49 protein-coding genes and 1 riboswitch (2 of these 50 running past the window's edge) are annotated in these 57,423 nt (G+C 64.5%); of the genes, 27 read left to right on the plus strand and 22 right to left on the minus strand.

Translation table 11 applies throughout. From position 1 onward, the window contains the following. A protein-coding gene (locus FQ755_RS13935) for a calcium:proton antiporter (RefSeq protein WP_144155074.1) crosses the window boundary here: on the minus strand, positions 1-643 show its 5' portion. Its footprint begins 440 nt before the window's first position; 643 of the gene's 1,083 nt are visible here — the first part of the coding sequence; the start codon lies at positions 641-643; its stop codon lies beyond the left edge, outside the window. Positions 644-863: 220 nt separating this feature from the next. On the opposite strand from FQ755_RS13935, the gene FQ755_RS13940 reads away from it, so the two are divergent. After that, entirely contained in the window at positions 864-2,018 is a 1,155-nt protein-coding gene (locus FQ755_RS13940) for an acyl-CoA dehydrogenase family protein (RefSeq protein ID WP_144155076.1), read from the plus strand. A 59-nt stretch (positions 2,019-2,077) separates the two neighbouring features. On the opposite strand, the gene FQ755_RS13945 is transcribed toward FQ755_RS13940, so the two are convergent. Beyond that, positions 2,078-2,440, minus strand: coding sequence for a BON domain-containing protein (locus FQ755_RS13945; protein WP_144155078.1), 363 nt, complete (start codon positions 2,438-2,440; stop codon positions 2,078-2,080). A 358-nt stretch (positions 2,441-2,798) separates the two neighbouring features. Here FQ755_RS13945 and FQ755_RS13950 point away from each other — a divergent pair, with 358 nt between their 5' ends. Both FQ755_RS13950 and FQ755_RS13955 read left to right on the plus strand, forming a co-directional pair. Then, the gene (locus FQ755_RS13950; protein ID WP_144155080.1) at positions 2,799-3,431 is read left to right on the plus strand and encodes a DNA-3-methyladenine glycosylase; all 633 of its coding nucleotides are present in this window, start codon (positions 2,799-2,801) and stop codon (positions 3,429-3,431) included. A gap of 295 nt (positions 3,432-3,726) precedes the next feature. Beyond that, on the plus strand, positions 3,727-4,080 hold the full coding sequence (locus FQ755_RS13955; RefSeq protein WP_144155082.1) for a DUF4148 domain-containing protein: 354 nt from the start codon (positions 3,727-3,729) through the stop codon (positions 4,078-4,080). Positions 4,081-4,364: 284 nt separating this feature from the next. Here the strand turns inward: FQ755_RS13955 and FQ755_RS13960 are convergent, their stop codons facing one another. Next, positions 4,365-4,805, minus strand: a complete 441-nt coding sequence (locus tag FQ755_RS13960) for a CBS domain-containing protein (protein ID WP_144155084.1) — start codon at positions 4,803-4,805, stop codon at positions 4,365-4,367. Positions 4,806-5,092: 287 nt separating this feature from the next. Here FQ755_RS13960 and ribA point away from each other — a divergent pair, with 287 nt between their 5' ends. Then, the gene (gene ribA, locus FQ755_RS13965; protein ID WP_144155086.1) at positions 5,093-5,740 is read left to right on the plus strand and encodes a GTP cyclohydrolase II; all 648 of its coding nucleotides are present in this window, start codon (positions 5,093-5,095) and stop codon (positions 5,738-5,740) included. 109 nt (positions 5,741-5,849) lie between these two features. Here ribA and FQ755_RS13970 read toward each other — a convergent pair whose 3' ends face one another. The 3 genes from FQ755_RS13970 to FQ755_RS13980 all read right to left on the minus strand — a co-directional run bounded on the left by FQ755_RS13970 (position 5,850) and on the right by FQ755_RS13980 (position 8,323). Beyond that, positions 5,850-6,707, minus strand: a complete 858-nt coding sequence (locus tag FQ755_RS13970; protein WP_144155088.1) for an anti-sigma factor family protein — start codon at positions 6,705-6,707, stop codon at positions 5,850-5,852. After that, entirely contained in the window at positions 6,704-7,222 is a 519-nt protein-coding gene (locus FQ755_RS13975; RefSeq protein WP_144155090.1) for an RNA polymerase sigma factor, read from the minus strand. The genes FQ755_RS13970 and FQ755_RS13975 overlap by 4 nt, the downstream gene beginning before the upstream one ends. A gap of 234 nt (positions 7,223-7,456) precedes the next feature. Then, the gene (locus tag FQ755_RS13980; RefSeq protein WP_144155092.1) at positions 7,457-8,323 is read right to left on the minus strand and encodes an anti-sigma factor family protein; all 867 of its coding nucleotides are present in this window, start codon (positions 8,321-8,323) and stop codon (positions 7,457-7,459) included. Between the two features lie 179 nt (positions 8,324-8,502). Between FQ755_RS13980 and FQ755_RS13985 the strand changes: the two genes are divergently transcribed. Both FQ755_RS13985 and FQ755_RS13990 read left to right on the plus strand, forming a co-directional pair. After that, complete coding sequence (locus FQ755_RS13985; RefSeq protein WP_313957452.1) at positions 8,503-9,591, plus strand: catalase family peroxidase; 1,089 nt, start codon at positions 8,503-8,505, stop codon at positions 9,589-9,591. Continuing rightward, a complete protein-coding gene (locus FQ755_RS13990; RefSeq protein WP_144155094.1) occupies positions 9,588-10,133 on the plus strand; it encodes a cytochrome b in 546 nt (181 codons plus the stop codon). The genes FQ755_RS13985 and FQ755_RS13990 overlap by 4 nt, the downstream gene beginning before the upstream one ends. Before the next feature lie 10 nt (positions 10,134-10,143). Here the strand turns inward: FQ755_RS13990 and FQ755_RS13995 are convergent, their stop codons facing one another. Beyond that, complete coding sequence (locus FQ755_RS13995; protein ID WP_144155096.1) at positions 10,144-12,624, minus strand: FAD-dependent oxidoreductase; 2,481 nt, start codon at positions 12,622-12,624, stop codon at positions 10,144-10,146. Positions 12,625-12,884: 260 nt separating this feature from the next. On the opposite strand from FQ755_RS13995, the gene FQ755_RS14000 reads away from it, so the two are divergent. The 8 genes from FQ755_RS14000 (at position 12,885) to FQ755_RS14035 (ending at position 24,225) form a co-directional block, all read left to right on the plus strand. Continuing rightward, the gene (locus FQ755_RS14000) at positions 12,885-13,688 is read left to right on the plus strand and encodes a DeoR/GlpR family DNA-binding transcription regulator (RefSeq protein WP_144155098.1); all 804 of its coding nucleotides are present in this window, start codon (positions 12,885-12,887) and stop codon (positions 13,686-13,688) included. Positions 13,689-13,939: 251 nt separating this feature from the next. Further along, positions 13,940-17,260, plus strand: a complete 3,321-nt coding sequence (locus FQ755_RS14005) for a DEAD/DEAH box helicase (protein WP_144155100.1) — start codon at positions 13,940-13,942, stop codon at positions 17,258-17,260. Between the two features lie 191 nt (positions 17,261-17,451). Beyond that, positions 17,452-18,006, plus strand: coding sequence for a TonB C-terminal domain-containing protein (locus FQ755_RS14010; protein WP_186308521.1), 555 nt, complete (start codon positions 17,452-17,454; stop codon positions 18,004-18,006). Between the two features lie 208 nt (positions 18,007-18,214). Further along, positions 18,215-18,634 (plus strand): hypothetical protein, encoded by a 420-nt coding sequence (locus FQ755_RS14015; protein ID WP_260858571.1) that lies wholly within the window; start codon positions 18,215-18,217, stop codon positions 18,632-18,634. Between the two features lie 369 nt (positions 18,635-19,003). After that, entirely contained in the window at positions 19,004-19,702 is a 699-nt protein-coding gene (locus tag FQ755_RS14020) for a response regulator transcription factor (RefSeq protein WP_144155104.1), read from the plus strand. A gap of 14 nt (positions 19,703-19,716) precedes the next feature. Next, entirely contained in the window at positions 19,717-21,126 is a 1,410-nt protein-coding gene (locus FQ755_RS14025; RefSeq protein ID WP_144155206.1) for a FecR domain-containing protein, read from the plus strand. A gap of 17 nt (positions 21,127-21,143) precedes the next feature. Next, complete coding sequence (locus FQ755_RS14030) at positions 21,144-23,579, plus strand: CHASE2 domain-containing protein (RefSeq protein ID WP_144155106.1); 2,436 nt, start codon at positions 21,144-21,146, stop codon at positions 23,577-23,579. A gap of 34 nt (positions 23,580-23,613) precedes the next feature. Then, on the plus strand, positions 23,614-24,225 hold the full coding sequence (locus FQ755_RS14035; protein ID WP_144155108.1) for a DUF4136 domain-containing protein: 612 nt from the start codon (positions 23,614-23,616) through the stop codon (positions 24,223-24,225). 41 nt (positions 24,226-24,266) lie between these two features. Here the strand turns inward: FQ755_RS14035 and bluB are convergent, their stop codons facing one another. The 4 genes from bluB to FQ755_RS14055 are packed head-to-tail and all read right to left on the minus strand — an operon-like array spanning position 24,267 to position 27,278. Continuing rightward, on the minus strand, positions 24,267-24,926 hold the full coding sequence (gene bluB, locus FQ755_RS14040) for a 5,6-dimethylbenzimidazole synthase (protein ID WP_144155110.1): 660 nt from the start codon (positions 24,924-24,926) through the stop codon (positions 24,267-24,269). Next, positions 24,910-26,217, minus strand: coding sequence for a cobyrinate a,c-diamide synthase (locus FQ755_RS14045; protein ID WP_144155112.1), 1,308 nt, complete (start codon positions 26,215-26,217; stop codon positions 24,910-24,912). The genes bluB and FQ755_RS14045 overlap by 17 nt, the downstream gene beginning before the upstream one ends. A 3-nt stretch (positions 26,218-26,220) precedes the next feature. Continuing rightward, a complete protein-coding gene (gene cobO, locus FQ755_RS14050; RefSeq protein ID WP_144155114.1) occupies positions 26,221-26,823 on the minus strand; it encodes a cob(I)yrinic acid a,c-diamide adenosyltransferase in 603 nt (200 codons plus the stop codon). Next, the gene (locus FQ755_RS14055; protein WP_409937509.1) at positions 26,820-27,278 is read right to left on the minus strand and encodes a cobalamin biosynthesis protein; all 459 of its coding nucleotides are present in this window, start codon (positions 27,276-27,278) and stop codon (positions 26,820-26,822) included. The genes cobO and FQ755_RS14055 overlap by 4 nt, the downstream gene beginning before the upstream one ends. A 141-nt stretch (positions 27,279-27,419) precedes the next feature. After that, positions 27,420-27,688: riboswitch (cobalamin riboswitch) on the plus strand. Between the two features lie 167 nt (positions 27,689-27,855). Here FQ755_RS14055 and cobW point away from each other — a divergent pair. From cobW to FQ755_RS14075, 4 genes are all read left to right on the plus strand, one after another. Then, complete coding sequence (gene cobW / locus FQ755_RS14060; protein WP_144155116.1) at positions 27,856-28,986, plus strand: cobalamin biosynthesis protein CobW; 1,131 nt, start codon at positions 27,856-27,858, stop codon at positions 28,984-28,986. A 6-nt stretch (positions 28,987-28,992) separates the two neighbouring features. Continuing rightward, entirely contained in the window at positions 28,993-32,799 is a 3,807-nt protein-coding gene (cobN, locus tag FQ755_RS14065; protein ID WP_144155118.1) for a cobaltochelatase subunit CobN, read from the plus strand. Continuing rightward, positions 32,796-33,860 carry an ATP-binding protein gene (locus tag FQ755_RS14070; protein WP_144155120.1) on the plus strand — a complete coding sequence of 355 codons (1,065 nt, stop codon included), beginning with the start codon at positions 32,796-32,798 and terminating at the stop codon, positions 33,858-33,860. Before cobN ends, FQ755_RS14070 begins: the two co-directional genes overlap by 4 nt. A 104-nt stretch (positions 33,861-33,964) precedes the next feature. Beyond that, a complete protein-coding gene (locus FQ755_RS14075) occupies positions 33,965-34,531 on the plus strand; it encodes a vWA domain-containing protein (RefSeq protein ID WP_186308525.1) in 567 nt (188 codons plus the stop codon). 57 nt (positions 34,532-34,588) lie between these two features. Here the strand turns inward: FQ755_RS14075 and FQ755_RS14080 are convergent, their stop codons facing one another. Next, positions 34,589-35,518: a flagellar brake protein gene (locus tag FQ755_RS14080; protein WP_144155122.1), complete on the minus strand. Its 930-nt coding sequence runs from the start codon at positions 35,516-35,518 to the stop codon at positions 34,589-34,591. A gap of 223 nt (positions 35,519-35,741) precedes the next feature. Then, a complete protein-coding gene (locus FQ755_RS14085; RefSeq protein ID WP_144155124.1) occupies positions 35,742-36,626 on the minus strand; it encodes a LysR substrate-binding domain-containing protein in 885 nt (294 codons plus the stop codon). A gap of 103 nt (positions 36,627-36,729) precedes the next feature. Between FQ755_RS14085 and FQ755_RS14090 the strand changes: the two genes are divergently transcribed. After that, positions 36,730-37,977, plus strand: a complete 1,248-nt coding sequence (locus FQ755_RS14090; RefSeq protein ID WP_144155126.1) for an MFS transporter — start codon at positions 36,730-36,732, stop codon at positions 37,975-37,977. 55 nt (positions 37,978-38,032) lie between these two features. Here FQ755_RS14090 and cobJ read toward each other — a convergent pair whose 3' ends face one another. From cobJ to cobG, 4 genes are read right to left on the minus strand one after another with little or no spacing between them, the layout of a single operon-like run. Continuing rightward, a complete protein-coding gene (gene cobJ / locus FQ755_RS14095) occupies positions 38,033-39,787 on the minus strand; it encodes a precorrin-3B C(17)-methyltransferase (RefSeq protein ID WP_186308522.1) in 1,755 nt (584 codons plus the stop codon). Beyond that, on the minus strand, positions 39,784-40,527 hold the full coding sequence (locus FQ755_RS14100) for a precorrin-2 C(20)-methyltransferase (protein WP_144155130.1): 744 nt from the start codon (positions 40,525-40,527) through the stop codon (positions 39,784-39,786). Before FQ755_RS14100 ends, cobJ begins: the two co-directional genes overlap by 4 nt. Then, positions 40,528-41,154 carry a precorrin-8X methylmutase gene (locus tag FQ755_RS14105; RefSeq protein ID WP_144155132.1) on the minus strand — a complete coding sequence of 209 codons (627 nt, stop codon included), beginning with the start codon at positions 41,152-41,154 and terminating at the stop codon, positions 40,528-40,530. It abuts the gene before it with no gap. Beyond that, entirely contained in the window at positions 41,147-42,631 is a 1,485-nt protein-coding gene (cobG, locus tag FQ755_RS14110; protein ID WP_260858573.1) for a precorrin-3B synthase, read from the minus strand. The genes FQ755_RS14105 and cobG overlap by 8 nt, the downstream gene beginning before the upstream one ends. A 246-nt stretch (positions 42,632-42,877) precedes the next feature. Between cobG and cbiE the strand changes: the two genes are divergently transcribed. The 3 genes from cbiE to cobM all read left to right on the plus strand — a co-directional run bounded on the left by cbiE (position 42,878) and on the right by cobM (position 45,678). Beyond that, on the plus strand, positions 42,878-44,116 hold the full coding sequence (gene cbiE / locus FQ755_RS14115; RefSeq protein ID WP_144155213.1) for a precorrin-6y C5,15-methyltransferase (decarboxylating) subunit CbiE: 1,239 nt from the start codon (positions 42,878-42,880) through the stop codon (positions 44,114-44,116). Beyond that, positions 44,113-44,838, plus strand: coding sequence for a cobalt-precorrin-6A reductase (locus tag FQ755_RS14120; protein ID WP_144155134.1), 726 nt, complete (start codon positions 44,113-44,115; stop codon positions 44,836-44,838). The genes cbiE and FQ755_RS14120 overlap by 4 nt, the downstream gene beginning before the upstream one ends. Positions 44,839-44,946: 108 nt before the next feature. Next, positions 44,947-45,678: a precorrin-4 C(11)-methyltransferase gene (gene cobM / locus FQ755_RS14125; RefSeq protein WP_144155136.1), complete on the plus strand. Its 732-nt coding sequence runs from the start codon at positions 44,947-44,949 to the stop codon at positions 45,676-45,678. Between the two features lie 45 nt (positions 45,679-45,723). Here cobM and FQ755_RS14130 read toward each other — a convergent pair whose 3' ends face one another. Both FQ755_RS14130 and FQ755_RS14135 read right to left on the minus strand, forming a co-directional pair. Further along, complete coding sequence (locus tag FQ755_RS14130) at positions 45,724-47,205, minus strand: sodium:solute symporter (protein WP_144155138.1); 1,482 nt, start codon at positions 47,203-47,205, stop codon at positions 45,724-45,726. Next, the gene (locus FQ755_RS14135; protein ID WP_144155139.1) at positions 47,202-47,417 is read right to left on the minus strand and encodes a DUF3311 domain-containing protein; all 216 of its coding nucleotides are present in this window, start codon (positions 47,415-47,417) and stop codon (positions 47,202-47,204) included. The genes FQ755_RS14130 and FQ755_RS14135 overlap by 4 nt, the downstream gene beginning before the upstream one ends. Positions 47,418-47,816: 399 nt before the next feature. Between FQ755_RS14135 and FQ755_RS14140 the strand changes: the two genes are divergently transcribed. Both FQ755_RS14140 and FQ755_RS14145 read left to right on the plus strand, forming a co-directional pair. Further along, entirely contained in the window at positions 47,817-48,485 is a 669-nt protein-coding gene (locus tag FQ755_RS14140; protein WP_144155141.1) for a MarC family protein, read from the plus strand. Between the two features lie 112 nt (positions 48,486-48,597). After that, positions 48,598-49,431 carry a class II glutamine amidotransferase gene (locus tag FQ755_RS14145; protein ID WP_144155143.1) on the plus strand — a complete coding sequence of 278 codons (834 nt, stop codon included), beginning with the start codon at positions 48,598-48,600 and terminating at the stop codon, positions 49,429-49,431. A 100-nt stretch (positions 49,432-49,531) separates the two neighbouring features. Here the strand turns inward: FQ755_RS14145 and FQ755_RS14150 are convergent, their stop codons facing one another. The 3 genes from FQ755_RS14150 to FQ755_RS14160 all read right to left on the minus strand — a co-directional run bounded on the left by FQ755_RS14150 (position 49,532) and on the right by FQ755_RS14160 (position 54,367). Continuing rightward, positions 49,532-51,169 carry a methyl-accepting chemotaxis protein gene (locus FQ755_RS14150; protein ID WP_144155145.1) on the minus strand — a complete coding sequence of 546 codons (1,638 nt, stop codon included), beginning with the start codon at positions 51,167-51,169 and terminating at the stop codon, positions 49,532-49,534. Positions 51,170-51,344: 175 nt separating this feature from the next. After that, entirely contained in the window at positions 51,345-53,090 is a 1,746-nt protein-coding gene (locus FQ755_RS14155) for a cobaltochelatase CobT-related protein (RefSeq protein WP_144155215.1), read from the minus strand. A 5-nt stretch (positions 53,091-53,095) separates the two neighbouring features. Continuing rightward, the gene (locus FQ755_RS14160) at positions 53,096-54,367 is read right to left on the minus strand and encodes an AAA family ATPase (protein WP_144155147.1); all 1,272 of its coding nucleotides are present in this window, start codon (positions 54,365-54,367) and stop codon (positions 53,096-53,098) included. 337 nt (positions 54,368-54,704) lie between these two features. On the opposite strand from FQ755_RS14160, the gene FQ755_RS14165 reads away from it, so the two are divergent. From FQ755_RS14165 to atzF, 3 genes are all read left to right on the plus strand, one after another. Then, entirely contained in the window at positions 54,705-55,814 is a 1,110-nt protein-coding gene (locus tag FQ755_RS14165; RefSeq protein ID WP_186308523.1) for a porin, read from the plus strand. A 162-nt stretch (positions 55,815-55,976) separates the two neighbouring features. Continuing rightward, positions 55,977-57,068 (plus strand): NAD(P)/FAD-dependent oxidoreductase, encoded by a 1,092-nt coding sequence (locus FQ755_RS14170; RefSeq protein WP_144155149.1) that lies wholly within the window; start codon positions 55,977-55,979, stop codon positions 57,066-57,068. Between the two features lie 247 nt (positions 57,069-57,315). Next, positions 57,316-57,423, plus strand: partial view of an allophanate hydrolase gene (gene atzF, locus FQ755_RS14175; RefSeq protein WP_144155151.1) — the beginning only. It continues 1,761 nt past the right edge of the window; 108 of the gene's 1,869 nt are visible here — the first part of the coding sequence; the start codon lies at positions 57,316-57,318; its stop codon lies beyond the right edge, outside the window.

Consider the following 57,423-nt stretch of genomic DNA (forward strand, 5'->3'; position numbering starts at 1 on the left):
GCAAAGCCTGGGCGACGCTCGGCGGCTCGGCGTGCACGCTTTCGTCGGGCGTGGCGGCGAGAAAATAGTCGCGATGCCGCACGGTCTGCACGAACACGAACACGCCATACAGCACCAGCGACGACATCCCCGCAAAGGCCAGCTGCGACGACGACAGCAACGGCCCCTCACGCGTGGTGGTGAAATTCGGCATAACCAGCGTCAGCACCGACAACGACGCCAGTACCGCGAGCGTGGCCGCTGCGCCGCGCGCCTGAAAGTCCTGCTCGCGATGGCGGATACCGCCCACCAGCAAGCAGATGCCGACGATGCCGTTGCACACGATCATCACCGCGGCGAACACGGTGTCGCGCGCGAGGCCAGCTTTCTCGGGACCGGAGGTGAGCATCACGGAGACGATCAGCGCGACCTCGATTACCGTGACGGCCACCGCCAGCACCAGCGTGCCGAACGGTTCGCCCACCCGATGCGCGACCACCTCCGCATGATGCACGGCGGCGAACACCGCGCCGGCGAGCGCCACGCCGACCAGCGCCAGCAGCACGCCGTGTCCCGGCAGCACATAGGCGGCGGCCAGAATCAGCCACGCGGCAAGCGGTGTTCCAATGGTCCAGCGAGGCAGCGCGGGCGAATTCGTCGTCATCCGGTTGATCCTTTTTTAATGCTTATGCAGGTGAAGGGCGAGGCGCGCCGGTGCTGATCGTGTCCGGCCTGGCGGTGGGAAATACGTCCCGCCGGTTGCCCTTGCAGCGCGGCTGCAACCTTGGGGCAGTGAGCCGGGAAGCGAATCGGGAAGCGGCGCCAGTACATTAAACTATAACGAAGATGCATCGCCCGCGAAGGCGAGTTTTCAAGGAGACGTTGTGATTAGAAGCCAGGAAACCCTGAATCTGTTGCTCGACAGCATTATCCGTTTTGTGCGTGAACGGCTGGTGCCGAATGAGGAAATCGTCGCGGAAACCGACCAGATTCCCGCCGCCTTGTTGCAGGAGATGAAGGACCTCGGTCTGTTCGGATTATGTCTGCCGGAGGAGTACGGCGGCCTCGGCCTGACCATGGAAGAAGAAGTGCTCGCCGCCATCGAACTCGGCAAGACCTCGCCGGCGTTTCGTTCGGCAATCGGCAGCAACAACGGCATCGGCTCGACGGGTATCGTCATCGACGGCACGCCTGCACAAAAAGAGAAGTATCTGCCGCGACTGGCCTCGGGCGAGCTGATTGGCTCGTTTTGCCTGACCGAGCCCGAAGCGGGCTCGGACGCCGCGTCGCTCAAAACCACCGCCGTGCGTGACGGCGGTCACTACGTGCTGAACGGCACCAAGCGCTTCATCACCAACGCGCCGGAAGCCGGGCTTTTCACCGTGATGGCGCGCACCGACCCCGCCGCCAAAGGCGCGGGCGCCATCTCCGCGTTCGTCGTGGAAGCGGGGACGCCGGGACTCTCGCTCGGCAAGATCGATCGCAAGATGGGGCAGAAGGGCGCGCATACCTGCGACGTGATCTTCGACAACTGCCGGGTGCCGGTGGCCAATCTGATCGGCGAGCGGGAGGGAGTCGGTTTCAAGACCGCCATGAAGGTCCTCGACAAGGGACGTCTGCATATCGCCGCCGTGGCGACCGGCGCGGCCGAACGCATGCTCGCGGACGCGCTGCGCTATGCCATGGAGCGCAAGCAGTTCGGCAAGGCGATCGTCGAATTCGAGCTGATCCAGGCCATGCTTGCCGACAGCAAGGCCGAGATCTACGCGGCGCGCTGCATGATCGTGGATGCCGCCCGCCGCCGCGACGCCGGCGAGCGCGTCACGAGCGAAGCCTCATGCGCGAAGATGTTCGCCACGGAAATGTGCGGGCGCGTGGCGGATCGTGCCGTGCAGATTTTCGGCGGCGCGGGTTATATGAGCGAGTATGGGATCGAGCGGTTCTACCGTGACGTGCGCCTGTTCCGCATTGACGAAGGGACGACGCAGATCCAGCAGATTGTGATTGCGCGTGAGATGCAGCGCGGTTTCGAAGGCTGAGCGTCTGACGAAACAGGCACAACCCCCGGCCCTGCGGGGTTGCGCCCGGTCTGCTGCGCTTACTGGCCGATCGGACGGATCGTCAGGTCGTTCTTCACCGAAGTCACGCCTGCTACGCCTTGTGCGGCTTGCGTGGCGATGTCGACTTGCGGTTGTTCCGGCACGGAGCCTTCCAACGTCACTGCGCCGCTACGAGCACGGACGGTGATGTTGGTTACGCTGAGGCCCTTGGTGCGCGACAGCGTCTTGCGCACGCTGCGTTGCAGGGCGCGGTTCGCGGCCTTGGTCGACTTGGCGCTCGGCGCGGCTGCGGACATTGCGCCCGATGCTGCCATGGCGTCGCTGCTTTGCGCATAAGCGTTGAGGGATGCCACGACGATGAGCGCGCCACCGATGACCTTGATTGCCTGGAATGCTTTCATTCTAGTTTCTCCTGTTGTCATGATTCTTCACGATTCCGGACGGAACCGCAGGATTGCACCAACCGGTACTGCGGGATCAAAGCTGAGTGAAACGGTGCTGCGAGTGATGCAAACCTGTCTGCTGATCAAGCGGGCCGAGGCACGTGCAAGCCTGCCAAGGCTTGTGGGTGACCGGAATGTAACAATACTCTACTTGTAAGAATTTAGAACTCAATCGTGAGCGGAAATGCTGCTTTGATACAACGGATTGCCGCGCAATCGCAACAAAGAGCCAGTCATGCCGCACCATTGCCATCCGACCTGAGTGGCGCACGGTCGGTTTTAGTTGAACAGGCAACCTTTATCGTCGCACGCCGCCATGACAGCACCATTGCTTCCCATCATCGCCTTGCACCGTGACGAGCTGCCGGCCGATACCCTCGAACTGGCGCGTTACATGGTCGGCAAGTACATCGTTCACGACGTGCCGCAAGGGCGCATGAGCGGGCGCATCGTGGAGACCGAGGCCTATCCCGTCGGCGATTCGACCAGCTATGCATTTATCGGCCGGCGTCCTCATAACGACGCGATGTTTCTGGCGCGCGGCCACGCCCACGTGCGACTCACTTACGGCGTGTCGTACATGTTCAACATGTCGAGCGAGGAGGAGGGAACCGGCGCCGGCATTCTGTTTCGCGCCATCGAGCCGCTCGAAGGCCTGCCGTTGATGCAGGCGCGGCGGCCCGGCGCGAGTCTGCGCGACCTCGCGCGCGGGCCGGGCCGGCTTTCGACCGCGCTTGGCATCGGAATGGCGTTCGATGGCGTCGATTTATGCGCGGGCCACGGTTTGTGGGTCGGCAGGGTCGAAGGGGAGGAGACGCCGGTGGCGGCCACCACGCGCATCGGGCTGTCGCGTGAAATGCATCATTTGCGGCGCTTTTATGTGCCGGGGAGCCCGTTTGTCAGCGGTCCGCGCAAGCTGCTGGTGGCGCTTTCGGCGATACGGCCCTGAGCGGCCCTGAGCACCGTTCCCCATCGCGGGGCATGGGCCGGCAGCTTCGACCGATGTTGCGACATTTAGCTTGACAGCCTGCCTGCAAACTTTACGAAACCGGCAATTGCTACTCAAATCCTGTCAGGTCCCGGCAATGTTAGGCGAGTTCCCCGATTACTCTTGCGGGATTTGCAAATATATATCTTGAAATCAAGGGTTTTCCCTCGGGACTCAGGTGTCTAGACTGGAACTACCCGCTTTTCACATGTCGTGTCAAGCGAAGTCAAAAAACCAGATCTGGAGGTAAGCCATCATGAAATCGCTCACCAAAGCTGTCGCGATTGCTGTCATCCTCGCCGCTCCGGTCGCCGCGTTCGCGCAGACCGCCGACACCAACCAGCAGCCGGTCACCCGCGCTGAGGTCAAGAGCCAGTTGATCCAGCTGGAACAGAACGGCTACAACCCGTCCGCGGCCAACGATCCAGCCTATCCGTCCGATGTCCAGGCCGCCGAACAACGCATCCAGCAGGAAAACCCGCCGGTCGCCCAGCAGGGTAACGCGGACACCAGCGGCTACGGGCCGTCGACGAGCGGTTCATCGGCCTCTGGCACGATGCAGCCCACGCAGCCGACCTCGCGTAACCAGGATGTGTACTTCGGTCATTAATCGGGTTGGGTAGTGCGGGGCGCCGCCGGGTTTCGATAACTTCTGGCGGCTCGCACTAACTGAATGAAGCAGATCCCGCGCGTCTGCGATGCGACACATGCACCGCACGACGCGCGGCTTAGCCGACCAGGCGGGCATTCACCCGGCGCACCGCCGCATCTGATGCGCGTGGCATATCCGCCAGCACAAATCCCAGAAACCTCCGCTGCCGCAAGGTAGCTTCGCCCAATCCGCACGGTTTGGGCTTTTTTTGCTGCCGCGGCATTCTGCCGTGCGGCGACGCTTCAGGGATGCTCGCCCGTGATGTAGAACTCGAGCTGCTGAATCGTGAACTGCTGCTCGGCGATGATGTTCTTCACCAAGTCACCGATCGACACCATTCCCACCAGCCTGTCCTGATCGATCACCGGCAGATGGCGCATGCGCCGCTCGGTCATCAATGCCATGCATTCGTCCGTGGTCTGTTTCAGATGCACGAAGCGCACCGCCTTGCTCATGATGTCGCGCACTGGCGTCGCTCTCGACGCACGATCCATCAGCACGACCTTGCGGGCATAGTCGCGCTCGGTGATGATGCCGGCGATGCTGTCGCCATCGGTCACGACCAGCGCGCCGATCTGCTTTTCCGCCATCAGTTTGATTGCGTCGTAGACGGAATCGTCCGCCGCAATCGTGAAAACGCCGTGATCAGGCTTCGATTTGAGTAGTTGGGCAACGCTAGTCATGGAGCGGCTCCGTATCGCAGTGCAGCACGCCGGCACATGACGTGCATTCGTGATGGAAGGCGATTCCAGTATAGGCGGCGTGGCCTCATCAGGCACTCATGGGCAAATACCTGGTCACTCGTGGCGAACTTTGTGCGATCGGCTCGCCCACTCGCCGTTGGTGCGCGAGCCGGTTGGAGCGGGGCGTGTGCACAGGCAAGTGTTCAAGGCCGTTTAGCGGTAAACTCCAGTTCCGTACTTTATCCCCGGTTGCTCACGGGTTCATGTCAGTGCCCTTGTCTAACGCCATGTCCACGCCTCACACTCCGTCGGTCGAAGACGGTCAATATAACGGCGAATGCGTCATTCTCGACGCGGTCGCCACGCTTCCCACCCGTTACGGCACTTTCACGTCTTACGTGTTTCGCGTCTGCGAAACCGGCGCCGAGCATCTCGCGCTCGTGATGGGCGACGTCGCCAACAACGAACCGGTGCTGACCCGCCTGCATTCGGAATGCCTGACCGGCGACGTGCTCGGCTCATACCGGTGCGATTGCGGCGAACAGCTCGACCTTGCGCTGCGCTACATCGCCGCCGAAGGCCGCGGCGTGCTGCTGTATCTGCGTGGTCACGAAGGCCGCGGCATCGGTCTGTCGAACAAGATTCGCGCTTATGCACTGCAGGAGCAGGGGCGCGATACGGTCGAGGCCAATCTCGATCTCGGCTTACCCGATGATTCGCGCGAGTACGATTCGGCGGCGGGGATTCTGCGCACGCTGAAGGTCACTTCGGTGCGCTTGATGAGCAACAATCCAAAGAAGTTCGACACCTTGTCGCAGCACGGCATTCCGGTGTGCGAACGGGTCGCGCTGGCGATTCCGATGCGCGAGGAAAACGAGCGTTATATCCGAACGAAGCAGGTCAAGTTCGGGCATTACTTCGACGAAAACGAGTAATGCATAGACTGCGCCTCAGCCGGCCTGGAGTGTGAGCGGCTGAGGGCGTCAGTTCAGCGGTATGGTCAGAGTGTGCGATTGCATGCGCACGCTGACCAGCCTGCCGCGATTACCCCCCCTTCGCCGCCGTCAACTGCGCATAAACGTCATGCGACAGTTGCAACAGAACCTTGCGGTCGATCCCACCCGAAACCGCATAGCCGTAATCTCCGTCCACCCAGTAGAACACGTTCACCGAGCCATCCTGATACAGCTTGAACGCGGTGGTGTTCGAATTCACGGTGCGATGTGAGATGCACAGCGTCACCCGTTCGTCGCCGGGTCCGCGATACATGAATTGCGCCACCGGGCCGTCCGCGCCGGGCAAGATTCGTCCGCCGCTCAGTTCGAAGCCGCTCTTGTCGAGCAGCGGCGCGTGAACGTCGGTGCCGAGCTTGTTCGACAGCCACCGCACGAAATCCTGATCGTGGTCCGTACCCTTGGTGGTATCCGGCACTTGCACTGCAGGCATATACACCACGTGCGCGATTGCAGCCTGGCGGGCAAGCCCATCCGACGCATCCGCACTGACCGGGCGTGTATCCGCGGAAGTGCCGGCGCCCGGCATAGCCATGCCCATCCCCGCGCCCGGCACGCTCTTGCCCATCTGCGTGCCCACGCCAATGCCGACGCCCAGCACCAGCGCCGCCGCCATCCCCGCGAACTGCGGCCAGTTAGCCGCGTCCAGCCAGCGCCGCTTCGGTGCCTGCGCCTGCTGCTGCAGACGCTTCGGCACCGGCTCGCTCAGCACGCGGTCGTAGCGGTCATGGAACATGTTGTTCAGCGAGAAATAGTCGCTGATCCGCGCAGCCAGTTCGGGATTCTGTTCGAGGGCGCGCTCCACCTGGGCGCGGCGTTCCTCGGACAGCGTGCCGTCCACATAAGCATGCAGTTCTTCTTCGCTGATCGGAGTGAGTTGTTCGTTCATCGCACCACCTGTAATTTCGCTCCGGGCTGGGTGCCCGCCATCAAAGCCCGTAGCCGTTCGCGCCCGCGCGACAGCCGCGACATCACCGTGCCGATGGGGATGTCCAGCGCCAGCGCCACGTCGGCGTAGCTCATTTCTTCCAGCCCGACCAGCAGCACGACTTCGCGTTGCTCGGTGGGCAGACGTTGCAGTGCGTAATCGAGATCGCGCATTTCCAGCGAGCGCGTCTGGTCCGACGCCACCGCGAATTCGCTTTCGGCGATGCTGTCGTCGTCCACCGACACATGCACCGCCCGCATCGACGCCTTACGCGCCTGATTCGCGAACACGTTGTGCATGATCGTAAACAGCCACGCGCGCAGGTCGGTGCCGGCCTGGAATAGCGCCGTGCGTCCCAGGGCGCGTTCGAGCGTGTCCTGCACCAGGTCGTCGGCGAGGTCCCGGTTGTTGATCAGCGCTCTTGCGTAGCGCCGCAACCTTGGGACGTGCTCCATCAATTCGTCACGGATATCCATTGCCCTTACCAGTGTGTGCCTCCAGGCCAGCCGCTGCGCGCGGCGGGCTTCCCCGTTGGGGCAGCAGAACCGCCGGTGGTCCGGGGGTTCTACTGGGAGAGGTGCTGCATCGCGTGCCTGGAGCGGCTGCGCGGCGGCGGTTCATTCATGCGAACACGCCTGTGCGCATTTTATTCCCGCCCTTAAACATCGAAGGAAATAAGTTTGCAGTTTGGCCCTGGCACTCGACGCGGCCTAACGCATGGTCATGAAGTCGGCGGCCCGCATCAGGCCATGCGCGTCAGCCGCGCCGGCCAGCACGTAACGCTGGTGGTACGCGCTCCAGGTGAGGAGCCGCAGCGTCCCCACGCGCTGCGCGCTCCATTGGGGCTGGGCGCTCATCGGCCGCGAACGCGCTGTTAGCAGGACCACCGGCTGGTCATAAGCGTTCAGGTAGATATATTCGGCGGCGCGGGCCACCGGGCCGAGTTTCAGGGTCCGCTGCCCGACGAGGCGCATGCCGACCGGCGCAAGATTGGGCGCGCCGCTGCTTGCCAGGAGCGAGGCGGGCGTCGATTCCGGCGCCGCTGCCGTACCCGAGGCCGCAGCGGTTGGTGCGGCGGCGGCCGCTGGCGCCGCGCTGCCGCCATGGGACGACCCGGCCGCAGCGCCTGGATGGTCGGCAAAAGCCCGCGCCAGCGCCATCACCGCGGCGTTGTTCAAGGCTTCGTCAGACACTTGCGACGCGGTCATCCAGCCGCTCGCCGCCAGCCCGGCCAGCACCACGGCGAGAACCAGAGCCAGCAAGGCGCGCAACGGATGCCGCCGAAGCCCCCGAACACGCCGGTTGAACCAGCCGCCGGACCCACCATGAGCACGCGCCTTGCCGGACGCGAGCGTGGGCAACGGTTCGTCGGTCGGCAGAAAGGTGTCCTGAATCTGCTGATTCAGCTTGCCGTAGAAGGCCACGCGCCGCGCCTCGCCCGGCCGTTTGCCGAGGTACTGACGCAGATGGGCGGCGCGTTCGGGCGCGAGAAAGCCGTCCGCATAGGCCTGGATATCGGTTTCGGAAAGCGCGGTTTCGGAAAGCGGCGGATCGCGCCGCGGGTCGGTCGGGTTCATGGTGGTCTTGCCAAAAGATTGCCTGTTGACCGGCTAACACGATCCTGTAGCCGTTTATTCCATGCATATATCCACGCATATACGACGCAAACCGCGTGCCGTGGCGGATTGCGGGAATAAACCTTCTGTCCCTGTGTTTGCGGGGAGGTAGATCGTCTAAAAATGCCCAAGGAGTCTTCGTGAACAGGTCCCCCTATCGCGCCTCGCAGCGCATCTGTGTGCCGTGCCGTCTTGCCGCCATCGGCGTGGTGGTCGCGGCCATGGCAGGCGGTTTCGCCTACGTGGCCGGCTGGCTCACACCGCAGCGGCTAACCACTCATCGCATCATCGACGCCTTCGAAGCGAATAGCGGCCCGCATGCGGGCTTTCGTCGCAATCATGCGAAAGGCGTATGCGTAGCCGGCTATTTCGATAGTAACGGCAACGGTGCGGCGCTTTCCAGTGCCGCTGTTTTTGCAAAAGGGCAAACCCCGGTCATCGGCCGCTTTGCGATTCCGGGCGGCAACCCGGGAGCGCCCGATACCAGCGTGCCGATCCGCAGCCTCGCCCTGATGTTCACGCAGCACGACGGCGAGCAATGGCGCACCGGCATGAATTCGGTGCCGGTGTTTGCCGTTCGGACACCTGAACAGTTCTATCAGCAACTGGTTGCCAGCAAACCCGATCCGGCGACGGCCAAGCCGGACCCGGCCGTGCTGAAGGCGTTTTACGCCGCCAATCCGGAGACGCAGCCGTTTCAGGCATGGGTGAAGGGCCACCCGCCGTCGTCCAGTTTTGCCAACGGCTCGTACTACAGCGTCAACGCGTTCAATTTCGTCGGCGCTGACGGCAACACGCACGCCGTGCGCTGGGCGATGGTTCCGGAAACACTGTACACGCCGATTACCGATGCGCAAAATGCCGAGAAGAGTTTTCTGGCGGCGGATCTCGAACAGCGTCTGCAAAGCGGTCCATTACGCTGGCATCTGATGGTGACGGTAGCCGCACCCGGCGACCCGGTCGACGACGCCACCCAGGCCTGGCCGGAGGGGCGCCAGCAGATCGATGCCGGCACGCTCGTGATCGATCACGAAACCTCGCAGGAAGACGGTCCGTGCCGCGACGTCAACTTCGATCCGACGGTCCTGCCTGCGGGCATCAAGACCTCGAACGATCCGCTGCTCGCCGCGCGTTCGGCGGCCTATGCGGTGTCCTATAACCGGCGCACTCGCGAAGAAGCGCTTAATCCCAACCTGCATCACCCGCAGCAAAACGGAGACCGGTCATGATGCCGACGCATTCCCAATTCAGCCCGCTACAAAGACTGCTGCACTGGACGATGGCGCTCGCGATTCTCGCGATGCTATTCGTCGGCATCGGCATGGTTGCGACCGTCTCGCACGCTCACAACACGCTGATTGCGCTGCATAGGCCGCTCGGTATCGCGATCCTGTTGCTGGTGCTGCTGCGCATCGCCGTGCGGCTTCGACGCGGCACTCCGCCGCTGCCGGACGATATGCCCGCGCTGCAACGCGTCGTCGCCAGGCTTTCGCATCTGGTGCTGTATGCGTTGATGCTGGCGATGCCGCTGGTCGGCTGGGCCATGCTCTCGGCGGCGGGTTATCCGGTGACGATGTTCGGCGCCATTCATCTGCCGCCGATCGTGCCGCACGACATTGCGCTGTACGCGTCGCTGCGGGCGTTGCATACGTATCTGGCGTTGGCGCTGTTTCTGGCCGTTTTGGGCCATCTCGCCGCGGCGCTGTTTCATGGACTGATTCGCCGCGACGGGGTGTTTTCGAGCATGGCGGGTGGCGGAGGGCGCGTGTAAAAAAGCACCTTCAGCTTTTCACCCGCTCCGAGCGCGGATCATAAGGCGCTTTCAGATGGACCGTGGCCGGCAGCAGATCGCCGGCCACGTCGATTTCATAACGGCCGCTCGTCAGATACGCCGTATCCGCTGCACCGTCCGGATTGTTGACGTAGCCCATCGCCACCGGACAGCCGAACGTGTGTCCAAAGGCCGCCGAACTGACGAAGCCCACCGGCTTGCCGTCGCGCAGGATTGCTTCGCCGCCCCACAGCATGCGATCGGCGGCGCCATCGGCAGTCAACACGACCATGCGACGGCGCAACGGCTCGGCACGCAGTTTCAGCAAGGCCTCGCGGCCGCGGAACGCAATCTCCTCGTCCAGCTTGCAGGCGAACGCCAGACCCGCTTCGAACGGGTTCGAGTCCGGCGTGAGTTCGCGGCCCCATGCGCGGTAGCCTTTCTCGATCCGCAGCGAATCGATTGCATAGTAACCGGCGTTCAGGAGACCAAAGCGCTTTCCGGCGGCATGCAAAGTCTCGTAGACGCCCGCCGCAAATTCGACCGGTACGTACAGTTCCCAGCCCAGCTCGCCGACATAAGTCAACCGCGTAGCCCGTACCGTGGCATAGCCGATGTCCACCTCGCGGCTCTGGCCGAACGCAAAGGCAGCGTTGCTCCAGTCGGCCTTCGAGACCGCTTGCAGCAGATCGCGCGAACGCGGACCCATCACCGCCAGCACGGCGTACTGGCCGGTGACATCGACCAGCGTGCAATGCCGGTCGTGCGGAATGGATTTTTCGAGGTAATCGAAATCGCGCGTGGTTTGCGCCGAGCCGGTGACGAGCAGGTATTGATCCTCGGCGAGGCGCGTCAGCGTGAAATCGGACTCGTAGGTGCCGCGCTCGTTGAGCATGCCGGTGTAGACGGTGGTGCCGGGCGGCACCGCGACATCGTTGGCGACGATGCCTTGCAGCACACTTTCGGCGTCGCGGCCTTTGACGAGGAATTTCGAAAACGACGTCATGTCGAACAGCGCCACGCCTTCACGGCATGCCCGATGCTCCGCGCCGCTCCACGGCAGCCAGTTCTGCTGGCCGAACGCGTATTCGATGTTCGCCTGGGCGGGGCTCGGCGCGAAGAAATTCGGCCGCTCCCAGCCCATTTTGCTACCGAAGCAGGCACCTGCATCGCGCAGCATCGGATAGAGCGGCGAACGACGGAACGGACGCGCGCTGTCGAGTTCGCGGTTCGGCCATGGCATCGCATAGTGCAGGCCGAGGGTTTCCTTGACGCGATCATGCAGCCAGCTGTCGTTGCCGTTAAAGCGCGCGAAGCGGCGGATGTCCACCGGCCACAGATCCATGGTCGGCGTACCCGCGACGATCCATTCCGCGAGCGCCATGCCGGCGCCGCCCGCCGAAGCGATCCCCATCGAATTGAAACCCGCGCCGACGAAGAAGCGGCGCAACTCCGGCGCTTCGCCGAGGATGAAATTGTTGTCCGGCGTGAACGACTCGGGGCCGTTGTAGAACTGCCGGATCTGCGCGGTTTCGAGCGCGGGCACGCGCTGCAAGGCGTTTTCCATCAGGACTTCGAACTGATCCCAGTCGTCGGGCAGCAACTGGAATTCGAAATTCTCGGGGATGCCGTTCATGCCCCAAGGCTTGGCGTTCGGTTCGAAGCCGCCCATCACGAGACCGCCCACTTCTTCCTTGAAGTAGATGAAACCATCGGGATCGCGCATCACCGGCAGATCGGGATGCACGCCGGCGATTCGCTCGGTGACGATGTAGTAATGCTCCGCCGAATGCAGCGGCACGGTGACGTCGCACAGACGCCCCACGGCTTTCGCCCACTGTCCCGCGCAGTTCACGACGACCTCCGCGCTCAGCGTGCCTTCGGCGCCGTCCTTGTTGCGCCACGCGAGCCCGCTCACTTCGCGGCCGCCCGCCGCCGGCTGGGTGTGAATGGCCGTGACCCGCGTGTTCTCGACGATTCGCGCGCCGCGTGTGCGGGCGCCGCGGGCGAGGGCCTGGGTGAGATCGGTGGGGTTGGCCTTGCCGTCGCCTGGCAGCCACACGGCGCCGAGCAGGTCGTCGGTGCGCATGACCGGCCAGAGCTCGCCGGCTTCCTGCGGGCTGATGACGTCGCAGGTTACGCCGTAGGCCCGCGCGACGGCGGCGGTGCGCTTGAGCTGCGTCATCCGCTCCGCCGTGCGCGCCACCGAGAGCGAGCCGCATTGCTTCCAGCCGGTGGCGAGGCCGGTGTTCGCTTCCAGCTCGGCATACAACGCGGTGGAGTAGCGGATCAGTTTGGTCATGCTTTCCTGGGCGCGCAATTGCCCCACCAGACCTGCCGCGTGCCAGGTGGTGCCGCAGGACAGTTGCCCCTGTTCGAGCAGGACGACGTCAGTCCAGCCCAGCTTCGTCAGGTGATACGCCACCGAGCAGCCGATGATGCCGCCGCCGATGATGACCACGCGGGCGTGTTGAGGAATTGCGGTAGACATGGAATGGGGTGCGTCCAACGAGAAATGTTGATATATGTGGAAATTATTGGAGATAGATTGCAGCAAAAAACCGCGGAATGCAACGCCGTCACGGAAAATTCATGCCATGTGGCGGCATATGAGTTGAATTCCGAAGGAAAAATAAGGTGAAAACTCCGCCGACCCTCTTGCGTTGCTTTGCGTGGAAATGTGTGGAAAAACCTATCCCATCGCTCACGCTTTTGCTAGACTGACCGGCACCTGAATCCTCCGCGTCCCGCATGTTCTCCACCCAGCGACAAGCCGAAATCCTGCGCCTCGTGCAGGCGCAGCGAACCTGCACGGTCATTGAACTGGCCGAGATTTTCGCCGTGTCCGACGAAACCATCCGCCGCGACCTCAAGCCATTGATCGCCGAAGGCGTGCTCATCAAGGTGCATGGCGGCGTGATGCTGCCTGGCCGGCTCGACGAGCCGCCGTTCCAGCGCCGCTTGCAGGAGAACCTCGAGGCGAAGCGGCTGATGGCGGCAAGCGTATGCGAGATGGTGCGCGACGGCGACTCACTGATTCTCGACGGCGGCACGACCTGCGTGCATATCGCCAATGCGTTGTGCGCGCGCTCGCGGCTGACGGTGGTCACCAACTCAGCGGAAATTGCCCGCACGCTCGCGCCACGCAACGGTAACCGCGTGTTCGTCGCCGGCGGCGAAGTGCGCGCCGACGACTGCGCCGCGTTCGGCGAGAGCGCGCTGACGTTTGTCCGCCAGTTTCACGTGCGTTACGCGATTGTCTCGGTCACGGCCATCGACGCGCAGGGCCGTTTTATGGACGCACAGCCCGACGACGTCGCGTATTCGCTGGCCGCATTCGCGCAGGCCGAGCGGCGTGTGGTCGCGGCGGATCACTCGAAGTTCGGGCATAGCGCGCTGGTGCACGCGTTTGGCTGCGACGCAGTGGACCTCCTGATCACGGATGAGGCGCCGTCACCGGCGCTTGCGCAGGTATTCGCCACGGCTGAGCTTGAAGTGCGCGTCGGCGCGCCGGCCTCCGCCGCGCCGGTTGATCCCGCGAGCGCAACGGCCTGAACGGTCGGTGCTGCGTGGGCACGGCGCAGCGTCAGCGCATTCCTGGCATATCTGCAAACATTTCCACCGTCACCTGTCAACGTTGCGCTAACGGCCATTTCCGGCCCATGCGAAAATAGCGGGTTAGCAACGGCGAACACAGTGCGCAACGGCAGGGCCGGTTATCGCAGGAGAACCTGGCGAATGCGCCGGCGCCCTGAAAAGCACGTTACGTCGCCACGCGCCAGAACACGCATGCATGAGGCACCCGGATGTCGTCAGTTTTCTACGATCGAGAAGATATTACGAAGTGGTTAGGGGCGAAAACCGTCGACAAGGCACGCGAGTATGTCGGCGCAGTCTCGAATCTGCGCTGGAACGACCGCACCCTGAGCGGCGAAGTGCAGGGTACCCAGCGCCATCCTTACTCGGTGGACGTCAAGTTTCACGATATCGGCGACGACCTGTGGGTGGAGGGCGATTGCTCCTGCCCCGTCGGGTTCCAGTGCAAGCACATGGCGGCCGTGCTGATGGCGGCGCTCGGCGAAGCCTCCGCGGACCAGAGCGCCGTGCGTCCCGAACTGGTCAGATGGCTGGAGACTTTCCGCGCCCATGCCGAAACCGAGCTGCCGGGCATCAGGCGGGGCAGCATCGCGCCGACTCATGCGCTGATTTACCGGCTCGGCTGGTCGCGCCACGAGCAGCGTCACGAGATCCAGTTGTTCAAGGGACGGCTCGGCGTGGACGGCGAGGTCCGCGCCATCGACGAGCCATGGAGCAACGTCGAAGCCGCTCTGATCAAGCCGCCCAAATTCGTTGCCGACGACGATCTCGTCATTCTGCGCAGCCTGTGGCTTGGCCATGCGCGCGACAACCGCGGGCAATTCATTCTGCGCGGCAACAGCGGCGGCGAGATTTTGCACCGGCTGATCGCAACCGGGCGGCTCTTTCCCGCGGCGTCCACGGATGCGGTTTTGAAGCGGCCGTTGCGCCCGCTGACGATGGGCACCACGCGGCCGGGGCGAATCGAATGGGAAACCCTGGCCGACAACCGTCTGCGCCCGGTCCTGTGCACTGAGCCGCCGGCTGCGATGGTGCTTGCCACCGAGCCCGTCTGGTATGTCGACGAAGAGGCCGGCGAAGCGGGCATTGTCGAGCTCTCCTTACCGTTCCAGCAACTGCCTGACTACCTGTCGATGCCGCCCATTTCGCTCGCGGAGGCACCTCTGGTGGCTGCCGTGCTGCGCGAGATCGCACCGGACTTGCCCCTGCCGCCCGCGCTCGACAACAGCAAAGTGCGCGTGATCGATACCGACCCGGTGCCGGTCATCGTACTCAACACGCAGCCGATGGGCGCGCTTGGTGTCGGCAAACCGGCCCAGCGCGATCATCTGCTGGACTTCGCCGCGGTCAGCTTCGATTACGAAGGCGTCAGCGTCAAGGCGGAAAGCCGCGCCACCGTGGTGCCGCTTCCGGGCGGCAACGTGATCCATATCCGGCGTCGCTACGACACCGAAAAACAGCGCCTGCTCGAATTACGCAAGGCCGGCCTGCAGGTGGTGCCGGCCAACGGCGCGTATTCCCGTCACGCCTTGCCGGAGACGCTGCTCGCCTTGCCCGACCCCGAGGCATGGTCCGAGTTCGTCGACGAAGCCGTGCCCGCGCTCGACAGCAAGGGCTGGCGGGTGACCGTCGCAGCGACTTTCCGTCACAACGTAATTGAAATCGATGCGATCGAAGGCACCGCGCGCCAGGCCGGCGACGGCTGGTTCGACCTCGAAATGGGCATCACGCTTGGGGATCGCACGGTGCGTCTGGAACCGCTGCTGGCGGGACTGTTCCGGCGCGACCGGCGCTGGCTCGGCGGCGGCCTCGACATGATCGACGATGAAGAGGATATCGAACTCACCACCGAGCGCGCCGAACGTCTGCGGTTGCGCGCGGGCCGTCTCAAACCGGTGGTGCGCGTGCTGGTCGATCTGTTCGACGGCCTCGGCAGCTGGAAAGGTGACGATAACCTCAGGATTCCTGAACTTGATGCAGGACGCCTCGCCGCGCTCACCGATACGGGCCGCTGGCAGTTCCAGGGCGACGACTCGATCCGCCGACTGGCGCAGCGTCTGCAGAACGGCGGCGGCGTGACCGAAGCGCCGTTGCCGCGCGGACTGCGGGCCGAATTGCGCACGTATCAGCATCAAGGGCTGAGCTGGATGCAGTTTCTGCGCGAGCATAACCTGGCCGGCATCCTCGCCGACGACATGGGCCTCGGCAAGACCGTCCAGACCTTGGCCCACGTGCTGGCGGAAAAGGAAGCCGGGCGCCTCGACCGTCCGGCGCTGATCGTCGTGCCCACTACGCTGGTGCACAACTGGCGCGAAGAAGCGCAGCGTTTTGCGCCGGATCTAAAGGTACTGGTGCTGAACGGGCCGCAGCGCAAAGAGCGTTTCGAACTGATCGGCCAGCATGATCTGATTCTCACCACGTATGCCTTGCTGTGGCGCGACCACGCGGTGTTGTCCGAGCACGAATATCACCTGCTGATTCTCGACGAGGCGCAATATGTGAAGAACGCCACCACCAAATCGGCCACGGCAATTCGCGATCTGCGCGCGCGGCACCGTTTGTGCCTGACCGGCACGCCGCTTGAGAATCACCTCGGCGAGTTGTGGGCGCAGTTCGATTTTCTGCTGCCGGGTTTTCTCGGCACGCAGAAAGATTTCGCCAAGCGCTGGCGCAATCCGATCGAACGCAACGGCGACGGCGTGCGACGCGAACTGCTGGCGCGGCGGATTCGTCCGTTCATGCTGCGCCGTCGTAAGGACGAAGTGGCGAAAGAACTGCCGGAGAAAACCACCATCGTGCGCAGCGTGGATCTGGAGGGTGCGCAGCGTGATCTGTACGAAATCGTCCGCACGGCGATGCAGGAAAAGGTGCGCGCCGCCGTCAACTCGCAAGGGCTCGCGCGTAGTCACATCATCGTGCTCGACGCGCTGCTCAAGCTGCGCCAGGTGTGCTGCGATCCGCGTCTCGTGAAGCTGGACAAGGCAGCGCGCGTCAAGGAATCCGCCAAGCTCGAACTATTGCTGGGGATGCTGCCGGCGCTGATCGAAGAGGGCCGCCGCGTGCTGCTGTTTTCGCAGTTCACAGGCATGCTGGACCTGATCGCGGCCGCGCTCGACAAGGCCGCCATCCCCTACGTCACCCTGACCGGCGACACCACCGATCGCGCCACGCCCGTGCAACGCTTCCAGCGCGGCGAGGTGCCGCTGTTCCTGATCAGCCTGAAGGCCGGCGGCGTCGGCCTGAATCTCACGGCGGCGGATACGGTGATCCACTACGATCCCTGGTGGAACCCGGCCGCCGAGAATCAGGCGACCGACCGCGCTCACCGGCTCGGCCAGGACAAGCCGGTGTTCGTCTACAAGCTGATCGCGGTGGGCAGCATCGAAGAAAAAATCGTCCGTTTGCAGGAGAAGAAGGCGGCGCTGGCGGACAGCATCCTCTCCGAAGATGCGGCCGGAGCGGTTAAATTCTCGGACGACGATCTCGAAGCCTTGTTCGCGCCCATGCCGGAGATCGCGCGCGCGAGCTGACGGCGCAGGCCCGCTGCAACACCTGCAATCAGGCGCGTGCGCAGCGGGCCGCCAAAGCCGGAACCGCACGCAATATGAATACCGTGCCGGTCCCGGCGGGTGAGCCGCGGGATAATCCTGGGCCGCCGTGGCGTATGCCTCGGCAGGGTCAACCGGTAAGATCGCAGCATCCGCGACGACTGGAAGCGAAAATGACTCGAAACCGGCGCTGGCTGCTTGCTGTGGTTGTGTCGACAGTGTCCTGGCTGGCCGCTTGCACGAGCGGCACGCCGTCCGCAAACGGCGAACCCCCATTGCCTTCCGCGGATGAAGTGACCCGCCGCTGCCTCGTGCGCGCCACCGCCAACGGCGCATCCCGTCCGGCGCTCGACCAGCTCAATGCCGTGCAATGGCGCATGTATGTCGGTTGTGCGCTGTCCAGCAATCTGTCCGTCGCGTCGACCAGTGTGCCGGACAACCCCGAGGGCGTGGTGTCGATCCATTTCGATTCGGCCGGCGCCGTGAGCTCGGTGGGGCAACTCGGTTCGAGCGGCAACCCGGCATGGGACGCCGCGATCCAGCGCGCAATCGCCGCCGCCTCGCCCTTGCCCGCGATCCACGCGTCGCACGAAATTTCCCGCGTCGATCTGCATTTCCGGCCGCAACCGCAACCGCGCGGCATCGGCGGCAGCACCGGGCTGACCGGGGAAAGCCACTGGTCGGTCCATCACTGCAACACGGTGGGCAGCGCCACGGCATGCGATTGAGCGGAACGCGAGTGCTGCGCGAATCGGCACAATTGACAATCGATCTAACAATCTTTAAACGATTTAAATTGAGACTGTTCTTATACTGTCCCGACAGATTGTAAATATCTGTTGATATTCACAGCAGGGCATGACGAATAAGTATGCGAATTGCATCGCGCTGGGCGGCATGGCGTGACGGCTGTTGCGTCGCTTAACGAGGAACCGGATGTTTTTTAGACCGCGCACGACGCGCATTCCGTTCACGGCGAACGAGCAGAAGCGCAAAGCGGGACAACGCCTGCAGCGCATCGAATTCGACCTGACGAGCGACCGTCACGCGCGGGCGGCGACCGAAGCCTATGCGGATGCGTGCGCCGTCGATATGCCTTGGCTTGCCGAATGGCTGCGCGAATCGTCGGCGCCGGGCGCGGGGGATCTGAGCGCCTGCGCGGCCACGGTGCGGCGCGTGTTCGGCCTCGCGCAGGACTGGGCGGCGGCCCAGCCGGACTACGCGCACAGCGCGTGGGAGCATGTACGGATTCATCTCGAGGCGGCGCTGAGCCGTCGCCCAAAGCCGCAGGACGATGCGGAAAACGACGACAGCGAGGACGAGGCGTATCGCCTCGCGCCCGCCAGGACAGGTTAGACGGGGCCAGCGGGAACGCGTCACGGCGCGAGTGAGACCAGTTGTATAACCCGGCGATACGTCCGGTGAGCGGCCCCGGCAGGCCGGTCGAAGAATCTGAGAGACGGCTCGCGCGTGTGAGCCGATACCGGATGGCAGGCGATTGGCATTCGGAAGGGGATGGCTGTTTTCGATTATGATGAAAAAGCCTATTCACGCCATGTGACGAGGCAAGTTGCGCTCCATTTTTGAGATATGCCGAATACCTGTTTTAAACGGGGTTCAGGATGCGTGACTCATAACCGATAAATAGCATTGTCGATGGGGGAATCCGTTGACTCGTTGACCGGCCATCCAGATACGAATAACGGTGTTGCGATGCGGGGTGTTATGAGAATTGCAGTCCTGGATGACGATCCGGCTCAGGCGGATCTGGTGTGTCAAACCCTTTCGGCCGCTGGCCACGTTTGCCACGCGTATGCCGAAGGCCGTGCGCTCGTGCGCCAGCTCAGGCGTCAGACGTTCGATCTGCTGGTGCTGGACTGGAATGTGCCTGACATGTCCGGCGAAGAAGTGCTGCGCTGGGTTCGGGAGAGCCTCTCCGAGCGTTTGCCGGTGCTGTTCATGACGAGCCGCAGCCGCGAAACTGACATCACCTCGATCCTCAATACAGGGGCGGACGATTACGTCGTCAAGCCGGTGTCGGCGGGCGTGCTGCTGGCGCGCGTCGGCTCGCTATTGCGGCGCGCCTACATGCTCAATACCACCGCGCTCAAGGAAGTGTTCGGGGAATACGAATTCGATCTGAGCGCCAAGCACGTGCTGGTGCGCGGCACCGCCGTCGCGGTCACGCAAAAGGAATTCGACCTGGCGCTGCTGCTGTTCCAGCACCTGAGCCGGCCGCTGTCGCGCGCCCATATCCTCGACGTGATCTGGAAGCAGGCCACTGAAATCCCGTCGCGTACCATGGATACGCACGTCTCCATGTTGCGCAGCAAATTGGGCCTGCGGCCCGAAAACGGTTATCGCCTGACGCCGATCTACGGCTACGGCTACCGGCTCGAGCGTATCGAAACGGGGGCGGTGTGAGCTTGTCCGCTGCCATGCTGCCGGCCCGTCGGCCGGCGGGAAACACGCGCCGTGCGCTCGCGGCGCTGGTGCCGTGCCTCGCCGTGGCGCTCGGGTTTGCGCCCGCGCTGGCTAACGCGCGTAACGCGCGCAAGAACCATAGCGAGCCCGTCGTCACGGTGACTTACACGACCGAGGCGGGCGACACGCTGTATGAAATCGCCGCGCGCTACCTGCGCGACTCGCACGACTGGGCCGTGCTCAGCCGCCTCAACCACGTGCCCGCGCCGCGCCGTCTACAGGCCGGCATCGAGATCAAGCTGCCGGCCGCGTTGCTGCGCGAAGACACCGAATCCGCCCGCGTCGTGACGGCGAGCGGCCCGGTCGAGCGGGCTTTCGGCGCCGGTCCCTATACGCCGCTCGCGCCCGGCATGTTGCTCGGTGAAGGCGATCGGCTGCGCACCGGCCACGAGGGCTTCGTGACGCTGGAACTCGCAGACGGCTCGCACGTGACGGTCTCGCAGGACGGCATGGTCGAGATCGGCAAGCTGCGTCAGACGGTGGTGACAGGTGCGTCGGACCACGTCATCAATCTGCAGCACGGCGAGGTCGACAGCGAAGTCACGCATGCGACCAGGAAAGACGACCGCTTCCAGATCCGTTCGCCTTCCGTGGTGGCCGGCGTGCGCGGCACGCGCTTTCGCGTGAACTACGACGCCGGCCAGCAGCAGACTTCCGTGGAGGTGCTGGACGGCGCGGTCGGCGTAGATTCGGGCAACGTAGCCGCGCCGGCGCCGGGCGTGCCCTTGCAGGCGTCAGAGCAACTCGTCGCGGCACGCTTCGGCAATGTCTCGAACGCCGGCGGTGCAATCGGCGCGCCGGTCGAATTGCTGAGCGCGCCGGCCTTGGCCGATCCCGCCAGGGTCCAGGATGGCCAGACGGTCGCCTTCGATCTCGTGCCGGACAGCCGCGCAGCCGGCTACCGCGTGCAGATTGCGCGCGATGCGGACCTGCTCGACCTGATCCGCGATCAGCCGGTTAGCGCGCCCCACGCCGATTTCGGCGCGCTGCCCGACGGCACCTACTTCGTGCGCATCTCGGCCATCGCTCGCAACGGTCTCGAAGGTCTGCCGCAGACCTATAGCTTCGAGCGGCGCCAATTGGGCCTGTCTGCCTCGGCGACGCCGCGCCCCGGCACGCGCGACTACACGTTCCGCTGGTTCGCGAGCCGCCCGGGCGTGGAGACGCGCTTTCGCTTCGTGCTCGCCGCGACGGCCGATCTGCGCAAGCCAATTGTGGATCGACCGGATCTGCCGGCCGGCGAGATCGTGGTGACGGATCTGCCGCGCGGCGTTTATTATTGGACGGTAATTGCCGAGCAGTTCGAAAACGGCCGGTTCTACGAGAAGGGCAGTGCCGTCCGGTCGTTCACGCTTGCCCGTTAGGACGCTAACCTCCACGCATGAGCCTTGATCCGCGTGCACGACTAGGCCGGCCGGCTGGCCGGCGCTTCCTGTTCGAATGGGGCGCGCTCGGCTGTCTCGGTGTCGCGGTCATCCTGCTGAGCGCGCTCGGCCGCTGGACGGCGGGCATCGATCATCTGGTCTATGACCGTTTTCTCGCGCTGCACGCGCAGCCTGCGCTCGCCGATATCGTGGTGGTCGAAATCGACAACGCCAGCATCGAGCGGCTCGGCCACTGGCCCTGGCCGCGCAGCGTGCATGCGAATCTGTTGACGCAACTGGCCAGGGCGCAACCCGCTGCGGTCATCTACGACGTGCTGTTCACCGAGGCCGCCGCGGATGACGCGCAACTGGCCCGCGCCATCGCCCTGAGTCCGACCTATCTGCCGGTGCTGCTGAGTGCCGCGGACCACGACGGCGCGCGGGTCGTCGTGAAGCCGGTGGCGCCGCTCGCGGCCGCGGCGGCCGGGCTCGGCCACATCAACCTGGAAGTCGACGGCGACGGCATCGTGCGCAGCGTCGCCCTGTTCGAAGGCGATGCCCATTCGCGCTGGCCGCAACTGATGGTGCCGGTCTGGCGGGCGATCCGCAGCGGCGCGATTGAGCCGACTCCAGCCATCGCCGGCCTCGCCGGTGAGCGCGACCGCACGCTGGAGAAACTCGACGAGGCGCGCTTTCTGATTCCGTTCAACCGCAATGCCGCGAGCTACGCGCATGTGTCGTTCGCCAGCGTCGTGGCGGGCGAGGTGCCGCCCGAGCGGTTGCGTGGCCGCCTCGTGCTGATCGGCGTGACGGCGTCGGGTCTTTACGACCGCTTTGCGACGCCGGTCTCGGGCGAGCTGGGTCCGCTGCCGGGCGTCTACATCCACGCCAACCTGCTGGATACGCTGTTGACCGGCCGCGCCATCGACCCGGTCGCCGCCGCGCCCCTGGTGCTCGTTTCGCTGGTGCCGCTGGTCGCGCTGCTGGCGGGCTTTCTCGTGCTGTCGCCGCGCCGTTCGTTGCTGCTGACGGTCGGGCTAGGCGTGCTCGTCACGGGCGGCAGCGCCGCCTTGCTTTACGGTGCGCGGCTGTGGATGTCGCCGGCGCCCGCCGTGGTCGGGCTGATCGTGGTGTATCCGGTGTGGAACTGGCGGCGCCTCGAAATGACCATGGCGTATCTGCGCCAGGAACTGCAGCGCCTCGCCGACGAACCGCATCTGCTGCCGGAAACGCCGCCACGCCGCCGCGAGTTCGGCGGCGACGTGCTGGAACAGCATATGGCGCTGATGGCTCAGGCCGCCCAGCGCGTGCAGGACATGAAGCGTTTCGTGTGGGATAGCCTCGATAGCGTCCCCGAGCCGATTCTGGTGAGCGACGTGCGTGGCGTCGTGCTGATCGCCAACCACGCGGCGACCGCGCATTTCGCGCGGCTCGGCGCGCTCGCGCCGCAAGGCCGGTTAATGCGTGACGTGTTAGGCGGTCTGGCCTTCGTGAAGACGATCGACGCCGGCGGCGAGGCCGATACGCAGCGCGATGCGGAGCGCGACGGGCGGGCGCGCAGCCACTGGCCGGCCATTCTCGATCCGACCCGGCTCGAATTCGCGGACCTGATGGCGCAAGGCATCGAAGTGCGCGACCTCGCCGAGCGCGATCATCTGTTGCGCTATGCCGTCTGCACTAACGAGGAAGGCGAGGTGACCGGCTGGATCGCGGGCCTCGTCGACGTCAGCGCGCTGCACGCCGCCGAGCGGCAACGCGAGGACGCCTTGCGGCTGTTGTCGCACGACATGCGCTCGCCGCAGGCCTCGATTCTGGCGCTGGTGGAGATCGAACGGGCGCGCGTCGAGTCGGACCATGTACATGAGTTGCTCGAACGCATCGCGCGCTACTCGCGGCGCGCGCTCACGCTCGCCGACGATTTCGTGCAACTGGCGCGCGCGGAATCGCAGGCCTATGTGCTCGAAGCGCTCGACCTGAGTGAGCTGACCATCGACGCCAGCGACGAGGTCTGGCCGCAGGCTCACGCCAAGCAGATCCAGATGGAGACCGCAGCCGAAAACGACGCCGCCTGCTGGATCTGCGCCGATCGCTCGCTGATGACGCGGGCGCTCGTCAACATCATGAACAACGCGGTCAAATATAGCCCGCCCGAGACGCGCATCGTCTGCACGGTCGGGCTGGCGCAGGGGCTGCCGGCGCGCGTGCAATGCACGATTCGAGACCAGGGCTATGGCATTCCGCTGGAGCAGCAGAGCCGGCTGTTTCAGCGTTTCCGGCGTTTTCACGAGAACGAACAGCCGGAGACCGGCGGCGCGGGCCTCGGCATGGCCTTCGTCAAAACCGTCGTCATGCGGCATGGCGGCGAGGTGCAGGTCGTCAGTGCGCCGGGCAAAGGCACCGCGTTTACCGTGCTTTTGCCGGCCCTCGACGAGACACAACTCGAGCAACTGTGATGGATATTCTGCAATCCTTATAAGCGAGAAAACGATGCGAGCTACGCTGATATTCGCTGCGCTGATCGCAGCAAGCCTGACCGTAAGCCTGACAGGATGTGCCGGCGTGAGCGCCGACGTGCGGGCGTCGCCTGCGGCCACGCCGATGGAGGGCGAGCACAGTTACGCGCTGGCGCGTTCGCCCTTGCAGGACGGCAGCCCGGATCATACGGAATACGAAACATTGATTCGGACTGAACTGGGTAAGTACGGATTCGCCGACGTCGCCCAGCAGCACGCGCATTATCTGCTTTCGATTGCCTATGATACGCGGCCGGCGGCAGTGGGTGTGGGCTCATCGTCCGACTGCGCGCAGACCGGATGCGGCGATTCGGGCGAGGCGTCGTTTTCGCTCTTCGGCGGTCGTTCGTACCGGCATTCGTTGACGCTGCGATTCTTCGAGCAGACCAACGGCCGCGAAGTCTACAAGGTAAGCGCCGCGAGCCAGGATCACGACGCCGATCCCCTGCACGCGATTCCGTATCTGGTGAAAAGCGCGCTGGCGCAATTCCCTTTCGCGGACCATCCCGACTGGCGGGTGAAACTGCGCGCCGACGCGACGGGTGGCGGGCCGCAGGTCGTGTCGGTCAAGCCGGTGCAGCGCTGAGCTGTTAAACCTTGGCAGGCTCCGTGCTGGGCCGCACTGCGTTATTCGGGCTTGAGATCGCCCTCGGGCCAGCGGTTTTCAAACACGCAGTCGGCTAGCGGCAGACGGCTGGCCCAGCGTTCGGTTTCCAGCATGGGTTCGGCGTAAAACGCGTCGACGTGACCGAGACAAAGAATCGCCACCGGCCGCGCACCTGCTGGCATATGCAGCAGGGCGCGCACGGCGTCGACCTCGAACAGCGACACCCAGCCCATGCCCAGGCCCTCGGCGCGCGCCGCGAGCCACATGTTCTGGATCGCGCAGGCGACGGAGGCGAGATCCATCTCCGGTAAAGTTCGGCGTCCGAAGATATGCTTTTCGCGGCCATCCATCAGCGCCATCACCAGCAGTTCGCCGCACTCCAGCATGCCCTCCACCTTGAGCTTCATGAACTCATCGCGCCGCTTGCCGAGTGCGTCGGCGGTGGCAAGCCGTTCGCGCTCCACGGTTGCATGCAAGGCGAGCCGTAACGCCGGATCGGTGATGCGCGCGATCCGCCACGGCTGCATGAAACCGACGCTCGGCGCATGATGTGCCGCGTCGAGCAGGCGCGTGAGCACGGCCGGGTCTACAGGGTCGGGCAGGAAGTGGCGCATGTCGCGCCGCTCATGAATGGCGCGGTAGACGGCCTCGCGGTCGGAATCGTTAAAACGCTGCGCCATTGAACAGGGCGGCCGCGAAGGCCGGGTTGGAAGGCCAGTAGGCATGCATATAGGTGGCGACGATCGGGCCGGCACGGAACACGGCTTCGCCTGCCGCGCCGCCTTGCGCGCGGATGGCCGTGCGCTCGGGTGTGAGCGGCGTCGTCAGCTTCGAGTAGTGAAACGTATGACCGGTCATGGTGCCGTGGATGCCGTCGAGCTGCTGCATGCCGAGTGCGGCGAAGCGCGTCTGCATGGTGGCATGGCCGGGCAGCAGGCCGAGCATCGGCGTGGTCGCGCCGTGGGTGTCGGTGAGTTGCTCTAGCAGATAGAGCATGCCGCCGCATTCGGCGACGACAGGTTTTCCAGCCGCGACATGCGCGCGTATCGTATGGGCGCTCAGCGCGCTATGAGCGAGCGTCGCCGCATGCAGTTCCGGATAGCCGCCGGGCAGATAAACGGCATGGACGCCTTCCGGCACGGGCTCGTCGGCCAGCGGCGAGAAGTGACTGACTTTGGCGCCAAGGGCTTCGAGCAGCGTGAGGTTGGCCGGATAGATAAACGAAAAGGCCGCGTCGCGGGCAATAGCGATGTGTTTTCCATCCAGCAGACGCGGTAATTCATTGCGTTCAGACAACGACGGCGCACGGAAATCCACGGCAGGCGGCAACAAGGCAAGCGGCGTTTGCGCGAGCACGTCCGCGGCACGCTCGAGCCGCGCATCGAGATCGTCCACTTCCCCTGCCTGATGCAGACCGAGATGCCGCTCGGGCAATTCGATCGCTGCGTCGCCGGCAATATATCCCATCCAGCATAAGTCGTCCGGCAGCGCCGCCTGCAGCATTTGCGCGTGACGCGTCGAGCCGACGCGGTTGGCGAACACGCCGTAAAAGGGCACCTCTGGCCGAAAGCGCGCAAGCCCGAACGCGAGCGCGGCGAATGTCTGCGCCATCGCCTTGGCCGAGATCACCGTGACAACGGGCACGCCGAACGTGGTGGCGAGATCGGCACTGCTCGGCGTGCCGTCGTAGAGTCCCATCACGCCTTCGATCAGGATCAGGTCGGCCTCGGCGGCGGCCTGTGCCAGCAATTCACGACACGCCTCTTCGCCCACCATCCACAGGTCGAGCGAGAGCACCGGCGCGCCGCTGGCGTGGGCGAGGATCATCGGGTCGAGAAAATCCGGGCCGGTCTTGAAGACACGCACGCGCCGCCCCTGGCGCCGATGGTAACGGGCGAGGCCGGCGGTGATCGTGGTCTTGCCCTGACCGGAAGCCGGCGCGCTGATGAACAGGGCGGGACAGGACGGCATGGCTCAGAATTCCACGCCGCGCTGCGCCTTGACGTGCTGCTCGCGGTACGGATGCTTGACGGCGCGCATTTCCGTCACCAGATCGGCTGCTTCAATCAGCGCCTCGGGCGCGTGGCGGCCGGTGATCACCACATGCAGCATCTCGGGGCGCGCGTTGACGACGGCCAGCACTTCGTCGAGCGGCAGGTATTCGTATTTCAGCACGGTGTTCAGCTCATCGAGAATCACCATTTGATACTCGCCGCTTTCGATCATCCGGCGTGCTTCGTCCCAGCCTTTACGCGCGGTTGCGATGTCGGCATCCCGGTTTTGGGTATTCCACGTGTAGCCGTCGCCCATCGTCACGAAATCGCATTGGGCGATCTTGCCGAGGAAATCGCGCTCCGAGGTGTGCAGCGCCCCTTTGATGAACTGGACGACGCCGAGGCGCATGCCATGCCCGAGCACGCGCACGGCCATGCCGAACGCCGCCGTGGTTTTACCCTTCCCGGTACCGGTATTGACGATCAGCAGACCCTTTTCGAGGTTCGCTTCGGCCTGCTTTTTTTCGTGGCCTTCGCGACGCCGCTGGGTCATGCGCTGATGCGATTCGGTGTCGGTTTTCATGGAAGGTCCTGTTGGCTGGGTTCTAAAGTTTGGGGTGTTGAGCCTGCATCGCGCGCATCCGCTGCATTCGCTGCGACCGCAACCGTTACGCCGTCGAGCACCATCTTCCGCACGATCAGGCGGCCATGAGGCGCGGCAAGCAACGCACAGGGTTCGCACACGCCGTCTATGCCCAGATGTTTGCGCGCAGCAGCGGACGGCATGGGCAACGGCACGGATAAAGCGGCAATTTCCTCGCGGCTGAAAGCCAGCAAAGGCAGCCCATGTCGCGCACAAAATTCGCGCAGACCGGGTTCATCCGCTTTGGATTCGATGGTCGCGATGCAACGAATGGCTTCGAACGAAACGGCGCCGAGCGCCTGTCCAACCGCAGCCGCAATCTGCTCAGCCGAAACGTGCCGCCTGCAACCGATCCCGACGTCAAGCGAGGCCACCTGGCTCATGGTTTGGCTCATACGGTGCTCCTGTTACGCATCCTGCTTGCGGTTCGACTGCACCCGCGCGACCGGGTGCCGGCGCCAAATGCGCGCATACGATAGCACAAGCCGCGCGCGCCGCGCAGGCCGCGTTTCCTTGACGCGCCGGGCTCGCGGGCCTAAACTCCCAGCCACTTTGGTGCTCGCGTGCGCGTTCCTGCGCGCGCAGTTAAACGGGAAACAGGGCGTCCACTTTCACGAGACCGGACTAACCTGTGCTGCCCCCGCAACGGTAAGCGAAGGCATCGCGCAAGCGGTGCAGAGCCGGCTTCAGTGTCTGCGCGCAAGGTCGCGCAGGCATGCAACCACTGGGCGAGAAAACACTCGTCTGGGAAGGGGAAGCGGCGCTTTCGCCAGCCCGGATACCGGCCAGGGAAGAGGGTTGGCGCCGCGGGGATGCGGCGTGTCGTCCCCGACTTCATTGCTGCGCTTCTTTACTGCTGCAGCGCCCGAATACCGTCCCCGCGTTTCGTCTGTTCAATTCCCGCGCCTGCGAGTCGGCACTCATCGGCACTCAATTGGCACACTATCGGCAATCTCTCTGGACGGATTAACCATGCAGAACCCCATGCGCAAAATCCCCGTCACCGTGGTGACCGGTTTCCTCGGCAGCGGCAAAACCACGCTGCTGCGGCACATTCTTCAGCACGCAGGCGGCAAACGGATTGCGGTGATCGTCAACGAATTCGGCGAACTTGGCATTGACGGCGAGATCCTCAAGGGCTGCGGCATCGGCTGCGATGAAAACGGCAACGAGACCGAAGGCCAGTTGTACGAACTCGCCAATGGCTGCCTGTGCTGCACCGTGCAGGAAGAATTTTTTCCGGTGATGGAAAAGCTGGTGGAACGGCGCGAGCAGATCGATCACGTGCTGATCGAAACCTCCGGCCTCGCATTGCCCAAGCCGCTGGTGCAGGCCTTCAACTGGCCGGCCGTCAAGAACAGCTTCACCGTGGATGCGGTGATCACGGTGGTCGATGGGCCGGCCGCCGCGAGCGGCCAGTTCGCCGACAATCCGGTAGCGGTGGACGCGCAGCGCAAGGCCGACGCGAATCTCGATCACGAATCGCCGCTGCATGAGCTGTTCGAAGATCAGTTGTCCGCGGCGGATCTGGTGATTCTCAACAAGACGGATCTGCTCGACGAGGCGCAGCAAGCCGCAGTTGAAGCGTCGATCCGCGCAGAGATTGCGCCGCAGGTAAAGGTGGTGCGCGCGCAGATGGGGCAACTGGACCTGCACACCTTGCTCGGCCTCGAAGCGGAATCGGAAGCCACCATCCATCTGCGTCACGATCATCACGGCTCCGCGGAAGACGCCGACCATCATCACGACGAGTTCGATTCGGTGGTAGTCAAGGCCGAAGCCCCGTCGCGCGAGGCCGTGATCGCGGCGCTGCAAAGCCTCGTGGAAAACCACACGATCTATCGCGTCAAGGGGTTTGCTGCCTTACCCGGCGCGCCGATGCGTCTGGTGATTCAGGGCGTGGGGCGTCGCTTCGACAGCTATTTCGACCGTCGCTGGCAGGCAAGTGAAAAGACCAGCGAAAAAAGCGGCGAACCGCAGCAGAGCCGCTTCGTGCTGATTGGCGAAGACCTCGACCAGGCCGCGCTGCAAAGCGCATTCGATGCCGCGTTGAAGGCTGAAATGCAACCGGCGCAACCAGCGCAACACGCACAGCAGGCGTAAGCGGCCATGCATCTGCTGCGCACCACGCCGGGCGGTTTCGTCGACGATACCCAGGGCGTCATCCGCATCGATCAGCGGCCCGCCGAGATCGTGGTGCTCAGTTCGGCCGACACGACGCTGTCGTTGCTCGCGAGTGTCGTGCCGCGTCTTGGAGCCGGTTTTCCGAGCGTGCGCCTTGCGAATGTCACTTACCTGCGGCAACCGGCTTCGGTGGATTTCTACGTCGAGGACGTGCTGCAGCATGCGCGCGTCGTGGTGGTGGATCATCTGGGCGGCGAGGCGTATTGGCCTTACGGCATCGAGCAGGTGGTGGCGCTGGCCGCACGCAAGCAGCAACTGCTGGCCATGTTCTCCGGCGACTTGCAGGAAGATCCGAACCTGCTCGCGCGCAGCACGGCCGATGCCGCGCTTTGCCATCAGTTGTGGCGTTATCTGCGTGAAGGCGGTGCGCAAAATGCCGAGGCTTTTTTGCGTTGCATCGCTTACCGCTCGTTGGATTGGGGACGCGAGCCCGCCGCGCCGCGCGTGTTGCCGGCGGCGACGCTTTATCATCCGGAGCACGAGACGCCGACTATCGCGGACTGGCAGGCGCGCTGGCATCGCGACGCGCCGGTGGTGGCGATCCTGTTTTACAAGGCGCATCTGCAGGCCGCCAATACGGCCGTGTTTGATGCGCTGATCGAAGCGCTGGAAGCACAGGGCCTGAATCCCTTGCCGATTGCGCTGACCTCGCTCAAAGACGCCATGAGCCGCCAGGTCCTGCAACAGCTGTGCGCGCAACATGACGTCGCCCTGGTGCTGAACACGACGGCGTTCGCAGCGAGTGCGATCGACGACCCCGAGCCGCTTGCGCTCGCCGGCGACGCCCCGGTGCTACAGGTGATCCTGAGCGGCGGCAATCGCGCGGACTGGCTGAAGGACAATCAAGGCCTCAATTCGCGCGATATCGCCATGCATATCGCGCTGCCCGAGGTGGACGGCCGCATCATCACGCGCGCGATCAGCTTCAAGGGACTGGCGTACCGTTGTCCGCACACCGAAGTGGACGTGGTGCGGTATCAGCCCGATCACGAGCGGGTCGGCTTTCTCGCGGAACTGAGCCGCCGCTGGTGCCGCCTGCGCACCCTTGCCAACGCGGACAAAAAAGTCGCCCTGATCCTTGCCAACTATCCGATGAGCGAAGGGCGCATCGGTAATGGCGTGGGGCTCGATACGCCGGCGTCGGTGGTGGGGATTCTTGAAATGCTGGCGGCCGAAGGCTATCGCCTGGCCGAGCTACCCGCGGATGGCGACGCCTTGCTGCGCAAGCTGACCGAGGGCGTGACCAACGATCCGGTGGTGCGCGATCTGCGACCCGCCTTGCAGAGCTTCGCGCTCGACGATTACCTCGCGCATTTCGCACACCTGCCCGCAGAAGCCAGAGATGCCCTGAATGCACGCTGGGGTCCCCCCGAACAGGACCCGACCTTAAGGCGCGGCCGCTTCATGATTTCGGGCTGGCGCTGCGGCCACGTGTTTGTCGGCATCCAGCCGTCGCGTTCGCGCGAGCAGGGCGATTACGCCAGCTATCACGATGCGGATCTGGTGCCGCCGCATGCCTATCTGGCGTTCTATTTCTGGCTGCGGGATTCGTTCGGAATCGATGCGGTGCTGCACGTCGGCAAGCATGGCAACCTCGAATGGCTGCCCGGCAAGAGCGTCGCATTGAGCAATGCGTGCTGGCCCGATCTGATCCTCGGGCCGCTGCCGCATCTGTACCCGTTCATCGTCAACGATCCGGGCGAGGGCAGCCAGGCGAAGCGGCGCGCCCAGGCCGTGATCATCGATCATCTGATGCCGCCACTCACCCGGGCCGAAAGCTATGGACCGTTGCAGGATCTCGAACGCCAGGTTGATGAGTATTACGAAGCATTGATGGTCGACCCGCGCCGCTCGAAGCTGCTGCGGCGCACTATTCTTGCGACCATCGTCGAACATCGTCTGCATGACGAATTAAGTCTACAAGAGCCGGACGGGCAGGATGCCGAAGACGCGCTGCTCACCCGCGTGGATGCCTGGCTGTGCGAACTGAAGGAAGCGCAGATCCGCGACGGCTTGCATACCTTTGGCCGCTCTCCCGAGGGCATGCAGCGACGCGATACCTTGCTGGCGCTGGGACGCTTTCCGGTGGGCGATGGACGCGGCGCCAAGGCGGGACTGGTCGATGCCCTGGCGCGCGATCTAAAGCTGGATCACCTGTTCGATCCGCTGTCGGCAGATTGGGCGGCGGTGTGGGACGGTCCACGACCGGCAGTGTTGCAACAGATCAGCGCCGCCCCCTGGCGGCATAACGGCGACACGCGCGAGCGGCTGGAATTACTCGCCGCCGAGATGCTGGGCGCGATATGCGAGCGTGATGGCAATCCCCACGTCACACTCCCCCTTCAAGGCGCATTGCCGCAAACCGAACTCGTGCTCGAACGCCTGCGCACTGACATCCTGCCGCGTCTCGATGCCTGCGGTGCGGAAGAAATGCGCCACCTCAGACGTGGACTGGAAGGCCGTTTCGTGCCGGCAGGTCCAAGCGGCTCGCCTTCGCGCGGACGGCCCGACGTGCTGCCCACCGGCCGCAATTTCTATTCGGTCGACACGCGCGCCGTTCCCACTCAGGCTGCCTGGTCGCTCGGACTGAAGTCGGCGCAACATCTGCTTGAGCGTCATCTGCAGGAGCATGGCGATTATCCACGCGCAATCGGCCTGTCCGTGTGGGGTACCGCGACCATGCGCACCGGGGGCGACGACATCGCCCAGGCGATGGCCTTGCTCGGAGTACGGCCCAGGTGGGCGCCCGGCAGCCATCGCGTGACCGACTTCGAGATCATGCCCATGGAGGTCTTTGACCGGCCGCGTATCGACGTCACCTTGCGCGTCTCCGGTTTCTTCCGCGACGCCTTCGCCAACGTGATGCACCTGTTCGATGCTGCCGTGCAAGCGGTCGCCGAACTCGACGAACCCGAGGACATCAATCCGATTCGCGCGCGTGTGCTGCGCGAACGCGACGCCCTCGTCGCGCGCGGCATGGACGCCGCCGAGGCGCGCCGGCGCGCCGGCTGGCGCGTCTTCAGCGCGAGGCCAGGCGCGTATGGCGCGGGCTTGCAGGAGATCATCGACACCCAGCAATGGCAGACCGACGCCGATCTGGCGAATGCCTACCAGGCATGGGGCGGTTACGCTTACACGCAGAAAAGTGGCGGCGAAGCAGCGCATCAGGCATTCGGCACGCGTCTCGCGGCCATGGACGTGGTGCTACAAAACCAGGACAACCGCGAGCACGACGTGCTCGATTCGAACGACTACTACCAGTTCCAGGGCGGCATGGTCGCCGCCGTGCGGCATCTGGCCGGCAATCAGCCGCACGTGTATCACGCGGACCATAGCAATCCAGATGCGCCACGTGTACGCACGCTGCGCGAGGAAATCGCCAGCGTCATCCACTCGCGCGTCGTCAACCCGAAGTGGCTCGACGGCGTGAAGCGTCACGGCTACAAAGGCGCGGCGGAAATCGCGGCGACCGTCGATTATCTCTACGGCTACGATGCGACGGCGCGCGTGATTGCCGATCATCAATATGCTTTGGTAACCGAAGCATATCTGAACGACGCCAATACCCGCGAATTCATGCAGCAACACAATCCGCACGCACTTCATTCGGTGTGCGAACGGCTTCTCGAAGCGATGCGGCGCGGCTTGTGGCAGGCGCCGGGCGACTATCGTGCGCAAGTAGAACAGCATCTGCTCGCGAGCGAGCAATTCATCGAAGGAACCCGACCATGAATGCAGCGAGCGAACCGCGCGATCCGTCCACCAGAGCCGCCTTTCCATTCACCGCGCTGGTCGGGCAAGCGCCGCTGCAACAGGCCCTGCTGCTGGCCGCGATCGATCCGGGTCTCGGCGGCGTGCTGGTGAGCGGTCCGCGCGGCACCGCCAAATCGACCGCCGCGCGCGCGCTCGCCGAACTGCTGCCCGAAGGGCAACTGATCACCTTGCCGCTCGGCGCGAGCGAGGACCGGCTGATCGGCACGCTCGATATCGAAAGCGCGCTGCGTGACGGCGCCGTGCGCTTTTCGCCGGGCTTGCTGGCGAAGGCACATCGTGGCGTGCTGTATGTCGACGAGGTCAACCTGTTGCCCGACGCGCTGGTCGATGCCTTGCTCGATGCGGCCGCGAGCGGCGTGAACACCGTCGAGCGCGACGGCATTTCGCATAGCCATGAGGCAAGTTTCGTGCTGATCGGCACGATGAATCCCGAGGAAGGCGAGTTGCGGCCGCAATTGATCGACCGCTTCGGCCTGATGGTCGAACTGGAAAACTGTTTCGATCCGGCGGTGCGGCAGCAGATCGTCAAGGCGAGACTCAGCTTCGATCTCGATCCACCGGCGTTTCGCGCCGCTTACGCACCGCAGCAGGCGGCACAGGTGCAGCGGATTCGCGCCGCGCGGGCCGCGCTGCCGGGACTCGGTTTCGATGACGCCGTGCATGCGCATGTCAGCGCGCTGTGCATTGCGGCTGCTGTCGACGGCCTGCGCGCCGATCTGGTGATGTTGCGCGCCGCGCGCGCGCTGGCCGCGCTCGAACAGGCCGCCAAGGTGACCACCGGGCATGTCGATCAGGTATCCGAAGCAGTTTTGTATCATAGGCGGCATATCGGCAATGCACCTTCACAGCAGCAGCGCTCGCCCGAGCGCGGCGAAGAAGGCGCTGCGTCGTCGAACGAGGCTGATGCAGCAAATGCCGCCGCCACAAACCAGGAAAGCGAGTGGGGCTACCTGCCGCCCGAGCCAACCGGTATCACTGCCGTCAAAGGCGTGATCCCGCTCACCGCAAAAAAACGCTGAGCCATCGGGACGGTGCCGCCGCTGGCTTACGCAGCGGTTTTCGATGGCGCAAAGGCGCGCAGGGGACATGGGCTCACGATCAGGCGCAGGGGCCGAGCCGGCGCATCGCCTGGCCGCAGACTCTCGCCGCGAAGCGCGAGGCGCATCTGCAAGCAAAACATCTGCGCTTCGTGCCGACCGCGCCGCGCGGCGGCGTGCTGCATTGCTTCCTGCTAGATTGCTCCGGGTCTATGTTGACGGCGCAGCAGCTGGCGCTTGCCAAAGGGCTGCTGGTTGCGCTGCTCGATCACGCGGGCAAGGCGCGTGCCGATGCGGCGCTGGTGTGCTTTGGCGGCACAGGAGCACAGGTGCGTTTCGGTCCTGCGGTGCCGCGCTGGTGGAACGAACGTTGGCTGCAGCCGGTTGGCGGCGGTGGCGGCACGCCATTCGCCGCAGGCGTGCGCGAGGCCACGCAATTGCTGGAGCGCGCCGCACGCCGCAAGCCTCTGCAACAACGCTGGCTTTGGATACTGACCGACGGCCGCAGCGGCGACATGCCCGCGCGGCCGGCCGATGTCGATCAGGTGGTGTTCGTGGATTTCGAGCAGGGCGCGATCCGGCTAGAACGCTGCGAACAGCTTGCGAAGGCCTGGGGCGCGACGTATGTCACGCCGGAAGAATTGATCGATTGAGCGGCGCGCGTTTCAACTCGTACTCGGGCGTGCCGCTCTTGTCTCGAGCAAATCGTTCTACTTGCCGCCGTTGGTCCAATACAGCACGTCGTCCTGCCGGTCGAAGACGAACACTTTCATTGCCATCTGCTGGGCCGTGTCGAGCCGGTCGAACTCGATCCCATGCACAGCGGGCTCGCCGGGCAAGCCTTTTTGCACGTTGCGGATCACGGCGCTGGTTTCGACGAGCGTGTCGAGGTCTTTGGACTTGAGACGGAACGCGACGCGCAGACGGTCGCCCACCTGGCCAAGCACCCACGAAGCGGTGAGGGACATGCCGAGCGCGCTCACGCCTTTCGCGAGACCCAGCCCTTCATACGACTCGCCGGTCTCGCCGATGCCGTAACGCACGGCGAGCCGCGCGCGCACCCGGATCGATTTGCGCTCGCGCAGACGACGGATCACGCCCGGTTTCGACAGAACGACATAGTCGAAGGGCAACTGACAGACCGCCTCGACCGTGCAGACGAAGCGGAACACCGCGTGACTGGCGATTGCAACGATCTCCACGTTCTCGCCGACCCCAAGCTGCAAGGGCTTGCCCTCGAACAGCGGCGGCGTGGTGAAGAGCGTCTCATTGGGCGCGAAGCCAATGATGCGGCACGGATGCATGGGCGCGGCACTGCCGATCTGCTGACGCACACCCACCAGCGCCCCGATCGTCAGGTGCATCTCTTTGACGGAGAGCGGCTCCGACGGGTCGGGCTTGGCGGCCGCGCCGGCAGCGGCCGAGCCGGGCAGATCGGGTGCGCCACCGCGATGCGGACGGAAGTTGTCGAACAGAAACTTGCGTTCCTCGACGCCCGCCAGAATCGCGCCGGCATCGAACAGCAAGGTTCCGTCGCTATCGACGACAGGCCAGTCGAGCGGCGTGCCGACCGGTACGGTATCGAGGGTAAGCGCGGCCGGCGCTGCCCCGACGGGTGATTCCACGATATCTTCGTTCATTGGTTTTAGTAGCGAAGGAATGAGCGGATAGCTGTTATTAACGACTTGGTGAGGGAAAAATTTAATGCCTTATTGGCCTGCGCCGATATGGCGGATCAATTGTTTTTATAAAAATCGCCGTTTGCGAAGCGCCGATAACCCGACCGCTTCAGCCTGAATCTGGTATCCGCCTTAATCATAAAACCCACTGTGAGCGTCATTCGACGGCGCCGCCGCGCAAAACTCAACTGGCAAGCTGCTCGCGCATCCACTCATAAAACGCCAGAATCTCGGGCTCGCGCGGATGATGCTCGCGCCAGCTGACAAAATATTCGAGCGAGGCCGGCACGCACACCGTGCCGATCTGCACCAGCGCGCCTTGTTCGATTGCATCGCGCACCAGCAGGCGCCGCGCCGTCACGGCGCCCTGGCCGGCGATGGCGGCCTGCAGCAAGGAGTCCGGATTGTCGAAGATCGGGCCGAAAGTGGGCTCGTGCAGGGGCAGGCCGGCCGCTTCGAGCCAGTCGCGCCAGGAGCGATGGGCGAAGCGCAGCATCGGCAGTTTGCGGGTGTCGGCCACCCGGAAGTTCGGAATCCGCGCCAGCAGCGCCGGGCTGACCACCGCAATCAGTTGATCGTCGATCAGCTTGTGGGACACGAAACCCGGCTCATTGACCGGCTTGTGCCAGATGCCGAGATCCGCGGTGTAAGGGTCGGGCGGCACGATCTGGGCGTGCACCCGCAGCATCAGTTCGATATGCGGGTATTGGGTCGCAAAGCCGTTCAGCCGGCGGATCAGCCAGTTGCCGGCGAGGTCCGACATCGCGCTCACCTCCAGACGCACCGTGCCGGCCCGGTCGCCCGCCCGCGCCTCGGTGAGGGCGTCCTCGATCTCCGCGAGGCCGACCCGCACGCGCTCGGCCAGACGCGCGCCGACGCTGGTGGGGATCATGCGCGCGCCCACCCGGCGAAATAGCGGCGTGCCTAGCGCGTCTTCGAGATTGCGCAGGTGATGGCTGATCGCGCTGTGCGTCAGGTTCAGTTCGTCGGCGGCGCGCGTGAAACTGCGATGCCGGCAGGCGGCTTCGAGGGCGCGCAGCGCCTGCAGGGGAGGGAGCGGTTTGAACATGATGTCAAATTCTACTCACAATAGTGGCAAAAACGTTTCGTTGGCTTTCAGTTTCGTCGCCAGGGACAATGAATGCCCGATTCGTGTGCTCAGGTTTCCCACTATGTCGAAAGGATTGCGTGTATTCGTCCTGTTTGCCTGCGGGTATTTCATTTCATATGTCTTTCGCGGCATCAATATCGAATTCGCGCCGTTTATGGCGCGTGACATCGGTTTGTCGGCGGCGGATCTCGGTGTCCTGACGAGTCTTTATTTTCTCGGTTTTGCGGGCGCGCAATTGCCAGCCGGGGTGCTGCTCGATCATTTCGGCGCGCGCCGGGTCGCCGCTCTCCTGTTGCTGGTCGCGGCCGCCGGCGCCGCCGTATTCGGCATGGCGCACAACCTTGCAACCCTGATGCTGGGGCGGCTTCTGATCGGCATTGGCGTGTCGGTGTGTCTCGGCGGGGCGTTCAAGGCACTGGCGCAGTGGTTTCCGGTTCAGCGTTTGCCGCTGCTCAACGGCCTGGTGATGGCCGTGGGCGGCTTCGGCGGCGTCGTGGTGGGCTCGCCGCTGAACTGGCTGTTGAGTTTTACGGACTGGCGTGTGGTCTGTTTCGGCCTGACGGCGGCGAGTGTCGCGACCTCGGCGGCGATCTGGTTCGGTGCGCCCGATGCGGCGAACACGCACCGGCAAGCGGGACTCGTCGAGCAATTGCGCGGCGTCGGCCACATACTGCGCAGCGCCACGTTCTGGAAAATCGCGTCGCTGTCCGGCATGGCGCAAGGGGTCTTCTACGGCATGCAATCGCTGTGGATGGCGCCGTATATGCGTGACGTGATCGGCCTCTCCGCGCATGCCACGGCGTCGCTGGTGTCCGTAGTGGCGCTCGCGATGATGGCGGGCTGCGTGGGGTTCGGTGCGATCGCGCGCCGTCTGGAGCGCTATGGCATCAGTTTGTCGGTGTTTTCGGGTGTGGGCATGCTGCTGTTCATCGGCGTTCAGGGCGCCATCATGGCCCGCGTGCCGGTGCCCGCCGCATGGTTGTGGGCGGCATATGGCGTCTTCGGCGGCTCGGGCATTCTCAGCTATGCCGTGCTGGCCGAATACTTCCCGAGTCATCTGATCGGCCGCGTCAACACCACGCTGACGCTGGTGATGTTCGTGTTGATCTTTTTGTGCCAGACGGGCGTCGGCGCGTTGCTGAGCCTGTATCCGGCACGGATGGCGGCAGATGGGGCGCATTATCCCGCCGCGGCGCATTTGACCGCATGGGCGGTACTTGGGGTCTTGCAGATTCTCGGCGCGCTCTGGTATTTCTGGCCGCGGGGACGCGCGGCGAGGGCGGTTGTGCGGGGAGCGCAGGCCGGTTGAATTACGGTGGATCGAGGCGGCCGAATCGCCTCGCCTGCGTGGTTCTGTGCCGGCCTCAGTCGTGCGCGGCCGGCGGATACCACCGCGGCGTATAAACCCATTCACCCGCGCCGACGCGTGCAAACGCCCGCGTCGTGGACGATCCGACGATCACCATCGTGCGCATATCCACGTCAGCCGAACGCAATTCGCCAAGCGTAGTGCTCCTAAGCGATGAACCCGGTCTGCCGATATCGCGCCCCAGCACCACCTTCGTCGCGGGCGCACGATATTCGCGCAGGATATCGAGCGCCTTATCGAGTTGCCAGGGCCGCGCCCGCGAGATCGGGTTATAGAACGCCATCACCAGATCGGCTTGCGCGGCATGGCGCAAGCGCGTTTCGATGATCGACCACGGCTTGAGGTTATCCGACAGCGACAGCATGCAGAAATCGTGGCCAAGCGGGGCACCCGCCTGCGCGGCCGTCGCCATGGCGGCCGAAACGCCGGGTACGATGTTCAGTTCTACTACGTGCCAACGCGGATCGTCGCTGGCGTCGAGGGCTTCGAGCACGGCGGCGGCCATCGCGAACACGCCGGGGTCGCCCGACGACACCACCACTACCGCGCGTCCCGCACCGGCCAGCTCGAACGCATGGCGCGCACGCTGCATTTCCTCGCGGTTGTCGGTGCAGTGCAATTGCTGATCGGCGCGGAAGGGTCCCGCCATCTTCACGTAGGTCTCGTAGCCGAGGATATCCGTCGCCTCGGTCAGGGCGGTGCGTGCCGCCGGCACCATCAGTTCGGCGCTGCCGGGGCCGAGTCCGATGACCGTGAGACGGCCGCGTGCCTGTCCTAACGTGTTCGGGTCGATGGGCGTTCGGCTCAAGGCCAAAGCCACGTTCGTCCCGGTGTCGTCATGGAGTGCCGCGTAGGTCGCGCGCATGGTGGCGTCAAGCAGGCGTTTTGCGGCAGCACTTGCTGAGGCGGCTTGCGGAAGATCCGCTGCATCTATCCGGCCCTCTGCCGCAACGGAGGCAAATCTTAACGGCACGCCTAACGTCGTGGCGGCGTCGAGCAATGCGCGATCGCCCATCCGCTGCGCGGGCGCAAGCAGCGCCGCGAGCGCAAGCGGCGCCAGTTCATGGGCTTTTAGCGCGGCAAGGACCTGCTCTGCGACATCTTCGCCGCTCGAACTCACGGCCGCGACCACGCTGCGCGGATGGATCACCAGTTCATCCGTGCCGCCATCCCAGCGTTTGGGCGTCACACGAATCGCGAGCTTTGCCGTGCTGGCCAGTGGCAATTGCGCGTCGTCGAGCCACGGCGCTTCGCCTTCGACGCGGGTGCTTTCTCCCGCCAGCAGGTCCGACACGAAACGCTTGCCTTGCGCGAGACTCGCCAGCGCGTAACCGTCCGGCGGATTGAGCACGCAGGCGCCGAAGCGCAATTCGCCGCTCGTGGTGATGGCCGGCGTGACGTCGAGCGCCGTGGCGATTTCGCGCGCCATCACGTTGACACCCGCCAGTCCGCCGAGCAAGGGCACCACGGCGCTGCCGTCTTCGGCCACCGCCAGCACCGGCGGTTCGACGCCCTTGTTGGCAAGCAGCGGCGCCACGCAGCGGATCACGATGCCCGCCGCGCACAGCGCGACGATCGGCGTGCCGCGCGCATACAGATCACGCAGATGCGCGCCGAGATCGGCATAGGCCACGTCGGCCTCGACGCGGTCCTGCAATCCATGCACCTGTGCGCCCGGATAGCAGGCCTGCACGCGCCGCGCGGTGTTTAGGGCTCCTATACCTAGAATCACGATAGCCGGTGGCGTCATCCTTGCCATTTTTCCCCCGGCACGACGAGCAGCGAAAAATAAGGCGAAGCCATGGGATCGACCTCGGCGAGCGGCACGATGCGCTGGTTCGCCATCGTCGCGCGCTCGATGTACAGGGCGCGCCCGGCCAGTCCAAGTTCAACGAGCACCCGCCGCACCTTGTCGAAGTTGCGGCCGAGTTTCATCACGACCGCCGCATCCGCATCGGCGAGACGCCGTCGCAATTCCGCTTCGGGCAACACGCCGGACAGCACAGACAGGCTCTGGTTGCGATACACCAGCGGCACGCCAAGCATGGCCGCGCCGCCGAGCATCGAGCACACGCCGGGCACGACTTCGGCTTCGAAGCGTGCTGCAAGCCGGTCGTGCAGGTACATGTACGAGCCGTAGAAAAACGGATCGCCTTCGCAAATCACCGCAACGTCGCGGCCTGAATCCAGATGCGCCGCGACGATTTCTGCTGCGGTGTCGTAGAAGTCGGCAATGATCGTCTCATAGCAGAGCGGCGGTTCCAGGGCTTCGGTGGTTACCGGATACACCAGCGGCAAATGCTGTTGCGTGTCGCCCAGATGCGCCTCGACGATGCCAAACGCGTTGCCTTTCTTGCCCTTGGCGACGAAATACGCGACCACGGGTGCGGCTTGCAGCAGGCGGAGTGCCTTTAGCGTGATCAGTTCCGGGTCGCCGGGGCCGACGCCGATGCCGAACAGACGTCCGCGAGAACGTTCGTACGTGGTCATTTATTCGGCCTCCGAAGCAAGTGCATTGACCGCCGCGGCGGCCATCGCGCTGCCGCCGCGCCGTCCCATGACACTCACATAAGGCACACCGCGGCTGTCTTCAACGAGCAGTGCTTTCGATTCCGCCGCGCCGACGAAGCCCACCGGGAAGCCGAAAATCAGCGCGGGGCGGGGCGCGCCGGCGTCGAGCATGTCGAGCAGATGGAACAGTGCCGTCGGCGCGTTGCCGATCACCACGACGCTGCCCGCGAGATGCGGTCGCCACAATTCGAGCGCGGCAGCCGAGCGGGTATTGCCGAGTTTGCGCGCGAGGTCCGGCACGGACGGCTCGCCGAGCGTGCAGATCACCGCGTTGTGCGCCGGCAGACGCGCGCGCGTGATGCCCTCGGCGACCATGCGCGCGTCGCACAGAATCGGCGCACCGCTGGCGAGCGCAGCGCGGCCCGTGGCGCCCGCGCTCGCGGAAAAACGCAGGTCGTCGATCACGTCGACCATGCCGCAGGCGTGAATCACGCGCACGGCGAGTTTTTCGAGGTCGGCTGGGACGTGCGACAGATCGGCCTCCGCGCGAATCGTCGCGAAAGATTGGCGATAGATCTCCTGACCGTCGCGGATGTAATCAAGCATCGAGGGGGCTCCGGGCCAACCGTGCGAGTGCAGCGGCGGCCTGTTCAATCGTCAGATGGCGTGCGACGCAGCGGCCGAAGCCGGGCTCCTCATCGTCGCGCCGGTAAAGGTCATAGCGGCCGGGCGCCACTGCCAGCAGCGTGTACGGCGCACGATGCGCGGCCGCGCATGAGCGTCGGCAACCGCTCAGGTGGACCTGCCCGAGGGCCGCTGGCACATGCAGACGCGCGAGTTGGAACGCGTCCGCTTTGGTGTCGGCATGGCTTTTCGCGCAACCGGTCGAGCCTGCGCAAGCGATCAGGCGGGCAAGCGGTTGCGTCGCATCGCAGACCAAACCGAGCGCCGCAAGGCGTGCAAGGACGGACGCGGCCGCATTGACGGGGACGTTCGGCAGCAACACGCTCTGCCATGGCGTCATGTGTAACGTCGCGTCGCCTGAGTCTTCCGCGAGTTTGGCCAAGGCGTGAAGTGTCGCGGCGTCCATACGGCCGAGCGGTGGCTGGCCGCCCACGTGGCAGGTTTCTGCATCACGTTGTGGATGGACGCCGAAGCGTAGCGAGTCGTCAGCGGTAGCGCGACGCCACGTGGCGAGCGCGGGGTCGTGCGACAAGGGAAAATCCAGATACCTCTGGGCGCGTTGCAGGACAGCTTGCGCGGATTGGACCGTGAGCAGATGACGCATGCGCGTGTGCTCAGGGGCGGCCAGGTCGAGGAAGGCGCGCAGCAGCGCATTTACCAGGGTGGGCACTTGCGAGGGCAGCACGGCGGCCAATGCGGGTGTGCCAGGTGCGGCGTTATCTTCCGGTTCATCCGCGCGCGCCACCGGTGGACATCCCGCCAGCCCGAACGCGAAATGCACGCCATCGTGCGCGGGCATGGCGGCAATCCAGACATCGTGGGAGTGTTCGAGCATCGCCAGCCGTTCGCCGCCGTCCAGCAGCAGCGCGAATTTCGGCGCAAGCGCCGCGAAGCACGGCTCGTTCTGCAAAAGCGCGAGAATCTCCGCGGCGAGCGCGCGAGTGTCGAATAACGCCTGCGGATCGTGACCCGCAGTGGGGCTGATCATCAGATTACGCACGTCGTCTGCGGCAGAGGCTGCGGATATAGCGGATACGGCCGTTGCGCCAGACACGGTAAGCGCTGGGTCAGACGGCCGCACTCCGCCGCTGGCCTCAGCAGGCGCGTTCATGGAAGGCCCGAGCCCCGCGTCGATCAGGTTCTCGCTTAGCGCCGCCTCGTGTCCAGCAAGCACACCCCGTATCTGCAGATTCGCGCGGTTCGTGATCTCGATCACGCCCGCCGCATGCCGCCGTGCCGCCTGCGCAAGCGCGTGCGCGGCAGCGGCGCGCAGCACGCCGCCAGGCAGCTTGACCCGGCAGATTCCGCCGTCGAGCGCCGGGACGATGCGCAGCAAGCCCGGGCAAGCCGAGGGGCGCGAAGCAACGGTCGTGACAGAGGAGGATGAAACGTGATTCAAGAGAGCACCGGGTTAGCGTCGCGCGACGAGCCGAGCCGCCCGTTGACGGGGACACGCTGCGGTATCGGTACACCCGCCTGACGAAGGCTTGCAGGAACGGTCTGAGTGGCAGGCATCCTCGCTGCAGGGCGTGGCGCGTGCCGCTCGGGACACGGTATTATGCCTTTTTTCGAACAGCACAACGACGCTGCGGCCTTGATTGGCGCGCCGCAGCGACCGTATGAAGATAAAGATGAGGATGGGTTCATGCCGGCATGGCTGACGGTGGTGGGCATCGGCGATGACGGCTTTGCCGGGTTGGGACGAGCCGCGAGGCGCGCGCTGCTCGACGCGGCGATTGTCTTTGGCGGCGAGCGGCATCTGGCGATGCTGCCCGCGCGTCTCGCGGCGCGGCGCGAAGCGTGGCCGCGTCCCTTCGACATCGCCCCCGTGCTGGCTCAGCGAAACACGCCGGTATGCGTGCTGGCAAGCGGCGATCCGATGCTGTTCGGCGTGGGCGCGACGCTTGCCCGTCAGGTGAGCGCGGACGAGTGGCGCGTGTTGCCGGCGCCGTCCTCGTTATCGCTGGCGGCGGCGCGGCTCGGCTGGCCGTTGCAGGAGGTGACGGCGGTGTCGCTGGTGGGGCGGCCTTTGGCCACCTTGAATGTCCATGTGTATGACGGCGCGCGGCTCTTCGTGCTGAGTGCCGACGGCACGACGCCCGCGGCATTGGCGGCACTGCTGGTGTCGCGCGGCTTTGGCGCGAGCCGGATGGTCGTGCTGGAGCATCTCGGTGGCGAACGGGAACGTCGTCTCGACGGGCGGGCCGACGCGTGGTCGGGTGCAGCGGTGGCGGTGCTCAACCTGGTCGCGCTGGAGTGCCGCGCGGTCGAGGGCGCGCCGCGACTGCCGCTCACGCCGGGTCTGCCTGACGACGCGTTTCGCCACGACGGCCAGTTGACCAAGCGCGACGTGCGCGCCATCACACTGACGCGTCTGGCGCCGTCGCCCGGCGAATTGCTGTGGGATGTCGGCGCGGGCAGCGGTTCAATTGGAATCGAATGGATGCGCACGCATCCCGCGTGTCGGGCCATCGCAATCGAGGCGCATGCCGAGCGCCAGCGGTTCATCGAACACAACCGCGACGCGCTCGGTGTACCGGCTTTGCAACTGGTGGCGGGGAGGGCGCCCGAGGCGCTGCAGGGCCTGGCTACGCCCGATGCGATTTTTATCGGCGGCGGCGTGACCGTGCCTGGCGTGCTCGATGCCTGTTGGGCGCAACTGCGGCCCGGCGGCCGGCTGGTGGCCAATGCGGTCACGCTGCAGGGCGAGGCGGCGCTTGCTGCATGGCGCGCGCAACACGGCGGCACACTGACGCGCATTGCTCTAGCCGAGGCCCAGCCGCTGGGCGGCTTCGATACGTGGCGGCAGGCGCTGCCTGTGACGTTGCTTGAAGTCGCCAAGTCCGATGGCGATGCGCAATTGGACAGGATAACGAAGCAATGACCCGCATCCTCCTTCTCGGCGGCACGGGCGACGCCTTGCAGATTGCACGTCAACTCGGTCCCGAACATGTCTACAGCCTCGCCGGGCTCGGTAAAGTGCCATTGGACATAACCTGCGCCGTGCGCGTCGGCGGTTTCGGCGGTGCTGACGGACTCGCGCGCTACCTCGACGAGGAAGGTATCGGCCTCTTGCTCGACGCCACGCATCCTTACGCCGCGCAGATCAGCGCAAACGCCTGCGCCGCGAGCCAGGCGGCGCGCATCCCCTGCTGGGCCTTACGCCGTCCGGCGTGGCAGCCGCAGGAGGGCGATGACTGGCGCATGGTCGACAATTGGGACGAAATTATCCTCGCACTGGAACCGTTCTCGCGCCCGCTCTTCACACTCGGCCGCGAAGCGCTCGCACATCTCGATGAAATCCCTGCGCATCAATACTGGACCGTACGGTGTCTCGACGCTCACCCGGGCAACGCACGGGCGCGCATCGTCGATGCTCGCGGACCTTTTACCGCTGCGGGCGAACGCGCCTTATTCAGCGGGAGCAGTATCGACGTCGTGATCAGCAAGAACAGCGGCGGCGAGGCCACCGAGGCGAAACTGGCCGTGGCACGCGAGCGCGGCCTGCCGGTCATCATGCTGCGGCGCCCGGCTTTACCCGCAGCAGAGCGCGAGTTCACGCGCCCCGCCGACTTGCTCGACGCATTGCGGACCGGCTTATCCTGACTGACTATTTGACGGCGGCCACATGTGTCGCGACAACACCAACTGTATGACGCGTAACGCACCGCCCGAACGGCACGCGGTATCCGATTATCGAATCACGGAGTTGGCATGACAGTGTTTTTTATCGGCGCCGGTCCAGGCGACCCCGAGCTCATCACCGTGAAGGGGCAGCGTCTCGTGCGCAGTTGCCCGGTGATTCTGTATGCCGGCTCGCTGGTGCCGGCGGCGGTACTGGACGGGCACGCCGCCGCAAAGGTCGTGAATACGGCCGAGCTCGATCTCGACGAAATCATCGCACTCCTGAAAGAAGCGCATGACAGCGGCAATGACGTGGCGCGCGTGCATTCCGGCGATCCCTCGCTGTACGGGGCGATTGGCGAGCAGATCCGCCGTCTGCGAGAATTAGGGATTCCTTATGAAATCATTCCTGGCGTGACCGCGACTGCGGCCAGCGCGGCGGCGCTCGGTTGCGAACTCACCTTGCCGGACGTCTCGCAGACGCTGATCCTCACGCGTTTCGCCACGCGGACGTCCATGCCGCAAGGCGAGCAGCTAGGCGACCTGGCGCGTCATCGGGCGACGATGGCGATTCATCTCGGCGTGCGGCATCTGGCGCGGATCGTCGATGAACTGCGGCCGCACTACGGCGACGACTGCCCGATTGCGGTGATCTACCGCGCGAGCTGGCCGGACGAGGAGAAAATCACCGGGACGCTGGCCGATATCGTCGGCAAGGTGCAGACCACCCAGATCGAACGAACCGCGCTGATCCTGGTGGGACAGGTATTGGCCGCGGAGGGGTTTGCGGATTCGACGTTGTACGCGAAGCACAGCCATTAGCCGCAAGCGGAGCGACCCAGCGCCACTCCGCCCGCCACGGCAGTCTCAATGCAGGTGCGTCTGCGCATGCGGCTGCCCGCTCGAGCGCGGTTGAGTGACGGCGCTCACCACCACGAACACGATGATATTCAAGGCCAGCGCGACGAAGCCGATATTCACGTCCTTGGCGGCATCGGGCAGGAACGGAAACAACTGGCCCATGCTGAGATGCATGAGCGTCGTCACGGCCACCACGGCCACGCCGGCCAGAATGCCGCAGAACGCGCCCTGTTTGGTGGCGCGGTTACGCGGCGCCAGACTGCACACCATGGCCGGGAACAGCTGCGTGACGAAGCTGTAGCCCATCAGCAGCAAGGCGACGATGGTGTCGCCGCCGCGCAGCGTGAACGCCACGGCCACCAGCGCCACCACCGGCACGAGTATGCGCGCGAGCCTCGTGACGGTGGCGTCGGTGGCGTCACGCTTCAGCACGCCGCGATAGACGTCGTTGGCGAGCAGGGTGGAGGCGGTGTTGAGGATCATCGAGCCGGGCACCAGCGCCGTCAGGACGCCTGCGCCACCGATGATGCCGACGAACCACGGATCGAAAGTCTGCAGCGACAACTTGAACAGCGACAGATCGATGTCACCGCCTTTCAGGCCAGGCACCTTCAGCACAGCCGCAAAACCGACGAAGAACACGAACAGCAGGATCAGCTGATAGAGCGGCAGGATCATTGCGTTGCGGCGGAAAATCCGCTCGTCTCTCGCCGTGAAGATGGAGCCGAACGTATGCGGCCACATGAAAAACCCGAGTGCCGTGAGCAGCACAGTGGACTGGAACCAGGCCACGCTCGAGCCCTTGGCGGGGAAGGTGAGGAAGCCGGGTTTGGCGGCGTCGATGGTGCGGAACATGTCGCTGAGGCCGCCGTAGTAGTGAATCGGCAGATAGATGCCGAGAAACAGCACGATCGCCAGAATCAGCGTGTCCTTCACCACCGAGTTCCACGCCGAGCCGCGCACGCCGGAGACGATCACGTAACACGTCACCACCGCAGCGCCGATCCAGACCGCCGAAGTCGAGGAAATCGCGCCATACGAGGTGGTCGCCACAATGATGCCGAGCCCCTTCAGTTGCAGCACCAGATAGGGAATCAGCGCGACCACGCCGACCAGCGCAACCAGCACGCCAAGCGCCGGGCTATCGTATTTGCGCGCGAAAAAGTGCGGTTGCGAAATCAGCCGCTGGGCTTTCGCAAAGCGCCAGATGGGCGGCAACATCCAGTACGAAAGGATGTAGGCAAGCGACCCGTAAGCCAGGATGTAATACACCGGCGCGCCCTTGCCGTAAGCAAAACCGCTACCGCCGAGAAACGTGAAGGTGGTGTAGATCTCGCCCGCCATCAACAGGAACACGAACGCCGTGCCGAAACTGCGTCCGCCAACCGTCCATTGTTCGAGATTCATGTCGTGACCGCGCCTCGCGCGCAGCCCGAGATACAGCGCGAACAAGGTCACCGCGGCGATGATTACGAGAGCGCTGCTCATGATCGGGCCTCTTCGGTATCGACGGCGGTCTGGCGGTTGGTGGGATCGAGCTTGTAGACAATCCCCATGATGACCGAGATCAGGATCACCCATAGGACGATCCAGGCGAGCACGAACGGCATGCCCAGCACCAGCGGCTCGACACGGTTGACGAACGGCACGCCGAGCAGAATGCCGATAAACGGCAGCGCGGCGAGAATGCGAAGGAACATGGAGCGCAACTCCTCGAACGGTTGAACGTCTGGTGAGGCCGGATCTTCCGTCCCGACTTTATGCCAGATAGGTCTGGTCCGTAAAGGCCGTCAAAAATCGGCGGGCGGCCGGCATTTCCGCTGGATACGCGAAAATGCCGTTGCCATGCGGGCGCGCTGTCATGCTGCATTGCGCCACGAACTCGCTGCGTGGAGGGTGTCGTGCCCATGCCGCGCCGCGCTATGATTCGACGTGCGAATATCCTGGCGCCACGGCTGGCCGCAGCAACGGCGCAGGGCGCGCTGCAACAGTGGACCGATCTGGGCGGCCATCCGGGCTTGCCCAGCCAGACAACAAGCGGCGGCTCATCGTGTTCCAGCGGGAACCCATCAGCCGTCGTTCGACGCGGAACGCAAAACATGGTGGAAAGCCTGATCGCGGACATACTGTTTGGCTTTACCGGGTTAATCAGCATCATCAATCCGTTCGGCATTGCGTTTGTTTTTCTCGACCGCACGGCCTCGCTCACCACCGAAGAGCGCACGGCGCTCGCGCGCAAGATCGCCATCAACGTGCTGTGCGTGCTGCTGGTGGCATTCTTTTTCGGCACGCCCGTGCTGCATTTCTTCGGTATTTCAATGGAGGCGCTGCGGATCGGCGGCGGTCTGGCGGTGGCGGTGAGCGGCTGGAACATGCTCAATGCACCGGATACGCCGCCTGCGGACACGCCGGTCAAGCGCGTCGACGCGGAAAACGCCACATCGAGGGCATTCTTTCCCCTGACGGTTCCGCTGACCACTGGACCCGGCTCGGTAGCCACGGCCATTGCGCTGAACGCGAACCGGACGCACAAGCTGTCGGAGTTCGTGCTGTCGAGCATCGCGTCGGTGGCGATCTCGTTCATCGTTGCGGTGGTGGTCTATATCACTTATAGCCGGGCGGTCGTGTTTGCGCGCTACCTGGGCGTCGAGGGCACCAAGGTCGCGATGCGGGTGTCGTCGTTTCTGCTGCTGTGTATTGGCGTGCAGATCATGTTGACCGGGTTCTCCGAGTTCCTGATTCCGATTGCGCAGTTGGCGCCGAAGTAGCGGATGGCCGGCTGCAACATCTTCGTCAATTGCCCATGCCATGATGCGAAAAAATTCGCTTGAAAACGCCCGCGCGTTCGCTTTGCCGCGCCGGCTCTAACAGGAGCTCCCCATGTGCCGCTGGTTGGCCTACACCGGAAACCCCGTTCAGCTCGAAACGGTGCTGTTTCGCGCCAAACATTCCTTGATCGACCAAAGCCTGCATTCGCGGCTCGGCCATACCACCACCAACGGCGACGGCTTCGGTATCGGCTGGTACGGGCGTCCCACCGACATCCCGTTTCGCTACCGCTGCATGCAGCCCGCGTGGAGCGACCGCAATCTGCGCGAGGCGGCTCGCGCCATCCACTCGCCGCTGTTCGTCGCGCACATCCGCGCGGCGACCGATACGCCCGCCCAGGAAACCAACTGCCATCCGTTTCGCTTCGGACGCTGGCTGTTCGTCCACAACGGCCTCGTGCGCAATTATCCGGCCGTGCGGCGCGAGTTGATGATGGCGATCAAGCCCGAACTGTTCCACTCCATCGAAGGCTCGACCGATTCCGAGGTGCTGTTCTTTCTGGCGCTGACGTTCGGCCTCGAACTGACGCCCGTGACGGCGCTGGAGCGCATGGTGGCCTTCGTCGAAGCCACCGGCCATAAAAACGGCATCGAACAGCCGCTGAACATGACGGTGTGCGCCACGGACGGCGAGCAGATCATCGCCGTGCGTTATTCGAGCGAGCGCGAATCGCGTTCGCTGTTTCACAGCACGTCGTTTCATCATCTGCACGAGTTGTATCCGCACGATTCGCGTATCACGGCGGCGGGCGACGATGCTTTCCTCGTGCTCTCGGAGCCGCTCGTGGATCTGCCCGGCTGGTGGGAGGAAATTCCCGAAAGCACGGCGGTGGTCGCGCGTGGCGGCGAGATCGAACAGTATCCGTTCAATCCGCATCTCGGTTGATCGCGCGCAGCGGCATCGGGCAATTGTGTGCCCGCGCGCCGCTGCGACAGTCAAAAGAGATCTGGTGCAATCAAGCCGCAACAGCGCCGGTGCGCTTCAATCAGGTAGCCGTCTGCAATCGCGTCTGCCGCGCATCGCGTCGTACAGCCGCCGTTTGCTGCGCCTGCTGCGCCGTCAGCGGGTGCTCGCCCACATCGAACGCCGCCACTGCCGCCTGCAGCTGACGCGCCTGCGCATCGAACGATTGCGCCGCCGCGGCCGCCTGCTCGACGAGCGCGGCATTCTGTTGCGTCACGTTGTCCATTTGCGTGACGGCCAGATTGATCTGCTCGATGCCCGCGCTCTGCTGTGATACCGCCGAAGCGATCTCCTGCACGATGCCGGTCACGCGGGCCATGGCGCTTTGCGCTTCCTGAATCGTCGCGCCGGTTTTCTCCACCAGCTCGGCGCCCGCACCGACCTTGCCGACCGCGTTATGAATCAGTCCGCGAATTTCCTTCGCCGCTGCCGCGCTGCGCTGCGCGAGATTGCGCACTTCGCCGGCCACCACCGCAAAGCCGCGGCCTTCCTCGCCCGCGCGTGCCGCTTCGACGGCCGCATTCAGTGCGAGGATATTGGTCTGAAAAGCAATGCCTTCGATCACCGCAATGATGTCCACCATCTTCTGCGATTCGCCGGAGATGTCGCGCATCGTCGCGACCACCTCCAGGACCATTTCGCCGCCGCGGTCGGTGATCCGCGCGGCGGCGCTGGCCTGTTCGCTCGCGCTGCGGGCGTTTTCCGCGGTCTGATGCACCATCGACGTCATCTGTTCCAGGCTCGAGGCGGTCTGCTGCAAGGCCGCCGCCTGGCTCTCGGTGCGCGCGGACAGATCGGCATTGCCGCCGGCAATTTCGCGCGCCGTGACGGCGACGTTATCGGCGACGCTGCGAATCTCGCTGATCGTGCGCCGCAACGCATCGCGCATGTGGCGGATCATCTGCATCAGGCTATCGGTGTCGTTCCTGCGGGTGCGGATGGCAATCGCGAGGTTGCCGGCCGCAATCGCCCCGGTGACATCGGCGGCGTAGCGCGGATCGCCGCCAATCGTGCGTTCGATGCTGCGGTTGGTGAACGCCACCAGCAGTGCCAGCAGCAGCGCCAGCACGAGGAACACGCCACCCGCCGCGTAGAGCGAGTTATAAAACGCGGCGTCGATGTCGTCCACATACGCGCCGGTGGCGATGATCCAGTCCCACGGCGCGTAACGCACCACGTAGCCGATCTTGTCGACCGCTTTGGCCGGGCTCACATGCGGCCGCGTGAACACATAGTCGACGAAGCCGCCTTGCGGCGCCTGAGCAGTCGCAGCGAAGCTCAGGTAATGATGGCGGCCGTCGGCATCGGCCAGCTCGCCGAGGTCCTTGCCGTCCATGTCCGGCCTGATGGGATGCATCACCATCCGCGGCCGCGAATTGATGACGATCAGGTAGCCGTCCTCGCCATAGCGGATGTCGCGCAGGCGGGCGAGCGCCTGCTGTTGCGCCTGCTCGCCGGTGAGCGTGCCGGCCCGCTCTAATGCCGCGTACTCCTGAATAATCGACAAGCCGATGTGCGCGACATTGACCAGATCGTTCTTGCGTTCCTCGATGCGGGTTTGATAAGACAAATAGGCCGCCGATACCGACACCAGCAGCAGGGCTGTGAGACTGACCAGCAACGGCAGCCAGAGTTTTTGCTTGAATCCGAGCTTGCGCATCCACACTCCGCGAGGTGCTTGTCCAGTACATGAGGCCATGTTCACGTGACCCTCTACGCGTTAACGGCATCGCAGGGCTGCGGATATCTAGAGGGAAACCCTTGGTGAGGACGTGCACCACGCGTCAGTGGTCCCGAGGCGCAATGCTGTGATGAATGTGTAAGGCAGCCGAAATTTATCGCTTCAGAAGCATCGAACCCAGCACGGAAAACACCGTCGACGGCAGTTCGGCCAGCCGGCTCACTACCACGTTATGCGGGTAAAACGCCTCTACCGCATCGGTCAGCACGCCGACGCCGACCAGTTCGATGCCGGTCTTCTGGATCGCCGCCACACGCTGCCGCAGGTCGCTGCGCAACACGAGCGGGTCGCCGTCGCCGGTGGCGGGATAGCCGTCGGAGAAGATCATCAGAATGCGCCGCCCGGCGGCGTGATCCGCGAGCCGGGCGGCGGCCCAGGCGAGGGCCTCGCCATCCGGATTTTCATGACCGCAGTCGATGCGGGTGAGACCGCTCAGCTCCGCTGAGCCGAAGCGTTTGTAGATCTGCAGATCGAGCCGCTCGACGAGCCGGTTGTAGCGATGCAGATCTATTCCCGCGGCCCGTTGCCGTTCGTAGAGCTGTTTCATCTGCGGCGACTCGATGGAGCTATAGCCGAGCACTTCACAGTCGAAGCCCAGTTGCGTCAGCGCATCGGCGAGAGCGGCCGCGCAACGCTGCGCCAGTTCGATCTTGCGGCCGGCCATCGAGCCGCTGCGATCGATCAGCAAGGTGACCGCCACATCGCGCCCCTTGGTCGCGCGCTTCACCTTGAACGGCGTTCGATAGCCCGGCGAGGTGGCGAGTTTCGCCAGCGCTGTCCGGTCGATCTCACCGCGCTCCTGCTCGCGCCGCCAGCGCGTGCGCTCGTCGGCGCTCAAGGCCCGCTCGAGTTTTTCCTTGAGCTGGGCGGTTTCCGCGCGGGCCTGGTTGCGCAGTTCGCGCCACGCGGCGGCATCGCCGTGGTCGGTTTGATCGGTGACGACGTCGAACTCGGTGGCGAGCGGAATGGACATCGACATGCGCGGCGCAGCGTGCAGTGTTTGCGTCGTGCTGTCCGCCCGGGCGGCCGAAGGCTGGGCGTCGGCCAGGGCGTGGCCCATGCCGGCGCCGTTCAGCGCCTCGGCCGCGCTTGGCTCGGCGGGCGAGGGCGCCGCGCCTGCTTCGCCGGCGAGCGTGCCGTCGCTTTCGAACGGGTCGAAAGGATCGAACGAAACGTGCAGCGGGTCGGTGTCGATATCATCGCCTGTGCCTGCCGCGAACATCATGTTATTGACCTCGCCGGCAGAGAGGGCGCGAATTCGCGCGAGAATCGCCTGCGCGGCAACGATGCTGTCCGCAGTGGAGCGGCTGCGCCTCGCCTGTTCGAGCAGATCCTGCGCCGCACCGATTGCCGCACCGAGTGACTGGCTGACCTCGCTGGCGGCGACCGGCTCGTCCCACAGCGCGCGCTCGACGCGCCAGACGAACCGGTCGCGCCAGCGCAGCCGGTTCCAGTTTTGTTGGGTACGCGAGGCGGCATGCGCGCGCAGCTTGCCGATAAACCAGCGCGCGCCGGGATATTCCGCAAGCAACTGCGCGCATACGCGCCGGTCCTCGATAGTCTGGGCGAGATTCGTACCCACGCCGCGCGGCAAGGCTTCGAGTTGCGGCAGCGTGGAATGTTTGGCGCGTGCGACCAGCAGGTCGAGATAGCCCACCAGCACGTCGGTCGAAAGGCTCTCGTTGACCTCGTAATCCGGGATCACGATGCGGCCGCGCTCGACCCGCGGCCCATCCGGACTGAACACGACCGTCACGCCATACTGGCCCGTCAGCACGCGTGCGATCTTGCTGAGCGTGGACTCGAACTCGAAGCCGCGGGCGGCGCGCGCCGTCTGCATCGTGCTCACCCGGCAGGGGCGATGTGATGGCGGATGATGCCGCGAATCAGCGTGGCGTCTTCCGGGCTGACCTTGGCGTAGATGGCGGGACCGGCGGCGCGCTCGGGGTCGCCGGTACGCAGCATCAACTCGGCCCAGTCGAGCAGACGCCGGGTGGAAAACGCGCTCGACAGATCTTCGCGCGCAAACGCGGCGCGGCAATCGGCGGCGATGGCGGCCAGCGTGGCGGCCAGTGTCTGCGTCATATGCGGAGCGAGCGTGCGCATCAGTACATCGGTTTCTTCCGCGGGCGATAAATAGTCGAGCAGATACACGCGCCAGCGATCGAGAAAGGCCTCGTTCATCAGATTGGCGCCCTGGTACAGATGGCGGAACTGGCTCATCGCGCCTACGGCATTCGCGGTGGCGAACAGGCGAAAGGCGGGATGCGGCTCGACCACCTCGTTGCCTTTTTCCTTCAGGGTGAGCCGGCCATGCGGTTCGAGCACGGCGGTGAGGGCGGCGAGAATCGACGGCTCGGCGAAGTCGATTTCGTCGACGATCAGCCACAGGCCCTCGCGCATCGCCGTGGGCAGGACGCCGTCCACCCAGAGCGTTTCGCCGCCCTTGACGGTCCAGAAGCCGACGAAATCGCCCACGGTCGTCTGGCCGTTCATGTTGGAGCGCACCACGCCGTGCTGCGCGCGCGCGGCGACCTGTTCGATCAGGCTGGTCTTGCCCGCACCCGTGTGACCGATCAGCATGACGCGCCTGTTCTCGACGATATCTTCGACAATGTCGTTAAAGCGCGCGGAGAACAGATAGGCCGGATTGACGCGCGGCACCAGCGGGCCAGGTGCGCCGCAAGGCACGTCGACTTCGCCGATGCGCACCGACCGTGGTTCGTTCGCAGCGCCGTTGGTCGCGCTCGCGCCGGTTCGGGCCTGCAAAGGTCCCGCATGCCCCACATGCCCCGCAGCGCGCCGCGCCGCCGCCGCACGCTGCAATGCGGGCATGAATGCGGCGCGCTGCTGCGCATCGGTCGCGGACGAGGCGCCACGCGCTTCGAACACGAACCCTTCGCGATGCCACTTCTTCAGCTTCGCGCGCAGATTCTCGGCGTCCACTACCAGATCGATATCGACGCTCGCCTGCGCTTCGGCGTCTTCGATGCCGTGTTCAAGGCGAAACGTTTGTGGCCGATCCGCCACGCTGACCCGCCACCATTCGGTGCCGGTTTCGGTGTTACGCAGGTACAGGCCAAGGCGTTCGTCTTCGGTCAGTTCAGGGGCGTTCATCGGTCAGCGGGGCAGTGAGGTTCACGCGGCTCAGGTGGATTCAGGCAGGCTCAGGCAGGTTCGCTGGGCTCGCCGCGCCAGCCGGCCGGCCGGAAGCAAAGGCCTATCTTAGCGCGGACGCTGCGCCCGCTGCTCGCCTGATCCGGCGGTGGTCCATTAACATCGCGGCGCTTACGTCCAGAGCATAAGAAGCAAATCATCTTTGCGTTAAACGAAATATACTGTCAAAGCCGATTCACCTATAGTTCGGGCGCCGTTTCCCCTTGTCAGCGTGTCCAGCGTCGCAACAGGTAACCCTTCAGGGGCGAAACCACGATTTGGCATAAGGCAAAAAATAATGAAACTACGCACACAATTCATAGCCACCGTAGTGCTGGCAAGCCCCTTCGCGGCGCAGGCGCAAAGCAGCGTCATTCTGTATGGCCGGCTCGATGCCGGTATTCAGTATCTGAATCACATCAGTAACGGCAATGGCGGCACTTCCAGTAGCTGGAGCGCGGAAGGCGGCGACTGGGGCACCAGCATGCTCGGCCTCAAAGGCAACGAGGAACTGGGCGGCGGTCTCAAGGCGATCTTCACGTTGGAAACCGGCTTGCAGGTTGAAAACGGCACCACCAGCGGCGGCCGGCTGTTTTCGCGGCGCGCCTTTGCCGGCCTGAAGAGCGACGAGTGGGGCACGCTGCAGGCGGGCCGCAACCTGTTTATCGACAGCGACGGCGTGTGGGAATTCGACCCGTTCGTGCAGCAGGCGTTTTCGTCCGCATCATTGGTGCGCGGGCGCAACTGGCAGCAGACCAGCAACAACATCGAATATCACAGCCCGGTGTTCGCCGGTTTCGACGTGCAAGGCCAGTACGCGCTCGGCAACCAGCCGGGCGCATTCAATAGCGGGGCGGCGGGTGAATTCGGCCGTTCGGACGGCGTGATGCTCACGTATCACTCGACGCTCTTCGACGTGCGCGGCATCTACGACGAACTGCGCGACAACAACGGCCAGATGACGAATATCTTCACGAGCTCGCGCGAGTTCTTCGTGGGCGCGAACGTGCGTTTCGACTCGGTCAAGATCCAGGGCGCCTACACCCATTACTCGGCGCCGGACACACCGGTCGGTCTGGCGGACAGCGCCAACTACTACTGGCTGGGCGCAACCTACAGCTTCAACACGGCCTGGGCCGTGACGGCGGCGGGCTTCTACGTGGATGTGGGCGACGGCGGCGGCGACACGCTGCACGATCCGTCCGGTCACGCGACGATGTACACGCTCGGCACCACCTACAACCTGACCAAACGGACCTTCCTGTACGGCACGGTGGCTTACGTGGACAACAGCAAGCAGGCCAATTTCTCGCTGCTCGCCAATCCGCGCGAAGGCACGACCAGCACGAGTCCGCTGCAAGGCGAATCGCAGACCGGCGCATACGTCGGGATCCTGCATCAATTCTAGGCGGGACGAGCGGTGCGGGCGGCGCTGCCCACACCGCTCGTGGTGTCTTCGTTGCCGGGACGCGGTTGAGTCTGTATGGTGGCTGGGCTGGCGGGCATTCGTGTCGTTCGAAGTCCATCACGCGCAGGTACATTTAGGCATGCTCAACAGTATGGAAAACGAATGACTTCGGATGCCGTTTCCTCACCAGATGCATCGGGCGCAGCCCACGCGCTTCATCCAGCGGACCAGGCGGTGCGCACGGACGTATTGATTGTCGGCGCCGGCCCGGTCGGTTTGTTTGCCGCCTTCGAAGCCGGCGTGATCGGGCTGTCTTGCCAGATCGTCGATGCACTCGGGCAGGTGGGCGGTCAATGCATCGAGCTGTATCCCGACAAGCCGATCTACGATATTCCCGCCATCCCGTCCTGCACGGCGCGCGAGCTGGTCGAACGTCTGCTGGAGCAATGCCGGCCTTTCGACGTGCCGATTCACCTGGGCCAGCGGGTCGATACCGTCGAGCAGCGCGCCGATGGTCGCTGGACCGTGAAAACCAGCGAAGGACTCGAATTCGACGCAGCGGCCATCCTGCTCGCCGCCGGTAACGGTGCGTTCGCGCCGCAGCGGCTCGCGCTGGAAGAAGCCGTGCCGCTCGAAGGGCGGCATGTGCATTACAGCGTGCGCAATCTCGCGGATTTCGCCGGCAAAAACGTCGTGGTGGCAGGCGGCGGCGATTCCGCGCTCGACTGGGCGCTGGCGCTGCGCCCGGTGGCCGGCAAGCTCACGCTGGTGCATCGGCGTAATGGCTTCAGCGCGGTGGATTCGAGTGTCGAGAAGATGCGGCGCGCGGTCGAAGCCGGCGAAATGAGCTTCATGGTGGGCGCGATAGCCGGCCTGAATGCGCCCAACGGCAAGCTCGAATCGCTCGAAATCCGCCAGGTGGGCGGCTCGACGCAAATCGAAGCCGAACACGTGGTCGCGCTGTATGGGCTGGTCGCGGATCTGGGGCCTATCGCCGGGTGGGGCCTGAGCCTGCATGCCGGGCGGATCGACGTTGACACCTCTAACTACGAGAGTTCACGCCCTGGCATCTTCGCGGTGGGCGATATCGCCAACTATCCGAACAAACAGAAGCTGATCCTGTCCGGTTTCCACGAGGCATCGCTGGCGTTGCGCAAGGCGTATACGTATGCGTATCCCGAGCAGAAACGCGTGCATGTGCATTCGAGTTACGACGCCAGGCTGGCTGCACGTGTGGCGGCGAGCACGGAATAGGGGACACGCAGGACGTCGCCCCCGTTAAGACCCGTCGCGGTTCATGGCCGCCCTGTTGTGGGGAATGACGCACAAACATAGGCTGTCGATTCGCTGACGAAATCACAGCTACGCACCGCCGCTGCGAGCATGACGCCCGCCGCAAACACCCATCCAGTAAGCCTCTGCGCCGGGAATAAGACGTCGGAACCGTCAATTGGCATAAGACCTGCTATTTGAGTTCAAACTTGTATTCAAGATTGAACTCATGACTACCACTGGCCACAACCGCACGATTGGTTCGATCCGCGAGCTCGCCGCACGCTATGCGTCGGGCGCGCTGACGCCGACCCAATGCGTCGAAGAAACCCTCAAG

This window comes from Paraburkholderia sp. BCC1885, assembly GCF_900996235.1.
GTDB lineage: Bacteria > Pseudomonadota > Gammaproteobacteria > Burkholderiales > Burkholderiaceae > Paraburkholderia.

Coding starts and splice junctions, on each gene's coding strand:
- cobM (WP_144155136.1), top strand. CDS start 44,947: ATGACAGTGTTTTTTATCGGCGCCGGTCCAGGCGACCCCGAGCTCATC.
- cobN (WP_144155118.1), top strand. CDS start 28,993: ATGCATCTGCTGCGCACCACGCCGGGCGGTTTCGTCGACGATACCCAG.
- FQ755_RS14085 (WP_144155124.1), bottom strand. CDS start 36,626: ATGTTCAAACCGCTCCCTCCCCTGCAGGCGCTGCGCGCCCTCGAAGCC.
- FQ755_RS14160 (WP_144155147.1), bottom strand. CDS start 54,367: ATGAACGCCCCTGAACTGACCGAAGACGAACGCCTTGGCCTGTACCTG.
- FQ755_RS14020 (WP_144155104.1), top strand. CDS start 19,004: ATGAGAATTGCAGTCCTGGATGACGATCCGGCTCAGGCGGATCTGGTG.
- FQ755_RS14105 (WP_144155132.1), bottom strand. CDS start 41,154: ATGCTTGATTACATCCGCGACGGTCAGGAGATCTATCGCCAATCTTTC.
- FQ755_RS14155 (WP_144155215.1), bottom strand. CDS start 53,090: ATGCAGACGGCGCGCGCCGCCCGCGGCTTCGAGTTCGAGTCCACGCTC.
- FQ755_RS14055 (WP_409937509.1), bottom strand. CDS start 27,278: ATGAGCCAAACCATGAGCCAGGTGGCCTCGCTTGACGTCGGGATCGGT.
- FQ755_RS13995 (WP_144155096.1), bottom strand. CDS start 12,624: ATGTCTACCGCAATTCCTCAACACGCCCGCGTGGTCATCATCGGCGGC.
- FQ755_RS14145 (WP_144155143.1), top strand. CDS start 48,598: ATGTGCCGCTGGTTGGCCTACACCGGAAACCCCGTTCAGCTCGAAACG.
- FQ755_RS14025 (WP_144155206.1), top strand. CDS start 19,717: ATGCTGCCGGCCCGTCGGCCGGCGGGAAACACGCGCCGTGCGCTCGCG.
- FQ755_RS14070 (WP_144155120.1), top strand. CDS start 32,796: ATGAATGCAGCGAGCGAACCGCGCGATCCGTCCACCAGAGCCGCCTTT.
- FQ755_RS14000 (WP_144155098.1), top strand. CDS start 12,885: ATGTTCTCCACCCAGCGACAAGCCGAAATCCTGCGCCTCGTGCAGGCG.
- FQ755_RS14090 (WP_144155126.1), top strand. CDS start 36,730: ATGTCGAAAGGATTGCGTGTATTCGTCCTGTTTGCCTGCGGGTATTTC.
- FQ755_RS14135 (WP_144155139.1), bottom strand. CDS start 47,417: ATGTTCCTTCGCATTCTCGCCGCGCTGCCGTTTATCGGCATTCTGCTC.
- FQ755_RS13970 (WP_144155088.1), bottom strand. CDS start 6,707: ATGAACGAACAACTCACTCCGATCAGCGAAGAAGAACTGCATGCTTAT.
- FQ755_RS14005 (WP_144155100.1), top strand. CDS start 13,940: ATGTCGTCAGTTTTCTACGATCGAGAAGATATTACGAAGTGGTTAGGG.
- cobO (WP_144155114.1), bottom strand. CDS start 26,823: ATGAAAACCGACACCGAATCGCATCAGCGCATGACCCAGCGGCGTCGC.
- FQ755_RS13990 (WP_144155094.1), top strand. CDS start 9,588: ATGATGCCGACGCATTCCCAATTCAGCCCGCTACAAAGACTGCTGCAC.
- FQ755_RS14030 (WP_144155106.1), top strand. CDS start 21,144: ATGAGCCTTGATCCGCGTGCACGACTAGGCCGGCCGGCTGGCCGGCGC.
- FQ755_RS14140 (WP_144155141.1), top strand. CDS start 47,817: ATGGTGGAAAGCCTGATCGCGGACATACTGTTTGGCTTTACCGGGTTA.
- FQ755_RS13980 (WP_144155092.1), bottom strand. CDS start 8,323: ATGAACCCGACCGACCCGCGGCGCGATCCGCCGCTTTCCGAAACCGCG.
- ribA (WP_144155086.1), top strand. CDS start 5,093: ATGTCCACGCCTCACACTCCGTCGGTCGAAGACGGTCAATATAACGGC.
- cobW (WP_144155116.1), top strand. CDS start 27,856: ATGCAGAACCCCATGCGCAAAATCCCCGTCACCGTGGTGACCGGTTTC.
- FQ755_RS14130 (WP_144155138.1), bottom strand. CDS start 47,205: ATGAGCAGCGCTCTCGTAATCATCGCCGCGGTGACCTTGTTCGCGCTG.
- FQ755_RS14010 (WP_186308521.1), top strand. CDS start 17,452: ATGACTCGAAACCGGCGCTGGCTGCTTGCTGTGGTTGTGTCGACAGTG.
- FQ755_RS14015 (WP_260858571.1), top strand. CDS start 18,215: ATGTTTTTTAGACCGCGCACGACGCGCATTCCGTTCACGGCGAACGAG.
- FQ755_RS14170 (WP_144155149.1), top strand. CDS start 55,977: ATGACTTCGGATGCCGTTTCCTCACCAGATGCATCGGGCGCAGCCCAC.
- FQ755_RS14080 (WP_144155122.1), bottom strand. CDS start 35,518: ATGAACGAAGATATCGTGGAATCACCCGTCGGGGCAGCGCCGGCCGCG.
- FQ755_RS13945 (WP_144155078.1), bottom strand. CDS start 2,440: ATGAAAGCATTCCAGGCAATCAAGGTCATCGGTGGCGCGCTCATCGTC.
- FQ755_RS13955 (WP_144155082.1), top strand. CDS start 3,727: ATGAAATCGCTCACCAAAGCTGTCGCGATTGCTGTCATCCTCGCCGCT.
- FQ755_RS13960 (WP_144155084.1), bottom strand. CDS start 4,805: ATGACTAGCGTTGCCCAACTACTCAAATCGAAGCCTGATCACGGCGTT.
- FQ755_RS14045 (WP_144155112.1), bottom strand. CDS start 26,217: ATGCCGTCCTGTCCCGCCCTGTTCATCAGCGCGCCGGCTTCCGGTCAG.
- FQ755_RS13975 (WP_144155090.1), bottom strand. CDS start 7,222: ATGGATATCCGTGACGAATTGATGGAGCACGTCCCAAGGTTGCGGCGC.
- FQ755_RS14035 (WP_144155108.1), top strand. CDS start 23,614: ATGCGAGCTACGCTGATATTCGCTGCGCTGATCGCAGCAAGCCTGACC.
- FQ755_RS14165 (WP_186308523.1), top strand. CDS start 54,705: ATGAAACTACGCACACAATTCATAGCCACCGTAGTGCTGGCAAGCCCC.
- bluB (WP_144155110.1), bottom strand. CDS start 24,926: ATGGCGCAGCGTTTTAACGATTCCGACCGCGAGGCCGTCTACCGCGCC.
- FQ755_RS14100 (WP_144155130.1), bottom strand. CDS start 40,527: ATGACCACGTACGAACGTTCTCGCGGACGTCTGTTCGGCATCGGCGTC.
- FQ755_RS14150 (WP_144155145.1), bottom strand. CDS start 51,169: ATGCGCAAGCTCGGATTCAAGCAAAAACTCTGGCTGCCGTTGCTGGTC.
- FQ755_RS13950 (WP_144155080.1), top strand. CDS start 2,799: ATGACAGCACCATTGCTTCCCATCATCGCCTTGCACCGTGACGAGCTG.
- cbiE (WP_144155213.1), top strand. CDS start 42,878: ATGCCGGCATGGCTGACGGTGGTGGGCATCGGCGATGACGGCTTTGCC.
- FQ755_RS14120 (WP_144155134.1), top strand. CDS start 44,113: ATGACCCGCATCCTCCTTCTCGGCGGCACGGGCGACGCCTTGCAGATT.
- cobJ (WP_186308522.1), bottom strand. CDS start 39,787: ATGACGCCACCGGCTATCGTGATTCTAGGTATAGGAGCCCTAAACACC.